The organism is Microcoleus sp. F10-B2, from assembly GCF_036704965.1.
Lineage (GTDB): Bacteria > Cyanobacteriota > Cyanobacteriia > Cyanobacteriales > Microcoleaceae > Microcoleus.
The window spans coordinates 57,672-98,292 of sequence record NZ_JAUBTB010000014.1; the positions used below are offsets into that span (position 1 = coordinate 57,672).

Annotated in this window: 24 protein-coding genes and 2 pseudogenes; 16 read left to right on the forward strand and 10 right to left on the reverse strand. The window is 45.7% G+C overall.

Translation table 11 applies throughout. The annotated features are described in order from the left end of the window. Positions 1-491: 491 nt before the first annotated feature. Both rplI and dnaB read left to right on the forward strand, forming a co-directional pair. Positions 492-950 (forward strand): 50S ribosomal protein L9, encoded by a 459-nt coding sequence (gene rplI / locus QUA99_RS08005; protein ID WP_015177225.1) that lies wholly within the window; start codon positions 492-494, stop codon positions 948-950. Between the two features lie 168 nt (positions 951-1,118). Further along, positions 1,119-3,722 carry a replicative DNA helicase gene (gene dnaB, locus QUA99_RS08010; protein WP_333235512.1) on the forward strand — a complete coding sequence of 868 codons (2,604 nt, stop codon included), beginning with the start codon at positions 1,119-1,121 and terminating at the stop codon, positions 3,720-3,722. A gap of 529 nt (positions 3,723-4,251) precedes the next feature. Here dnaB and QUA99_RS08015 read toward each other — a convergent pair. Further along, entirely contained in the window at positions 4,252-5,472 is a 1,221-nt protein-coding gene (locus QUA99_RS08015; protein WP_333235511.1) for an acetate kinase, read from the reverse strand. Between the two features lie 230 nt (positions 5,473-5,702). Here QUA99_RS08015 and psaK point away from each other — a divergent pair, with 230 nt between their 5' ends. Next, the gene (gene psaK / locus QUA99_RS08020; protein WP_333235510.1) at positions 5,703-5,963 is read left to right on the forward strand and encodes a photosystem I reaction center subunit PsaK; all 261 of its coding nucleotides are present in this window, start codon (positions 5,703-5,705) and stop codon (positions 5,961-5,963) included. A gap of 44 nt (positions 5,964-6,007) precedes the next feature. Here psaK and QUA99_RS08025 read toward each other — a convergent pair whose 3' ends face one another. The 3 genes from QUA99_RS08025 to QUA99_RS08035 all read right to left on the reverse strand — a co-directional run bounded on the left by QUA99_RS08025 (position 6,008) and on the right by QUA99_RS08035 (position 7,695). Next, positions 6,008-6,646 carry a histidine phosphatase family protein gene (locus QUA99_RS08025; protein WP_333235509.1) on the reverse strand — a complete coding sequence of 213 codons (639 nt, stop codon included), beginning with the start codon at positions 6,644-6,646 and terminating at the stop codon, positions 6,008-6,010. Between the two features lie 259 nt (positions 6,647-6,905). After that, positions 6,906-7,085: a hypothetical protein gene (locus QUA99_RS08030; RefSeq protein ID WP_333235508.1), complete on the reverse strand. Its 180-nt coding sequence runs from the start codon at positions 7,083-7,085 to the stop codon at positions 6,906-6,908. A gap of 217 nt (positions 7,086-7,302) precedes the next feature. Beyond that, a complete protein-coding gene (locus QUA99_RS08035) occupies positions 7,303-7,695 on the reverse strand; it encodes a hypothetical protein (protein ID WP_333235507.1) in 393 nt (130 codons plus the stop codon). A 673-nt stretch (positions 7,696-8,368) separates the two neighbouring features. Between QUA99_RS08035 and QUA99_RS08040 the strand changes: the two genes are divergently transcribed. Next, positions 8,369-9,508 (forward strand): diguanylate cyclase, encoded by a 1,140-nt coding sequence (locus QUA99_RS08040; protein WP_333235506.1) that lies wholly within the window; start codon positions 8,369-8,371, stop codon positions 9,506-9,508. 990 nt (positions 9,509-10,498) lie between these two features. Here QUA99_RS08040 and QUA99_RS08045 read toward each other — a convergent pair. Further along, entirely contained in the window at positions 10,499-12,973 is a 2,475-nt protein-coding gene (locus QUA99_RS08045; protein WP_333235505.1) for a phosphoketolase family protein, read from the reverse strand. A 601-nt stretch (positions 12,974-13,574) separates the two neighbouring features. On the opposite strand from QUA99_RS08045, the gene QUA99_RS08050 reads away from it, so the two are divergent. The 7 genes and pseudogenes from QUA99_RS08050 (at position 13,575) to cruG (ending at position 20,797) form a co-directional block, all read left to right on the forward strand. Next, entirely contained in the window at positions 13,575-14,306 is a 732-nt protein-coding gene (locus QUA99_RS08050) for a glutathione S-transferase family protein (protein ID WP_333235504.1), read from the forward strand. An 87-nt stretch (positions 14,307-14,393) separates the two neighbouring features. Continuing rightward, a complete protein-coding gene (locus tag QUA99_RS08055; RefSeq protein WP_333235503.1) occupies positions 14,394-15,125 on the forward strand; it encodes a glutathione S-transferase family protein in 732 nt (243 codons plus the stop codon). Between the two features lie 87 nt (positions 15,126-15,212). Further along, complete coding sequence (locus QUA99_RS08060) at positions 15,213-15,479, forward strand: hypothetical protein (RefSeq protein WP_333235502.1); 267 nt, start codon at positions 15,213-15,215, stop codon at positions 15,477-15,479. Positions 15,480-15,668: 189 nt separating this feature from the next. Beyond that, a complete protein-coding gene (locus tag QUA99_RS08065; RefSeq protein WP_333235501.1) occupies positions 15,669-15,944 on the forward strand; it encodes a glutathione S-transferase C-terminal domain-containing protein in 276 nt (91 codons plus the stop codon). A 61-nt stretch (positions 15,945-16,005) separates the two neighbouring features. Next, complete coding sequence (locus QUA99_RS08070) at positions 16,006-17,562, forward strand: GMC family oxidoreductase N-terminal domain-containing protein (protein WP_333235500.1); 1,557 nt, start codon at positions 16,006-16,008, stop codon at positions 17,560-17,562. A gap of 200 nt (positions 17,563-17,762) precedes the next feature. Beyond that, positions 17,763-19,439, forward strand: a pseudogene (locus QUA99_RS33065) (transposase). A 146-nt stretch (positions 19,440-19,585) separates the two neighbouring features. Continuing rightward, positions 19,586-20,797, forward strand: coding sequence for a 2'-O-glycosyltransferase CruG (gene cruG, locus QUA99_RS08085; protein WP_333235499.1), 1,212 nt, complete (start codon positions 19,586-19,588; stop codon positions 20,795-20,797). A gap of 77 nt (positions 20,798-20,874) precedes the next feature. On the opposite strand, the gene QUA99_RS08090 is transcribed toward cruG, so the two are convergent. Next, complete coding sequence (locus QUA99_RS08090; protein WP_333235498.1) at positions 20,875-21,513, reverse strand: pentapeptide repeat-containing protein; 639 nt, start codon at positions 21,511-21,513, stop codon at positions 20,875-20,877. Positions 21,514-21,570: 57 nt separating this feature from the next. Here QUA99_RS08090 and QUA99_RS08095 point away from each other — a divergent pair, with 57 nt between their 5' ends. Further along, entirely contained in the window at positions 21,571-22,116 is a 546-nt protein-coding gene (locus QUA99_RS08095; protein WP_333235497.1) for a phosphatase domain-containing putative toxin, read from the forward strand. A 358-nt stretch (positions 22,117-22,474) separates the two neighbouring features. Here QUA99_RS08095 and blaOXA read toward each other — a convergent pair whose 3' ends face one another. Next, positions 22,475-23,347: a class D beta-lactamase gene (blaOXA, locus tag QUA99_RS08100; protein ID WP_333235496.1), complete on the reverse strand. Its 873-nt coding sequence runs from the start codon at positions 23,345-23,347 to the stop codon at positions 22,475-22,477. 495 nt (positions 23,348-23,842) lie between these two features. Here blaOXA and QUA99_RS08105 point away from each other — a divergent pair. The 3 genes and pseudogenes from QUA99_RS08105 to QUA99_RS08115 all read left to right on the forward strand — a co-directional run bounded on the left by QUA99_RS08105 (position 23,843) and on the right by QUA99_RS08115 (position 34,834). Then, positions 23,843-24,571 (forward strand): annotated as a pseudogene (locus QUA99_RS08105) (IS1 family transposase). 251 nt (positions 24,572-24,822) lie between these two features. Continuing rightward, positions 24,823-33,810: a PAS domain S-box protein gene (locus tag QUA99_RS08110; protein WP_333235495.1), complete on the forward strand. Its 8,988-nt coding sequence runs from the start codon at positions 24,823-24,825 to the stop codon at positions 33,808-33,810. Continuing rightward, positions 33,803-34,834: a PleD family two-component system response regulator gene (locus QUA99_RS08115; RefSeq protein WP_333235494.1), complete on the forward strand. Its 1,032-nt coding sequence runs from the start codon at positions 33,803-33,805 to the stop codon at positions 34,832-34,834. Before QUA99_RS08110 ends, QUA99_RS08115 begins: the two co-directional genes overlap by 8 nt. A 125-nt stretch (positions 34,835-34,959) precedes the next feature. Here QUA99_RS08115 and QUA99_RS08120 read toward each other — a convergent pair whose 3' ends face one another. The 3 genes from QUA99_RS08120 to rnhA form a co-directional block, all read right to left on the reverse strand. Continuing rightward, positions 34,960-35,358: a DUF3037 domain-containing protein gene (locus QUA99_RS08120; RefSeq protein ID WP_333235493.1), complete on the reverse strand. Its 399-nt coding sequence runs from the start codon at positions 35,356-35,358 to the stop codon at positions 34,960-34,962. Further along, entirely contained in the window at positions 35,336-36,124 is a 789-nt protein-coding gene (locus tag QUA99_RS08125) for a HipA family kinase (protein WP_333235492.1), read from the reverse strand. Before QUA99_RS08125 ends, QUA99_RS08120 begins: the two co-directional genes overlap by 23 nt. A gap of 246 nt (positions 36,125-36,370) precedes the next feature. Next, positions 36,371-37,276: a ribonuclease HI gene (gene rnhA, locus QUA99_RS08130; protein ID WP_333235491.1), complete on the reverse strand. Its 906-nt coding sequence runs from the start codon at positions 37,274-37,276 to the stop codon at positions 36,371-36,373. An 81-nt stretch (positions 37,277-37,357) separates the two neighbouring features. Between rnhA and QUA99_RS08135 the strand changes: the two genes are divergently transcribed. Next, on the forward strand, positions 37,358-40,621 hold a 3,264-nt coding region (locus QUA99_RS08135), incomplete at its 3' end, for a two-partner secretion domain-containing protein (protein ID WP_333235564.1).

Here is a 40,621-nt window from a genome sequence, read left to right on the forward strand (position 1 = left end):
GCGTAATTTCAAACTGAATTTGCCTATTAAACGGAACTTACCCCGCACATAAGATTCATTTCTTCTGAAACCATTACAGGGCAAGACTTTCCTGGAGCGGGAAAATCAAGTACATGACTACAACTTTTTACAACCCTTATGTGGAGCGGGTTTGAGTTAATTTTATGATACAGCAATACTTTGGTTATAAATATTAAGAAAATCTTAAATACATGGCTACAAAATTGGAACTGCCAAATGGCTAAAACGAATACAGCTCAAAGAATACAGCCACCGAAACTACCCCCAGCAGGGGTAAGTTCCGATTAAAAATATTATCCCTGTTTCTTCCGTCGAACCTCGAATCTCGAACCTCTAATCTCAACATCCATCCGTTAAATCCGTTACATCCGTTACATCCGCTACAAAATCCGTTGCCGAACTTCCTTGCGATCGCCCCTCAAACTTAGCTATTATAAAAAGTTGCAGTTAAAACCCCACAACCAACGATCATGGCCAAGCGCGTCCAATTAGTTTTAAATAAAGATGTCAGCAAACTCGGCAAGGCTGGCGACGTAGTAGAAGTAGCCCCAGGCTACGCCCGCAACTACCTAGTACCCCAAGGAATGGGATTTAGAGCCACTCCGGGCATTCTCAAGCAAGCAGAGCGCCGCCGTGAAGAAGAAAGACTGCGCCAGCTAGAGCTCAAGCAGCAAGCTGAAGTCCGCAAAACCGCCCTGGAATCAGCCGGGCCTTTCATCATCTCCAAGCAAGTTGGCGAAGGAGACGCGATTTTTGGTACTGTCACCAACCAAGAAGTAGCAGAACTGATTTTCAACTCTACCAGTCAAGAAGTTGATCGGCGCGGCATCACCCTACCCGAAATTCGCCAAACTGGTACATACAAAGCTGAAATCAAACTTCACGCCGAAGTTACCGCCGAAGTTGATATTCAAGTTGTTCCAATGTAATTAACAGTCATCAGTCATCAGTCATTAGTTGTGCGGACTAATAACTAATAGACATCTCCAGAAAAGCAAGTTTTGAACAGGCAAGATGCCTGTTCCACAATAATTATTGGAGATGTCTAATGACTAACGACTAATAACTAATGACTATTGAGTGAGGACTATTGACAAATGAGCGATTTGATGCCGACAAATATAGAGGCAGAAGAAGCAATTTTGGGCGGGATTTTAATTGACCCCGAAGCTATTTCCCGAATTGCCGAACTGCTGCGACCGGAGTTTTTTGCCATCACCGCTCATCAAGTCATTTATCGATCGGCATTAGCGCTATTTTTACAGGGTCAACCTACCGATTTAATGACGGTAACAACTGCGCTAACTGACCGCAACCAGTTAGAGCAAGTAGGAGGACTAACTAAATTAGCACAATTAGTCGATCGCACAGTTTCCGCAGTCAACATCGACCAATATGCAGTTTTAGTTGAAGACAAATATCAGCGCCGCAAATTAATCGAAGCTGGCAACAACATAGTACAATTAGGTTACGAGACAGCAGTACCGCTAGAAACAGTCTTAGACCGCGCCGAACAAGAAATTTTTAGCATCACTCAAGAACGCCCGCAACAGGATTTAGTGTCGATCGGCGAAACATTAAACCAAACATTTCAAGACTTAGAAAATCGCAATGAAGGGCTCACACTTCCCGGTATTCCCTGCGGTTTTTACGACTTAGATGCTATGACAGGAGGCTTTCAGCGATCGGATTTAATCATCGTTGCAGCTAGGCCGGCGATGGGAAAGTGCCAAGCAGCCTCTACCTTAATAGTACAAAGTGATGGAACTGTTTCTAGTATAGAACAAATCTATCAAAAACGTCAAGCTGAATTACTAACATTAGGAGAAGATTGGCAATTTCACCTAACTAGACCATCAGCTTTTATAGATGATGGAATTAAGCCGGTATTTCGGGTAACAACCAGACTGGGACGCTTTATAGAAACTACAATTACGCATCCCTTTTTAACAATTAAGGGCTGGCGGCAGTTGAGGGAAATACAAGTAGGCGATAAAATTGCTGTTCCCCGCAGGATGAATCTTTTTGGTAAAGAAACCATCCGAGACTGTGAAGTTAAATTATTGGCTTATCTAATTGGCGATGGGTGTTTGACACGCAGCGCGCCGAAGTTCACAAATGGAAATACTGCTATACTACAAGATTTTGCTGAAGCTGCTACTAGCTTCGGAGGTCTTAAGCTGCGATTCAGCGAGCAAGGGAAGCGCACACCAGAATATTATGTCATGGGCGATCGAGAAGGTTACATAGATGCTATTAATACAAAGCATAAAAACCCGCTGAGACTCTGGTTAGAAGAATTAGGTCTGATGGGAAAAAATGCTCACAAGAAAACTGTACCAGAAATAGTTTTTAAATTGCAGCGATCGCAAGTTGCCCTTTTTCTCAACCGCCTCTTTTCAACAGACGGCTGGGCAACCCTACTTACCAGCGGTCAATCTCAACTAGGCTACTGTTCTGTCAGCGAAGGACTAGCCAGACAAGTACAGCATCTACTGCTGAGATTTGGCATCATTGCCGCCCTCAAAAAGCGTTCTGTCAAATACAAAAATACTCGCAGACCAGCTTGGCAAATCGATATTACTGACGCAAAATCAATCAAAACATTCATATCAGAAATTGGCATTTTTGGCAAAGAGGTAGCATTATTCAAAGTAAAAGAAGCGTTAGAAAATAAAGAATACCAAACCAGCCGCGATTTAATTCCTGTCGAGGCGTGGGAATACCTAGCCTTAGCAAAAGGCAACGAATCTTGGGCATCCTTAGCAAAACGCGCAGGCATCAAAGGTCATTCAAATATCCACGTTGGTAAACGTGCGCTGTCCAGAGAAAGATTTTTAGTTTTAGCAACGGCTTTAGATAATTTATGGCTGAAACAACTGGCAGATAGCGAGGTTTACTGGGATGAAATAGTTTCTATCGAACCGATGGGAAACAAGCAAGTTTACGACTTAACTATCCCGGAGACACACAATTTTGTGGCTAACGATATCTGCGTTCACAATACAGCTTTCTGTACGAACATCGCCCACCACATCGCCGCCGGACAGCAGAAATTGCCGGTTGCCGTTTTCAGCTTAGAAATGTCGAAAGAACAGCTAGTGCAGCGCATCCTGTCCAGCGAAGCCAAAATAGAAAGTAACCGATTGCGATCGGGTAGAATCAGTCAAAACGAATGGGAACCAATCAGTACAGCCATTGGCAATTTATCAGAACTGCCGCTGTTTATTGACGATACTCCCAATATTACCGTCACAGAAATACGATCGAAAGTCCGCCGCCTCCAAGCAGAACAAGGCGGAACCCTAGGATTAGTCTTGCTAGATTACCTGCAATTAATGGAAGGTACCAGCGACAACCGCGTGCAAGAACTATCTCGAATTACCAGAAGTCTTAAAGGTTTAGCCCGCGAACTCAACGTGCCGATTATTGCCTTATCTCAGTTGAGTCGGGGTGTGGAAGCGAGGACTAACAAGCGGCCGATGATGTCTGATTTACGTGAAAGCGGATCGATCGAGCAGGACGCGGATTTAGTAATTATGCTCTACCGCGATGAATATTACAACCCTGATTCGCCAGATCGCGGAATTGCAGAAGTAATTATTACCAAACACAGAAACGGCCCCACAGGAATCATCAAACTATTATTTGACGCCCAATTTACCTGCTTCCGCAATCTAGCATCTCCGAAGCGATCGTAAATCAACTCTGGTGGGGGTAACAACCGGCCCCAAACCCAGATGGAGTAAAGATTTAGACCACTTATGCTAAAAAAAGATAGGCAGCCAATTGTTACACGCTTGTCTATCCAAAAACATAATGTTACCAAAATTCTATTAGACCCACTTACAAAAACAACTGATGCACACTAAGTTTGTTCTGCGAACAATCTTACTGAATCTGCTATATTCCGAGAAACGGGTGAGGGGAGGATAACTGTATTCATCGCGGTGGCAAAGCACCAGCTTGCTTGGGCAATGGTCAGACAATTTTTAGTATTTTTGGTTCGGATGAGTGGTATGAATACTCTTCCACAAGCTTTAAGATTGATGCTTAACCAACTTGAAAATATCGGTGAGTTGCTTTTCGGTTGTTCTAACCGAGACAAACCAGTTAAATTCTTCACGTAGCATCAACAAATAGCCCAATCAGCTTAGTTGATTGTTTCTACAATTAATCCAGCCTGCTTATTCAGGGGGGCTAGGAGAACTCGAATTAGGAGAACTCGAATTAGGGTAAATGCGAGTAAATTTTCCAGCATTCTCGCGCAATTTCCCAGTCTTCCTGCGTGTGAATTACCAAAACTCTCGCCGCTGAATCGACGGCCGCAATATCTTCATCAACTGGCGAGTGTTGATTCTTTTCCCCATCCAATTTCAAATCCATAAATCCAAAAGCTTCGCAAGCAGCCGCCCGCACAACAGCCGAATTTTCCCCCACTCCCGCCGTAAAAATCAAAGCATCCAATCCTCCCAAACTCGCCAGCATCGCCCCAATTCCGGCGCGCAAACGGTGGATGTAAATATCTAATGCAAGTTGAGCTCTCTGATTACTTTGTGCGATCGCCTCTCCAATCTGCCGCATATCGCTAGATACCCCAGAAATCCCTTTTAAACCAGAATTCCGATTGAGAATATTATCTAATTTTTCCGAAGTTAAATCCCCTCGCCTTAACAAATGAATTATAATCCCCGGATCGATCGCACCCGATCGACTTCCCATCATCAAACCATCCAAAGGAGTAAAACCCATCGTCGTGTCAACACTCCAGCCCCCGCGAATCGCCGCCAGAGAACACCCGTTGCCCAAATGACAGCTAATCAGCCGCAAATCTGCCAAATCACGGTTCAGAATTTGAGCCGCCCTGCAAGCACAATATTGATGGCTAATGCCGTGAAAACCGTAGCGGCGAATCCCATTTTCCAGCCATTCGTAGGGGCCGGGATAAACAAACGCAGCGGGCGGCAATTGCGCGTGAAAAGCTGTATCAAATACTGCTACTTGCGGCACATTTGGGAGGTTTTTTTCAAGGGCTTCGATGCCTTCGAGGTTGACGGGATTGTGGACGGGAGCAAACACAGATAAACGGGCGATCGCCTCTTTGACATCCGGTGAAATCAACGTACTTTGCTGATAGTCTTGTCCGCCATGTACGACGCGGTGGCCGACAATATCAATCTCCTTTAAACTATTAATAATTTGACTTTTACCCTGCCACAGAGTCTCCAGCATTCGAGAAATAGCGGCTTCCCGAGAGTCTGAGGTGAATTCTTCCTCAAGTTCAGTTCCCGAGGCAGTTTCGACATTCAACTCTGCCACACCTTCGCGGTGATTCCACTCAATTTGCGCTGACCACAGGGGTTGCGGCGGACGATCGGGCAAGACATCCTTTAACTCGTAAAGACAGCTCTTTTGACTGCTAGAACCCGCATTTAACACCAGTATTTTCATGCTTTATTATGTCCGGTTGATTCGTTCTTTCGATCGCTAGGCGATTGAAATCGCGTCTGGTCAAACTTTCCTCCCAGCAGAGGGGGACTAAGAAATCTTAAGATCCTGGGAAAAATATTAAGAAAAATGTCGAAAAATTAACTGTTAATGCAAAGTGTAGCTAACAGTTGCATTTTTTTGATATATCTTCTGTGCAGATTTTCATTTACTAAAGTTTAAGGAGCAGATCGATGTTTACACCAATTTTACTTGCCTCTGTAGCCAGAACCGTAGAGTGGAGCCCCTCGATCGGTTTGATTATGATTCTTTGCAATATTTTAGCTATTGCGATCGGCAAATCAACCATCCAAAATCCTCACACAGGCCCAGCCGCGCCCTCATCGAATTTGTTCGGCGGCTTGAGTTTGGGTGCACTTGTGGGAAGTCTCTGCTTCGGTCATCTTTTGGGAACGGGTACGATTTTAGGATTGTCTTACCTCGGTGCGATTTAGTTTCACACTGTAGGGTGCGCAGTACGCGCACCTTACCCGCAATTTCAAGTACCCGGTAAATTGCGGAGAGTTTCATCCATGTACGATCGATCGCCCAAAACCTCCAGCAGCGGCCCGCGCACATCAAACTTGACAATACTGACAGAAGCTGCTAAAGCACTAATGCGATCGCGGTAACGTCCCAAATCAATCCCCAACAGACTGCACAGAATAATCCGAATAGTGGCTTTGTGGGAGACAACCAACACATTACCGCTCTTGTATTTTTCCTCAATTTCTGCAATAACTAAGGAAGCTCTACTGGCAATTTGCACCGAAGTTTCGCCACCGTTTGGTGCATTCCAAGCAGGTTCAGTCAGCCAGTTAATATAATCTTCTGTATATTCTTGTTTGACAGATTCTAATGTTTTTCCTTCCCACTCACCGTACTTAATTTCCCTCAATCCGTCGCGGACTTGCATTTCAATTCCCACAGCATCGCACAAAGGTTTTGCAGTAGCAATCGTTCGTTTCATGGGACTCACATAAACAGCATTCCAAGGCAATGTCGCGTAAGTTGTGGCAAACTGTGCTGCCATTTGAGAACCTTCGGCTGTTAATTCTGGGTCGAGGTCGCCACAGAAACCGCCTGTTTTGCTGTAAGTCGTTTCACCGTGCCGCAGAAAGTAGATTTTTAAGCTCATGAGTTAATTGTGTGTGAATTTTACTATATTAGCAAAAGAGTTTAAAAAACTCCTTCAAATCATCGAGAGCAGGATTATCCCAATCCCAAATATCTTTTTTGTGTTCCATAACATAATCAAACCCAGACATACTGCATTTCCTTCCAGCTTGTTTCTCTTCCTGATTTGAGCAAGTATCATACCTGAGATAGATGCTCACCCAGAATTTATCAAAACCTTTTCGGTCGATTTGCTTTCCCTGGTTTTCTATGCAATTTTTCTAACTACCCAAACAATCAGCATGAGGTGATTCTCTAGCCTTGATTGCCTTTAAAAGCGTTTCCAGTTCGCCTTTACCTCCAAAATTTGTAAAGTAACAAGCCAATTTTGCCTTTGTTCCATTATCTCCACAAATATCTATAAATTGTTTAGTGTTTGACAAAGTTTCAGATTCAAACACATGTTGTATACATTTATTTACTCATTGTAACTGTTCAGGCTCTGAATAGTTATCAATATCAATAACAATCCCGATATTTTCTAGATCTATTTTTTGAATCTCGGCTTCTAAAGCTTTTAAAGTAGTGATTAACTTTCTTTGAATAAAAATTTATTTTAATGAAAGATATTTTTCGTGTCGGCACTTTTTCCTGGGGCTAAGCTAGCTTGATTTTGGGTTAATTGGCCTTGCAGTTTACTTTTTTAGTATGGCGTTTCTCCTTTATCAAAATATTAGCAATTCCCCAAGTGAACAAGCCTGCACCTAACCTCAGAAAGATAATTAACATGAAGGTAGCAAAGGCGCTCAAACTGCATGGTTCATTAATGTTTATTACTCCCGGTTTCTCCTCGATCCAGTAGGGGGCGCTAGCTGCTACTACTCCGGCTACACCGATTCCTGCACCTACTACGGCTATGGTAGTTTGCAGGTTGCGATCGATCTCTGTTTGTTCGATTTCTACTATTCCTCGGATGGAGGCGATCGCGCGATAGAATAATTTTTGATCCGCTTCTAAATATCTTAAATTCGCTTTAATTTGACGCTGGTATTTATTCGATAGGCTTGACATCTGTTTGAAAAAAAGTCGTTCGTATTCTGGAAGTTTTGCTAGCTCATTAATAGTTATAAACTGTAAGACATTTGAATGGTATCCAAAAGTTATATCATGTCCGGTTGTATCAGTTGCGTGTAGGGGCGGGTTTAGCCGACAATTGTTTCATCAAACAAACAACTTTTCGTCAAAACCCGCCCTTACCAAGCGTGACCGATGCTAACGGACATGATATTATTGGCCGATCGCACAAAAAGCAGCCCAATAAAAAGGCGAAACAAAGGGTACATATCAATCTCTACAGCACATGCAACGTCTCTAGCTACACGAACCTTCGGTTTACCTCATACGGCTGCAATGCTCTACCCAAGCTACGAATGATTAGATCGATCGATCACCCTAAGTACGGAAGAGTCGGGTAATTTACGTAAATCTACTGTAGGATCGCTCAGTTTCCAAGTAAATTGATACTGATAGAAAACCTATCCGAAGCGTAACAAATGAACCCAGCTACACGAACCTTCGGTGTAACTCATACGGCTGCAATGCTCTACCCAACCTACGAATGATGAGATCGATATATCACCCTAAGTACGGGAGAGCCGGGTAGTATACGTAAATCTACTCTATGATATCGCTCAGTTTCCGAGTAAATTGGTGGTGGGAGAAAACTTATCCTAAGCGTAACAAAATGAACGTAGCTCTTATAAAGTTTCCTTTAACAAAAATTACAAATCTTGTTAATGAAGACACAACAAGCCAGTACAACCTAGCAATGGAAAAACTGCTCGTTGTTGTGCAAGAACTCTCGTTAGCCCGCAGCCTCGAAGATGTCATGGCGATCGTGCGAGTTGCCGCACGCCAACTCACAGGCGCAGATGGTGCTACCTTTGTCTTGCGCGACAAAGATCAGTGTTTCTATGCCGACGAAGATGCCATCGCACCTCTGTGGAAAGGGCGGCGGTTTCCAATGAGTATATGCATCAGCGGTTGGACAATGTTAAACCGTCAGCCAACCGTTATCCCAGACATCTATGAGGACGCTCGTATTCCCTACGCCGCTTATCAGCCCACATTTGTCAAAAGTCTGGCAATGGTGCCAATTCGGACAATAGACCCAATTGGCGCGATCGGCAACTATTGGGCACAGCCGCATCAACCCACTGACCAAGAGGTGAAGCTACTCCAAGCACTGGCAGATACAACAGCCGTCGCGATCGAGAACGTGCAGGTGTATGCCGAACTGGAACAACGAGTGCGCGATCGCACCGCTGAGTTAGAAGCTGTCAACGTCAGACTGATGCAGGAAATTAGGGATCGGCAACAAGCAGAGGAACAGGTGCGGCAATTGTCGTTGACAGACGAGTTGACACAGTTGCACAATCGACGCGGTTTCTTTGTCCTGGCACAGCAGCAGTTAAAAGTAGTCCACCGCCAGAAAAGTTCGTGCTGTCTCCTGTTTGTCGATCTAGACGGTTTGAAACAACTTAACGATAATATGGGTCACGAGGTAGGCGATCTGGCAATTGCAGATGCGGCTGAGATTTTGAAACGAACCTGCCGCAGTTCAGACATCGTTGCTCGTTTGGGTGGAGATGAATTTGTCATTTTTGCGCTCAACTACTTAGAGAGTGCCGAAGAGCTTGTAGTTCGCTTGCAAGCCAACATCGATCGTTTCAACCAGGAGAGCAACCGCTGCTATCAACTGTCTATGAGTATTGGCATCCAGTGCTGTATTCCAGACGGTGAAACCTCGCTGGAGCAATTAATAGCCCTAGCCGATGAATTAATGTACGCTCAAAAGCGCACAAAGAAGCGCGCAAATCGTTAAGCGGATGTGTGAACTACCTACGCGCAAGCTTGCTGTGAGTGTAGGCTTCTAGTATTCCTAAGAATTACTAGAACTTCCTTGGAGGTACTATTAGTAGCAGAGTCAGCTACTACATACAGGATTCCTTTTAAAGAATGATTGCTACTTCGTCAGCATCATCAGCAATAGAAATTCTATCAATATTTATTGAACCGCGGGAACTAGCTATTAAAGATGACTGGAAACGTTTTTTTTCATTACCTACTTAATTCTACCTATTCAGACTAAACGCCCAAACCATAAAACAGATAGAAATTAGTAATAAACCACCTATTCTAATTCTTGGTGTATGGATAGTGCTGGTGTCAGATTTGATTGAGAAAGCAATGTAAACTAACGGGGCAAGAACACCAATCTGAATCAATGAATTTAGGTAAAAATAATAGTTGAACGGGTTTAAAAAACCAGCACTGGGAAGCAGACCAAAAGAAAGTTTGAACGTTTCGGTGCTGAAGGGTCAGATTACAGGTAAGCTGTTAACTCCCGTAAGGAGATCGAGAGCGAGATGGGAAAGCCCTGCTAAGATGACTTGTTGACTGCGAGTGATGAGGGTACGTCCTTTGCAACCAAAAAGTGCCAGCACGAGAATTGTGCCAAATGGTAGCAAAAGGCTGAGCAAAAAAGAGTGAGTAATTCTTATTTCTTGATAATTAACGGTTAACCGCAAAGGCGGATGCAATAACAATTAGCCAGCCCAACCAATACCTCTTGTTATGTGATGTTGGCTGCTTTTCGACAGAATACGCGCACATAGCAGCTAGACTGTGACCCAGGAAAGAAGACATTCTTATTCTCTATCAACGTTATGCCAGTTTAACGCCAGCATCCGATCGCGCATCCCCCTCACTTCACTGCGTCGCCCCACTAAGATGACCATTACGGCAGATTTATTCTAATACAAATGGAATCCCGTCGGGACACGGCATTGCCGTGTCCCTACCCAAAATATCGCTAGCCCGGTGCACCCGATCGCACGGTTTGATCTCCTGTCGTTGTCGGATCTTTCGTTTCCTTCGGCGCTTCCGACGCAACCGCGCCCGCGTGCGGCCACTGCCAGTCGCGGATTTCCGGCATATCATCGCCGTGTTCATTGATATAGTGCCTGTGTTCGATCAGCTTGTCACGGATAGCTTGTTTGCCGTAAGCTGCGACAGAACTCAGTTTCGGAACGCGATCGAGTACATCTGCAACTAAATGGAATCGATCGAGGTCATTAATCACCACCATATCAAACGGCGTCGTAGTCGTTCCCTCTTCCTTGTAACCCCGAACGTGAATATTCGGGTGATTTGTCCGGCGATAAGTCAAGCGGTGAATCAGCCAAGGATAGCCGTGAAAAGCAAAAATCACCGGCTTATCTTTCGTGAACAAAGTATCAAACTCCTTGTCAGACAAACCGTGGGGATGTTCGCTAGCAGGTTGCAGCGTCATCAAATCCACCACATTCACCACCCGCACTTTTAAATCGGGATAATCTCGGCGGAGAATGTCAACAGCAGCCAAAGTTTCCAGCGTCGGAACATCACCCGCGCAAGCCATCACCACATCTGGTTCGCCGCCTTTATCGTTGCTAGCCCACTCCCAAATGCCGATGCCGGCGGTACAGTGTTTAATCGCAGCATCCATATCCAAATACTGCAATGCCGGCTGCTTCCCTGCAATAATCACGTTGACGTAGTGGCGGCTGCGGAGACAGTGATCCGTTACTGACAGCAAAGTATTCGCATCCGGCGGCAAATAAATCCGCACAACCTCGGCTTTCTTGTTAATTACGTGGTCGATAAAACCCGGATCTTGGTGAGAAAAACCGTTGTGGTCTTGTCGCCAAACGTGAGAAGTTAGCAGGTAGTTGAGAGAGGCGATCGGTCGGCGCCAAGGAATGTGACGAGTAGTTTTCAACCACTTGGCGTGTTGGTTGAACATCGAATCGATGATGTGAATAAATGCCTCGTAGCAGGAGAAAAAGCCGTGGCGTCCCGTCAGCAAATAGCCTTCCAGCCATCCCTGACACATATGTTCGCTGAGGACTTCCATCACCCGGCCGTCGGGGGAGATGTGGTCGTCTTCGGGCAAAATTTCTCCCGCCCACACCCGGTTCGTCACTTCAAACACCGGATCGAGACGATTTGAGGCCGTCTCGTCAGGCCCGACAATGCGGAAATTGGCGTTTTCCTGATTCAGTGTCATCACCTCTCGCAGGAAGCGGCCGGAAACGCGGGTTGCTTCTGCCATTACAGTGCCCGGTTTTTGCACCTCAACGGCGTAGTCTTCAAATTTCGGCATTTTCAAGTCTCGCAGCAGCAGGCCGCCGTTAGCGTGGGGATTTGCCCCCATCCGTCGATCGCCCTTGGGTGCGAGTTCTGCCAATTCGGGAATTAACTTGCCCTTTTCGTCGAAGAGTTCTTCCGGCTTATAGCTTTTCATCCAATCTTCGAGGAGTTGGACGTGGCCCGGCTTAGAAGCCATTTCCGAAAGTGGGACTTGGTGCGATCGCCAATAATCCTCAGTTTTCTTACCGTCAACTTCCTTCGGCCCCGTCCAGCCTTTGGGAGTTTTCATCACAATCATCGGCCACTGGGGACGGCCCGAATAGCCCTCCGTCCGGGCTTTTTCCTGAATCGCCTTAATTTCGCCGATCGCGGTATCGAGAGTTGCAGCCATCAACTGGTGCATGGTTTCCGGGTCTGAACCTTCCACCCAATAAGGTTTGTAGCCGTAACCGACCATCAAACTTTCCAATTCCTGGCGCGGAATGCGGGCCAACAGCGTAGGATTGGCAATTTTGTAGCCATTCAAGTGCAAAATCGGCAACACGGCCCCGTCGCGAACCGGGTTGAGAAACTTGTTAGAGTGCCAGCTAGCAGCCAAGGGCCCGGTTTCCGCTTCCCCGTCGCCGACAACGGCCGCCACAATCAAATCGGGATTGTCGAAGACTGCCCCGTAAGCGTGGACTAGGGCGTAGCCGAGTTCGCCGCCTTCGTGAATCGAACCGGGGGTTTCCGGGGCGACGTGGCTGGGGATACCGCCGGGGAAGGAGAACTGTTTGAACAGCCGTTTGATACCCTCTTCATCTTCCGAAATGTTCGAGTAATATTCGCTGTAAGTGCCTTCGAGATAGGTGTTGGCGACCAAGCCCGGCCCGCCGTGTCCGGGGCCTGCGATGTAGATGGTGTTGAGGTCTTGGGCTTTGATGATCCGGTTGAGGTGAACGTAGATGAAGTTTAAACCTGGAGTGGTGCCCCAATGTCCGAGGAGTCTCGGTTTGACGTGTTCGATTTTGAGGGGTTCTTTGAGTAGCGGGTTGTCGAGGAGATAGATTTGTCCGACGGATAGGTAGTTTGCCGCCCGCCAGTAGGCGTTCATTTTTTGTAGTTCTGAGTCGGAAAGCGGCTTTAATTGCGGGATCTCGGTTGTTCCTAGCATCATCAGCGATTGACTCCTAAGTTGTGCTTGTTTTGTAAAGTGCGATCGATCTTGTAACTGAGGCGGGATATTATTTTGTTACTGGTGACACTGTTTATTTTTACTCCATGTTTTGCAAGTAAACAATTGAATTGTATATCGCTTTTCTCTCAATCAAAGTTTAAATCAACGTTAATTTTTGGGTCACAAGCGTGCAATTTTGACCGAGGAAAGCTGGGTTGTGGGGGGTAAAAGCCTTGGGGTGTAGTGTAAAAAAGATACTTCTCACGGTAGAGGTGAGAATTATTTATATGTGAAATTATTTCTTCGGGCTGCTTGCCGATGAGCTGTTAACTTCTTTCCTGCTAAAGTTTTGTATATTCGCTTAGGCTCTAAAACTGAGAATCATCCGTCAGTTGTTGAGCATAGATATATTTTGATTAAAGGGTGCAGGTTGTATTCCAGAGCGACAGGGCAAAGCGATTAGCGCCGAGCGCAACTCCCCAGGAACCACATTGATTAGGGCGATCGATCATCATTACTTGAAGCAGCACGGCGACTAGCAAAAGCATCTTTATTGGGTTGAAGCGACAAATCATATAACAGCACCAGCGAGGTCTTGACAATGATTACCTTATACACCTCACCCTCTCTCTGGGGGCTACCCAGCATTAGCCCAGCCTGTCTAGAGCTTGAAACTTGGCTTCGCATGGCAAAGCTGTCTTACAAAAGCGTTATCGTAACAACAGACAATGTTGAGTTAGCCCCAAAGGGTAAGGTTCCGTTTATTGAGGATCAAGGAAAGCTAATCGGTGATGCCAGCTTAATCATTGAGATACTCAAGCAAAAAGAAGGGATTGATCTTGAGGCAAGCTTGACTGCTACAGAGCGATCGATCTCCTTGGCATTCCGCCGGATGCTCAAAGAAAACACTTACTGGGGAGGAATTCACATTCGCTACAACATGGAAGAGAACTGGCGACACTATCGAGAAGTAGTAGCGAACATTCTCTTTCCTGATGCTCCAATAGAAGCTTGGGAACCGTTTATCAAAGAGTTCCGACGAACCATTCTATCTCAAATGTATAGCCACGGTATGGGTCGTCATAGCAGTGATGAAATCATCCAGATTACCTGTGCTGATTTCCAAGCCCTCTCAGATTTTCTGACAGACAAACCGTTTTTCATGGGAAACCAACCCACAACATTAGATGCAACAGCTTACGCCTACATTGGTAATTTCATTAAGGCACCCTACACAAGCCCAATTGTTGACTATGTTCTCCAGCTATCTAATCTCTGCCAGCACTATGAGCGAATATCTCAGCAGTTTTTCAGTAGCCAATCATTAAGTTAAGCAAATCTCGTTCATTCCTGGCTACATCAGTGCATTACAGACAAGGAAAGCGATAAATCTTTTAACTGCATAAAGGAGTTTGAGAAAATGATTACCTTATACACCTCACCCTCTCTTTGGGGGCTACCCAGCATTAGCCCACCCTGTCTAGAGCTTGAAACTTGGCTCCGTATGGCAAAGCAGCCCTACAACAAAGTCATCGTGATAGCACAAAGTTTTGAGCTTGCCCCCAAGGGTAAAATTCCCTTTATCGACTATCAAGGTAAAATTGTCGGTGATGCTTTCTTAATCATCGAAATGTTCAAGCAAACAGAAGGGATTGATCTTGATGCTAGTTTGACTGCTACAGAGCGATCGATCTCTCTAGCATTCCGCCGGATGCTCAAAGAAAACACTTACTGGGGAGTAGTTCACATTCGCTACAACATGGAAGAGAACTGGCGACACTATCGAGAAGTAGTAGCGAACATTCTCTTTCCTGATGCTCCAATAGAAGCTTGGGAACCGTTTATCAAAGAGTTCCGACGAACCATTCTATCTCAAATGTATAGCCACGGTATGGGTCGTCATAGCAGTGATGAAATCATCCAGATTACCTGTGCTGATTTCCAAGCCCTCTCAGATTTTCTGACAGACAAACCGTTTTTCATGGGAAACCAACCCACAACATTAGATGCAACAGCTTACGCCTACATTGGTAATTTCATTAAGGCACCCTACACAAGCCCAATTGTTGACTATGTTCTCCAGCTATCTAATCTCTGCCAGCACTATGAGCGAATATCTCAGCAGTTTTTCAGTAGCCAATCATTAAGTTAAGCAAATCTCGTTCATTCCTGGCTACATCAGTGCATTACAGACAAGGAAAGCGATAAATCTTTTAACTGCATAAAGGAGTTTGAGAAAATGATTACCTTATACACCTCACCCTCTCTTTGGGGGCTACCCAGCATTAGCCCACCCTGTCTAGAGCTTGAAACTTGGCTCCGTATGGCAAAGCAGCCCTACAACAAAGTCATCGTGATAGCACAAAGTTTTGAGCTTGCCCCCAAGGGTAAAATTCCCTTTATCGACTATCAAGGTAAAATTGTCGGTGATGCTTTCTTAATCATCGAAATGTTCAAGCAAACAGAAGGGATTGATCTTGATGCTAGTTTGACCCCCGTTGAGTGATCGAGCTCTCTAGCATTCCGCCGCACGATCGAAGAAAACACTTACTGGGGTGCAGCCGAGACTCGCTTCGGTATAGAAGAAAACTGGCAGCGCTATCGAGTCTTGGTAGCGCGGGCGCTCTTCCCTGAGGCCCCTCTAGAGGTATCAGAACCGTTTGCCGAAGAGTTTCGTAAAACCACGATCTCTCAGATGCACAGTCATGGAATCGGTCGTCACACTCAGGAAGAAATCAGTCAGATTATCTTTGCAGATTTTCAAGCCCTCTCAGACTTTCTGGCAGAAAAACCCTTTTTTATGGGAGATAAACCCACCACATTAGATGCGACTGCCTGCGGTTACATTGATAATTTCCTGCTGCCACGCTACAAAGGTGCGATCGTTGACGATCTTCTTGGGCGATCGCATCTTTGCCAGCACTACGAGCGAATAAATCAGGAGTTTTTCAGCAAGCAGTTGTTAAACTAATCTATTTCCATTCATTCCTGACTTAATTCATTAATTACATACAGCAGAAAAGGAAAAAGTTATGACTCAATACGATTATGTTGTCATTGGCGCAGGCTCGGCAGGTTGTGTGGTTGCCAATCGCCTCACCGAAGATGGTGAAACAACAGTATTATTGCTCGATGCGGGCGATCCCGCGACTAAGCCGGAGATCCAAAATCCTGTGGATTGGATCAAGCTACTCGGCAGCGAAGTAGACTGGGCATATTTCACAGAAGAAGAACCCCATCTCAACGGGCGCAAAGTCTTTTGTTCGCGGGGAAAAGGCTTGGGTGGCAGCAGTTCGATCAATGCCATGATTTACATTCGAGGCAACCGTCACGATTTCGATCGCTGGCAAGCATTGGGCAATCCAGGCTGGAGTTATCAAGACGTTTTGCCCTACTTCAAGAAATCGGAAAATCAGCAGCGAGGCGCGTCCGAATTTCACGGTGTTGATGGATTGCTGAACGTAAGCGACCCAATCGATCTAGTTGTAACCTCACAGCGATTTGTAGAAGCTGCTGTCTCCTTAGGATACGATCGCAATCCCGATTTCAATGGCGCACAACAAGAAGGCGCGGGACTGTATCAGTTGACGGTTAAAGATGGGAAGCGGCACAGCGTAGCGGCTGCATTTCTGGTGCCGATTCTCGATCGCCCCAATCTAACAAGTCAAACCGGCGTATTAGCGACGCGGTTATTGTTTGAGGGAACCCGCGCAATTGGAGTAGAGTATCTGCACAATGGTGCTATCGAGCAAGTTCGAGTAAATCGGGAAGTGATTCTCTCAGCAGGTGCGTTCGATTCCCCTAAACTGCTGATGTTGTCTGGAATTGGCAATGCAGAAGAATTGCGATCGCTAAATATTCCCGTAGTTGTTGATTTGCCAGGAGTCGGTCATAACCTCCAAGATCACCTGACTGTCTCAGTGGCACACCAGTCAACTCAGCATTTGCAACCTGCACTAACCAGCAATATCGCAGAACCTGGATTATTCTTACATACAGAAGGACGTTTAGATACGGCACCTGATTTGCAGTTTTTTTCTGGCCCTATTTTGTGGGTGCCTCCTGCCTATGCCCGCGAAGGTCCGGGATTCGCTATTACAGCCTGTGTCACTAATCCTCAGAGTCGCGGCAATCTCAAATTGCGTTCTGCTTCCCCTCTAGACCCACCCTTGATTCGGATGAACTATCTCCACAGTGAATCCGATCTGCAAAAACTGGTTGCCGGGATTAAAATTAGCCGCCAGTTGTTCCACTCAACTGCCTTTGATGAGTTCCGAGGCGAGGAAGTTGCTCCCGGTGCCGATGTCTCTAGCGATGAAGCACTTGAAGCTTACATTCGAGAAGCGTGCGACACTATATGGCATCCTGTCGGAACGTGCAAGATGGGAACTGACCCCATGGCAGTAGTAGACCCCGAACTGCGGGTATATGGTGTTCAGGGGTTGCGCGTTGTTGATGCCTCAATTATGCCAACCCTGACGACGGGAAACACGAATGCACCCACCATCATGATTGGTGAAAAGGCAGCCGATTTGATTAAAGGCGCAGGGCGTATTTTAGATCGAGAATTGGAATTAACAAAGATTTAATGATGTGAAACCGAATGTTGGAAAGCTGGCGATGGCAGCTTTCCAATTCTCACTTTTAGACCTTCAAGCGGAGTTATATAGGGCTTGCCGAAAAAGCCTAAAACCTTTACAGAAAAAGACTTTGACTGGTTTGAACGCTCCGCGTGTGCAAGCTTATGAGCTAAAATCTGTCCAAAGCCTAGTACAACATCACTTTTGTAATGTACCGAAAAGTTGACCCAACCCCAAACCCGCCATCCAACTTTGACTTGCCTTTTGAGGGGCAATTGTTAGAAGATAATCGTTGGGTAATCATGGCGAAACTAATTCCGTGGTCAGCATTTGAAGCAGAATATGCTCAAAACTTTTCCGTAGATATGGGCGCTCCAGCGAAATCTTTTCGGATGGCATTGGGAGCATTAATTATTAAAGAAAGGTTAGGAACCAGCGATCGGGAAACAATAGAACAAATCAGAGAAAACCCATACTTACAATACTTTATAGGCATGACTAGCTATAGCAGTCAAGCACCATTCGACTCATCAATGTTGGTTCATTTTCGACAGAGAATAGGTGTCAACAAGGTCAATAAAATCAATGAAAAAATGGTCAAAGAGCAGACCGAAGCACCAGGCAAAGTAGTCGATAAAAAGTCATCAGGCATGACTCGAGCCGAAAAATCAAGGAAAATTAATATTAGACGCAACCTGCGCGCCAGCCGACATTAAATATCCTAACGACTTAGGAATATTGAATCAAGCCAGGGAACAAACCGAAACGGGAGCATCTCACTTTTGCAGTTAAGCTAGAAATTGGAGTTTTAAGGCCCGAGGCTGCGGGGCAGGAGGCAGGAGGAAAGAGGAAGAAGGAAAGAGCCAGAAGAAGTGTTTTTACAAATATGAGATGCTCCCACCGAAACAATCATAGATGCTTTGCACACTCAAATTCAGTCACCCGTAAAAAAAAACCAAGAACTTATCGAAACCTAGCCAGAAAAGAATACTTTACAGTAGCAAAGAAACGAAGACCCTCACAAAAAAAACGAAGAAAAGCGATTAAAAAACAACTTCAATATATCAAAAGAAATTTAGCTCATATCGAGGCTATGGGTGAGCTAACGTGGCTGACTAAATATTATAAAATGCTATTAGTAGTCACAGAAGTCTACCGTCAACAGTTATGGATGTATGAAAATAAAACACATAGTATTGAGGACAGATGGGGTAAGTTTAACACAACCACACATCCGCCCCATCGTCAGAGGGAAAGCTGGGAAATCCGTTGAGTTTGGGGCAAAGCTGTCAGCCAGTTGTCGTAACGGATACGTGTTTTTAGACCGAATTAGTTGGGATAATTTTAACGAGTCTGTAGACTTAAAAAAACAAGTAGAAGAATTTAAACGGTTCACGGGATTCTATCCTGAATCAATTCATGTAGATCGAATTTATCGAACCCGAGCAAATCGAGCGTGGTGCAAAGAAAGAGGGATTAGAATGAGTGGCCCCCCTCTAGGAATACCCCCGACAAATATCAGCAAGTCAACGAAAAAACAGGCTCAGTCAGACGAGAGAATTCGTAACTCAATTGAGGGAAAATTTGGAGAAGCTAAAAGAAGATTTAGTCTTGGTAGAGTGATGGCTAAACTTTCTAATACTTCTGGTACAGCCATCGCCATAACTTTTCTGGTAATGAATCTTTCCTCCCTGCTACGGCAGGCTTTTTGGCTTTTTTTCTGTTTATTTCACAACAAAAACCTTTGCTTAGGTTTTCTGCCTTTAAAGATGAGAAATAATTATGTTTTGTCTCAAAAAAATGAGGATAATTTATATTTTTCAGATAATAGCAAATTCACTCATCTTTCTAAAGGCTGTTTTCAGACTTTTTCAGCAAGCCCTTGATATTATTCCCAATTCCTGTAATATGTTTGAGGTCAAAATTTTATTAAATTTTTTAAATTGATATTAGTTACCAAAAAAATCAACTGTAAATCAGCTCCCAACCCATATCCAGTAAGTCCTTCCAAATTCTTCAATTCTTCAACAGTATGGTTTTGCCGATCGCCCCTCACTTGTTCTCCCAACCGCTGACAACTATCATCGCTGTCGCATTCCTGCTGCTGCAATTACCCGCTGCAGCCCTTCTGATGTCGCGCTTGATTAAAGGCCCATCGCGCATCCCGCCCCTGGAACCGGATTCGCCGACGCTGGATTTGTTGGGTGCTTGTACTGCGGTAGTACCGACTTTGAACGAAGCCGATCGCATTTCGCCTTGTTTGGAAGGATTAAGCCGCCAAAGTTACGAACTCCGAGAAGCGATTGTGGTTGACAGCTATTCGGTAGACGGAACCGGAGATTTAGTCAAAGCCGCCGCACAAAAAGACCCCCGGTTTCGCTTGATTAACGACGATCCGCTGCCGGCGGGTTGGGTAGGGCGTCCGTGGGCGCTGAATGCGGGTTTTTTGGCAAGTTCCGAGAAGTGCGAGTGGATTTTGGGGATAGATGCCGATACTGTGCCGCATCCGGGTTTGATTGCGAGTTTGCTCAAAACGGCGAAAGCTGGAAATTACGATTTGATTTCGCTCTCGCCGCAGTTTATCCTCAAGTATCCGGGGGAGTTGTGGCTGCAACCTGCTTTGTTAATGACTTTGGTTTATCGGTTCGGCCCGACGGGGACTGGCGGGGATGTGCCGGAACGGGTGATGGCGAACGGTCAGTGTTTCTTGTGCAAGCGCGAGGTTTTGGTGGCATTAGGGGGCTATGAGGTCGCGAGGGGTTCGTTTTGCGATGATGTGACTTTGGCTCGCTATGCTGCTGCTAAGGGCTTTAAGGTGGGCTTTTTGGATGGGGCTAAGGTGTTGAAGGTGCGGATGTATGAGGGGGCGATCGAGACTTGGAATGAATGGGGTCGATCGCTCGATTTGAAAGATGCTGCTTCTGGCGCTCAAATCTGGGGCGATTTGTGGCTGTTGCTAGCGGTTCAAGGTTTGCCGGTACCGATTGTGTTGTGCTATTTGCTGTTTGGTTCGCTGCCGGCGGTTGGTGTATTTCCACACTTTTGGCTGTTGGGATTGAATGTATTTTTGGTTGCAGTGCGATCGGCTTTGTGTTTGGCGATCGCACCTTCCTACGATACAACTGGGGCATCGGGTAAATGGCTGTTTTGGCTGTCACCTTTAGCCGATCCGCTGGCGTTTTTGCGAATTCTAATTTCTGCGTTGAATCAGCCTACTCAGTGGCGCGGCAGGAAGTATGAATAATCCTGGGAACGCGGGGCATAAATAAGTCGCTTATTTTGTGGGATGGGCATCCTGCCCGTCCCGATGTTGCCCAAATTTTACTCAACAATCGCCCCATCTAAGGAAGTTTTTCTTAAGTCTGTTCTCGCTAAATTTACACCTCTTAAATCAGCACCTGTTAAGCAAGCATTGCTTAAATCTGCATAACTCAAATCAGCACCTCTGAGATTAGCCTCAGATAAATTTGCTCCTGATAAGTTCGCCCTCACCAGTTGCGATCCACTCAAATTGCTGCCACTCAAATTTGCCGATTGCATTTGTGCTGCCATTAAGTTGGCTTTGCTTAAATTAGTGCCGCTGAGGTTAGCCAAATTTAATTTAGCATAACTCAAATCAATGTTTTCCAAGCAAAGTTCGCTCAATTGCGCGCATCGCAAGTTAGCATTAATAAAAAACCTGTCTCCAATCCCATAACGGCGCAAAAATTCGTCAACTGCAAGCCGAATTAAAACCGGTTCGCAAGTATTTTGGTAGCACCACGATGTCTCCAGCAAACGGGCGGCTGCTTCAATTGCTACCTTGTCGCATTTAGAGAGTACCAAACTATTGCACCCATCCCACTCACCGTTGAGCATGAATGCCATCTCAGAAGCTGCTGCAATTGAGTCGCATAGCAAAACGGTTTCTGGTTTGGGTTGCAGCCAGTTCATTAAACCGATCGAGCTCTTGTTTTTCACTGTTGATTCAGGATTTGTGCGTCTTTCTTAATTATAGGTAAAAATATTGAAAACATTATGCACAAATTCGCTGTGGCTTCAGAGAATGAATTAATTGTGTTTGGTGCAGCCAGACCGGGATACCGCGATGCAGAAGTTGCTGGGTGGATTGAATTTATGCAGGGGCATAATATCAAGCAAGTTTGTTGCTTGCTTGCTCAGACGCAACTCATCCGCTACACTGATTTACTGGGAACATATCGGAACATCTTTGGGTGCGATCGAGTTTGCTGGGCACCGATTCCAGACTTTGAATTGGTCGATCGCGATATTTTAATCGATCGCATATTGCCGTTCTTGGAATCTGCAAATAACAAAGGCGAACGGGTGGTAGTTCACTGTTCTGGGGGGCTCGGACGTACAGGACAGGTTTTGGCTGCTTGGTTGGTCAGCGGGCGGGGATTGTCTAACAAACAGGCGATCGCAGCAGTAAGAAAAACTGGCAGAAATCCCTATGAAGCAGCGAGCGTAGCTTGTTTAAAAGGTCGAAACCCCTGGCTAGTCGTTGAAGAACTTAATGCTCTCTTAGATGATTGTCGCCTTGCTACGAGAAATGATATATAGCACTATAGCAACTATATATAGCAAGTCTATTTGAGTCATGAATGTAGAATAACCTGAAACGCTTGTGATGATTGAATCGATTGTTTACAAATCAAATGGTTTTGCTATATATAGCAATCATCGCATCATTTGTGAATTTCTTACTCCCTCCCCGCGAGTTCGGGGAGGGTTGGGGTGGGGTAAAAAGTTTACGACTCCTGCAAGGATTGCTATATGGGCCAATGGCGTAAGTCCTAAAAGATTTAAAAGACTCCGCTTCCTACGATCGAACTCAGGCATCGCATAAATGGGTGTTTTCGCTCTCACTGTTAGCCTATCCGCTGGCGTTTTTGCGAATATTAGAGAACAAATAACGCACTTACAGCAGCGCCAGATCCTTGAAGCAACGGCGCGTTAACTCGATTCTTGCAGGTGCGTCATTTTGGTTGCGGATGTCAATGTTTGTAGCAAAAAAGTAAACATTTTTATCCTTTTCTAAATAACCTACATACCAGCCAAGTTGAGGCTTTGTTTGTTCTCCAAAGCTTGCCCAGCCTGTTTTTGCCCTAATTGTGTAATCGGGAGTTTGTTCAACAATTATGATGTCTTTCACCAGAGATAGCGAACGCTCAGAAAATGGTAAGTCATTTTTGTAGAGACGGCGGAGAAATTGAATTTGCTCGTTGGGTGTGATTCGCAGTTCTCCCTCTAACCAGAATTTGTCAATATCGTCTTTGTTACCGATTTTTTGGTTGCCATAACCGACTTTAGCTACCCATTTTTGCATTTGCTCGTGTCCGACTCGGCGGGCGAGAACTTGGTAAAACCAAACGGCGGAAAGTTTTATGGCTTCTCTCATGTTCAAGTCTCGATTCCATGCGGGAACTTGCCTTTGAATTCCATCCCAAGTTAGAACGGCAATTTCATCTGAAATTACCCCTGTTTCTAAGGAAATCAGAGAGTTGAGAATCTTAAATGTAGATGCAGGTAAAAAAGCTGTGGCGTTACGCTGCGGGTTGTGTTGATAAAGCCGATCGCTGTTCAAATCGTAAATCGCGATCGACCCTTCAACTCCTAATTCTTGAAAGTGCCGTCCAAAATTCATTGTCTGAGCAACATCTCCTCCGCGTCGTGGAGATTCTTGCACGGGAGGTGGCACGGTTAAGGCTGATTGCGGTGGCTGAACTAAAACAAAAGTAATGCAGCCTAATACAATTAAAACAACAGCGATCACACGAGATATTCGGTTCATAAACTTCGATAAGTTAGCAAAATCACAGGCAGTAAGGTAACAGGGGCGATCGACTTGTAAGCTGCGTCTGACTTACGCTGTCTGCGAAACAATTAGGATTTGTCCCTGACGCACTCTACTATATATACAGCGGTTCTCAAAAAACTGAGGTATGCCCTATGTTCTATGCCCTATGCCCTATGCCTAGAGTACCTCATATGAGAGCTCGAAAGCCTATATGTGCCAATTGCGTAATTACTTAACTAGAAAACTGCCATAATAGTTAAGGCGACCAAACAGGTTAACTGAATTACTAAGCTGAACAACCAAAACTTTGGATCGAGGCCAGGGATGTGAACCGCTGAATGTACAAGCCGAAATAGAATGTACACAACAATCAGCAAATCTACTGCTGTTCTTGAAACACCCCTAACTGTTAGAAGGAAAACGGTAGTCCTGCACAGTCAGGAATATTTGTTATAATTTACTTATTTGCTCTGCCTTAAGTTTTCGCTTATGAAATGTCCCCGATGCGATTCTCAATATCTTGTAAAAAATGGTCACACTCACAAGGGCAAACAAAGTTTTAAGTGTGGAGATAGTGCCAGACAATTTGTGAGGGGCCCCAGACCTCAGCCAATTTTTGAATAAACAAGAAAGTTGATAGGTAAATTTTTATTATAAAAGATATCTTTGGCTGGAATTTGTAGGGGGACGGGGGTTTAATAAAGATGGCTGCAATACTATGTTAACAAAAAGTTGGGAGCAGTAAGCGAGACAAGTAGAAGTGAAGTTAAAAAACAGAATTAACTAATTATTAAATATAATGATATGGGGTCATTTATTTGTAGAAAATAAGGGTAAAAAGCAGTGGATTTGATTGCCAATTGATGTATTTACTTTCATAAATTGTAGGAGTATATATTGGCAAAAGAGAGCGAAGTGGTGTTCGAGGACTTTGGGATTCACGTGCCAGCGGTATATCGTCAATGTGCTGTAAGCTATACAGACTTCTGTCCTTTCTTATGGGATAGTTTTTACTCAAAAAAGACAGAGAGCAGTTGGAAAGGATGCTGGTCAGACAAACTATACTATATAGAAATGTTTAATAATGCCGCGAAAAAAATATCTCGACTGGTGAGAAAAACTCTTTCATTTTCTCAAACACTCTCCAATCATATTGGGGCTATTTGGTATTTTATTCATGAGTATAACGCCACTTTATCTATCAAAGAAAACTCGTAATTATACTGACTATGCAGGACTACCCATTATTTTTGCGTTAGGCTAGCTTGTAACACGGTTGCCTATCTTTTTTTAGCATCAGTGGGCAAAATCTATACTCCATAAAGGTTTCAGGCGAGTTTTTACCCTCCCGAGGCGATCGCAAAAGTCGTTATTGCAGTTAGAAGAAAATGCTGGAACTTTGGAAAAACCTTTTTACTATAGGATCGTTTATCCCTCACGGGCATTGCTATCTCTGGAAGCCAGGATTGGTGAGTCTTCATATCGCTTCCGACTCGCTGATTGCCCTGGCTTATTATTCAATTCCCATCACGCTGCTCTATTTTGTTCGCAAGCGACAAGATTTGCCCTATTCCTGGATATTTCTGCTATTTAGCGGCTTTATCATCGCTTGCGGCACCACTCACCTGATGGATATTTGGACGCTTTGGCATCCTACCTATTGGCTGAGTGGCTGCCTCAAAGCCATCACCGCATTGGTTTCAGTGGTGACAGCTATAGCCCTGGTGCCGTTAATCCCAAAAATATTAGCACTCCCCAATCCCGCACTGCTAGAGGCAGCTAATCGAAAACTAGAGCAGGAAATTAGAGAGCGTATCGAGGTAGAAGCAACCCTTCAAGAGCGGGAGCAGTTCTTAAGCAACATTTATAACTCAGTCACAGATACCCTTTGGGTTGTGGAACAGCTTGAGGATGGCGAATTTCAAGTCGTCAGCATGAATCGAGCCATTCAATCTTCCACTGGGACTTTAGCTGAGAATTGGATTGGCAAACGACTGGATGAACTGTGGGACTCGCAGACCGCTGCCACTATTCGGGCACATTACTACGACTGTTTGCAGCAAGGTAAAACAATCTCTTATGAGGAGAATCTGCCTTTTGGAGAACAGATTCGTTGCTTTCTCACCACCCTAACGCCTTTAGTAGATCGCGATTCGCGCACTCGCTTGCTCGGCGTCAGCATGGATATCACCGAACGCAAGCAGGCAGAAAACGCTTTGAAAGAAAGTGAAGAACGCTGGCAGTTAGCGTTGCGGGGTAACAATGATGGAATTTGGGATTGGAATGTCGGAACGAATCAAGTTTTTTTCTCAGCGCGATGGAAGAAAATACTGGGTTATGAAGACTGCGAAATTTCCCACCATCTAGATGAATGGGCTAAACGAGTCCATCCAGACGATTTTGCCTGGGTGATGGAAGCAATCCAAAATCACCTTGCTAAAAAAACACCTTTCTACGAAACCGAACACCGCGTTTTATGTAAGGACGGAACTTATAAATGGGTTCTCGATCGCGGTCAGGCACTCTGGGATGACGACGGCAATGCGATTAGAATGGTGGGTTCTTCTACGGATATTACAGAAAGCAAGGACGCTGAAGCAGAGCTGCGCTGGAAAGAAACCTTGCTGCGCTCGATGACTGATGCTTCGCCACTCGCTTTTTTTGTGGTAGATAACCGTAGCGATGACATTCTCTACTTCAATCACCGCTTCTGCCAAATCTGGGGCATCGAACACCTAGAGGAACAGATGCACCGGGGTCAACTAAAAAATAACGATATCATTCCTGACTGTTTGCCCGTGCTTGTAGATGTTCCGGCTTTTGCCGAGTCCTGCAAACCGCTGCAAAGTGAAGAGAATCGAGCCGTTGTTGAAGATGAAATTCCTTTTAGGGATGGGCGCACGATTCGCCGTTTTTCGACACAAATTCGCGACGTTAGCGATCGCTATTTCGGACGACTTTATTTATTTGAAGATATTACCGAACGCAAGCAAATAGAAGAAAGACTGCTGCTGGCCGACTTTTCCCTCGAACGCTCCTCTCTCGCCCTCGCCTGGATCGATTCCAAGGGCAAAATTTTGCGGGTGAACGAAACAGCGTGCGAGCAAAGAGGATATTCTCGCGAAGAGTTGCTATCGATGCACGTTTGGGATGGCGATCCTAATTTCCCCATCGAAGCATGGCCGCAGCACTGGCAACATCTTAAAGAGCAAAAAACACTTGCGTTTACTTCACAACACTACACGAGGAATGGCGATATTATTCCCGTAGAAATAACGCTAAATTATCTAGAATTTAACGGGAAAGAATACAATTTTGCTTGCGCCCGCGATATCAGCGATCGCTATCGCGCAGAAGAAGCACTGCGAGCCTCTCAAGCCCGTCTTTCTGGGGTTCTAGACATTGCCGACGAAGCCATTATCTCGGTAGACTCCAGCCAACGCATTACTCTATACAACCAGGGAGCGGAACGAATTTTTGGCTATACTTCCGAGGAAATGCTCGGTCAGACTCTCGACCGACTTTTGCCAGAACGCTTTGCGGCAAGTCATCGCCAGCACGTAGATCGATTTGCCCAATCCGCCCAAACAGCAAGGAAGATGGGTAAGCGCGGCGAGATTATGGGTCGTCGTAAAGATGGCACGGAATTTCCGGCTGAAGCCTCAATTTCTCAATTGGAATTAACAGGAGAAAAAGTTTTTACTGTTTTTCTGCGCGACATTAGCGAACGCAAACAAGCAGAAGCCGCCTTACAAGAAAGTGAAGCCCGTTTCCAAGCATTTATGAATGCTAGTCCCACTGCTGCTTGGATTACAGATAGAGATGGGCTATTTCTTTACTTCAACCAAACCTATTCCCAAATGTTCAACTTGTCAACCGATTTAGTTGGCAAAATCAACCTTGCTTCTATACATCCACCAGAGTTGGTACGAGAATATTTAAAGAATATTCGTAAAGTTTTAGAAACCGATCGAACCCTGGAAGCAATTGAGCTAGGTCTTCTTACAGACGGTAGCCTGGGCGAGTTTTTGGTCTATAAGTTTCCGCTGACCAGTTCATCAGGGGAAATGTTAGTTGGTGGAGTCGCGATCGATATTACCGAACGCAAAAAAGCAGAGGCAGCCCTGCAACAACGAGAACAAGAATTCCGCGCTCTGGTAGAAAATGCGCCCGACATTATCATGCGCTTAGATCGGGAATGTCGCTATCTCTATATCAACCCCACAGTTGAAAGACAATCGGGAATTCCTCCTGCGGCATTTATCGGTAAAACTATTAACGAATTGGGTGCTTCAGAAGGGTTAGTTAATCTTTGGCGCACAACCATTGAGCAAGTATTTGAAACAGGTCGCGAACAAAACATTGAATATGAAATTATATCACTTGCAGGGCTAAGTTATTATGCTTCTCGCGTGGTTCCTGAGTTTGGCAGCGATGGCTCGGTGCAATCGGTTTTGGCGATCGCGCGCGATATCAGCGATCGCAAACTTGCAGAAGCTGCTCTTGAAAAGGCTCGCGACGAGTTAGAAGTCAGAGTCAAAGAACGCACTGCCTTACTCGCAACAGCGAATAAGGAATTGCGGCACGAAATTAGCGATCGCAAACAAGCACAAGTTGCCCTGCAAACATCGGAAAGCAGACTCAAAGAATTGCTCGACAATACAGCAGCCTTTATTTCCTCCGCCCGCATTCATCCCGATAGAGTCTGGGAATACAACTACTATTCTCCGAATGGAGAAGCGCTTTTCGGCTACAAAGGAGAAGAATTTGCTGCCGATCCGAGTTTGTGGTTATCTAGAATTCCTCCTGAAGACATGGAGGCGATCGTTCTGCCAGCAATGGAAGATTTGTATGCCGGACATCAGATAACTATCGAGTATCGATTCCACCATAAAAATGGAAATGTGCGGTGGTTATCTAACACTTTGCTTGCTAAAAAAATAAAATCTGAAAATGTCTGGTTTGCTACGGGAATTTTTATCGATATTACCGAACGCAAACAAGCAGAAAAAGCATTGCAGGAAAGCGAACAGCGCTTTGCGACTTTGGCGAAAACCGCCCCCGTTGGCATATACCGTAACGATACTCAAGGCTATTGCGTGTACGGCAACGAACGCTGTTTACAAATGACCGGACTTTCTTTAGAAGAATTAATCGGTGAGGGTTGGTCAACAATACTGCATCCAGACGATCGCGATCGCGTCATTACTGCTTGGTATAGCTTCGTACAACAAGGCATTCCCTATGACTGCGAATTCCGCTTGCAGCGACGTGATGGCAGCATTATTTGGGTGTGGACACAAGCGATCGCGGAAACAGATATCGATGGCAACACCATCGGTTACATCGGCACCATTACCGATATTACTGAGCGTAAACAATCAGAACAACTGTTAAGAGAGTACAACCAAAATTTAGAAAATCAGGTGCAACAACGCACGGTTGCACTGACGCAAATCAATGCTCAATTAGAGCAGGAAATTGAGGAGCGCCAGCAAATAGAAGACCAATTACGAGGCAGCGAAGCGAAACTATCAGCCATACTCGAAAATGCAGGTGCCTGTATTTATATCAAAGATTTGAATGGCACCTACACCTATGTCAATCGCTTAACAGAGGAATTTTTTGGGTGTAGCGCATCTGAAATTATCGGAGCGAACGATTGCAAATTTTTTGCTGAAGAATTTGTTCTAGCTTACAAAGAAACTTGCGATCGCGTAACAAAAAGCGGTCTTGTCCATCGCTTTGAGGAAATTGGAATCGATAGTAATGGAGAGCTACATTACGTTTTATCAACCAAAGTTCCTCTAAAAAATTCTGACGGCGATGTTTATGGCCTGTGCGGTATTTCTACAGATATTACCGAACTCAAGAAGACAGAAACCGCGCTCAGGCAAAGCGAAGAACGAATGCAGGCGCTTTTGAGTGCTATCCCCGATTTGATGTTACGGCATCGGGTAGATGGCACTTATTTAGATGTAGCGGGAAATGACAGCTCCTTGCTGGTGCCGCGCGAAATGCTAATTGGCACAAAGCTACAGGACACCCCCATTCCCGAACAAATTAAAGCCGACTTGCTGGAACGTTTCCAAGCCGTAGTGACAACCGGAACGCTACAAATTTACGAACACGACCTCGATAAACCAGATGGTATCCACAGTTACGAAACGCGGATTGTCAAAAGTGGTGCCGATGAGGTTGTCTGTTTGGTGCGCGACATTACCGAACGCAAGCGATCGCAAGCCGCACTGCAAGAAAGTGAAGAACGGTATCGGACTGTCATAACAGCACTGGCAGAGGGTATTGTCTTGCAAGATGCCAACGGCACGATTCGGACTTGTAATGCGAGTGCCAAACGCATTTTGGGCTTGTCTCGCAAGCAAATGATGGGACGGAGTTCTCTCGATCCCGCTTGGCGAGCGGTTCGCGAAGATGGTTCGCCATTTCCCGGAGAGGAACACCCGGCAATGGTGACGCTGCGAACGGGCAAAGCTTGCTCTAACGTGGTGATGGGAGTCCACAAACCAGATGGTAGTTTTACCTGGATTTCCATTAATACCCAACCTATATTTCGACCTGACAAATCTATTCCTAAGGGAGTTGTTTGTTCGTTCGCTGATATTACCGATCGCAAACGCGCAGAAGAAGCACTACGGCAAAGCGAAGCGCGTTATCGTGCCATTCTTGAAGATCAAACAGAACTCATTGCTCGGTTGTTACCTAGTGGCACTTTTACTTATGTCAACGAGGCTTACTGTCAATTTTTTGGCATAACGCGGGAAAAACTTGTGGGATATAACTACGAACCCGTTGTGCTTGAAGAAGACCGGGAATATGTGGCTCAATGCGTCAATAAAATTAGTTGGCAAAATCCGGTTGTGACTATTGAAAATCGAGTCATTGCTTGCGGACAAATCCGTTGGACGCAATGGATTAACCGAGGCATATTTGATGACAACGCTCAGCTCGTAGAATTGCAATCAGTAGGAAGAGATATTACCGCTCGCAAACTTGCTGAAGACAACCTGCGACGATATGAAAAGATTGTTGCCGCTACTACTGATGCAATTTGTTTAGTCGATCGCAACTACACCTATCAAGTTGTTAACCAAGCATACTTGAATTGGCATCACCGCTCTCAGGAAGAGATACTCGGACGTACTGTTATTGAAGTATTGGGGACAGACCTGTTTGAAAATCAAATCAAACCTAAAGTAGATCGATGTTTCAATGGAGAAACCGTTCAATACGAACTCTGGGTTACATATCCCAACGCCGAAGAGAAATTTCTCAGCGCAACCTACGCTCCTTATTTAGAGGCAGATGGCAGGATTTCAGGAGTGGTAGCGAGTCTGCGTAACCTCACCGAACTGAAACGAATGGAAACGGCGTTGCAGCAGAGCGAATCTACTCTGCGAGCTTTCTTTAACAGTAGTGCCATGATGATGGGTATTGTGGAGCTGTATGAAGATGACTGTTTGCTTATTTCTGCTAACTTAGCAACATCACGGTTATTGGGCATCACCCCAGAGGCGCTACAGAATCTATTCGTGAGTCAATCAGGGGTGCCGCGATCGCTCCTAGACCTTTGGCTGGGGCACTACCGGGAAGCTGTAAAAATTCTGGCTCCGGTACGATTTGAATACGTTCGCGAAACTCCTACAGGTCATAAGTGGCTCTCTGCCTGCGTTTGCCCGATTTCAGTTCCCTCTGACGGTCGTCCGAGATTGTCCTACATTATCGAAGATATTACCGATCGCAAACGGGCAGAAGAAGCGCTGCGCCTCAGCGAAGGTCGGCTCAAACACTTGACAGCTAGCATTCCGGGAACCCTTTACTCCTTTGGATACTATCCCGATGGTTCGGCTAAGTTTGAATATATCAGTCTCGGTTGCCGAGACATATTTGAAGTTGAGCCGGAGCAGATCCTAGAAGATCGAAATCTACTCGAAAACCAAGTTTCTCCCGACGACCGACCCAGTTTTGAAGAAGCAATTTCTTACTCCCTGCAAAACCTGCAACCTATCGCTTCTGAATGGCGCAGTATTGCTCCTTCTGGGAAACAACGATGGGTACGGGCCCAAGCCCAACCCGAATGCCGCGAAGATGGTTCTAAAGTTTGGCATGGGGTGATCTTAGATATTACCGATCGCAAACTTGCAGAAGAAAAGCTCAAACAGGCAGAGTATAAATATCGCACCTTAATCGAACAAATTCCCGGAGTCGTTTATATCTCTCCGCTTGAGGCAACAACCGAGGAAGCTTATATCAGCCCGCAACTGCAACAATTGCTGGAAGTTCCTCCAGAAGATTGGACTGCTGGCTTCTTCAATAGTTGGGCAGATTTCGTCCATCCAGAAGATCGCGATCGCGTTTGGCAAGCCGTAAACACTACTATTTCTACGGGAGAGCCATTGAGCGTTGAATATCGCATGATAACTCGCAATGGCAGAACGGTTTGGGTCAGGGATCGAGCCAATCTTGTCTTTTGTGCTGACGGAAAGACTCAAGTGCTTCAAGGTTTAGCTTTCGATATTAGCGATCGCAAGCAAATGGAGCAAGCGCTGCAAGAAAGCAACGAACGTTTTCAACTTGCAGCATCGGCAGTAAAAGGATTTATTTACGACTGGGATTTCCAACAAAATACTGTTTTGCGAACGCAAGGACTGTTTGATGCCGTTGGATACCGTCCTGAAGAAGCTGAAGCTAAGTTCGAGTGGTGGAACGAACACCTTCACCCAGAAGATTTACCGAACATTTCTGGGCAGCTAGCCGAAGCATTTAGCACTCCCACTCAAATTTATTACGCGGTCGAATACCGACTGCGCCATCGCAACGGTCATTACGTTTACCTGTCAGATTACGGCACGATCGCGCGAGATGCAAACGGACGAGCAATTCGAGCCGTCGGTCACGCCATAGATGTGAGCGATCGCAGAAAGGCAGAAGCAGCCTTGCAAAAAGCCCTCCAAGCCGCCCAAGCCGCATCCATCGCCAAAAGCCGCTTTTTGTCCAACATGAGCCACGAACTGCGTACTCCTCTCAACGCCATTCTCGGTTTTAGCCAAGTGATGGTTCGCAGTAGTTCACTTTCCTCCGAGCACAAAGAACAGCTAAAAATCATCAATCAAAGTGGCGAACATTTGCTTAATTTAATCAACGATATTTTGTCAATGGCCAAAATTGAATCGGGTCAGACAACACTCAACGAAAATCGCTTTGACCTGTATCAGCTACTTGACGATTTAGAACAGATGCTCAAACTCAAAGCGATTTCCAAAGGCTTGCACCTAATCTTTGAAAGAGCTTCCGATCTTCCCCAATACATACAAAGTGATGAAAATAAATTGCGTCAAATTTTAATTAATTTGCTGGGAAACTCAATTAAATTCACTGCGTCTGGCCTGGTAGTCTTGCGAGTGAAAAAAGGTCGGATATCGCAAAAAAATCGCTCCCTAAATCTCGTATCAAAAACTCATTTGTTGTTTGAAGTTGAAGACACGGGACCCGGCATTGCTCCCAATGAAATTGAAACTTTATTTGACCCCTTCGTCCAAACTGAATCGGGTCGCAAATCGATGCAAGGAACGGGGTTGGGTTTACCCATCAGCCAACAATTCGTAGAGATGATGGGAGGAGAGATTGCGGCCAGCAGTCAACTCGGTCAGGGAACAATTTTCACATTCGATATCGTTGCGAGCGAGGTTGCTGAACCTGATGAGAAGAGTTTATTAATTACCCAGGAAGTTATTGGATTAGAGCCAAATCAACCTGTGTACCGCATTCTAGTTGTTGAGGATGTCGAAGAGAACCGTCAGTTGCTCTTAAAAATACTGGAACCGTTAGGATTTGAAGTGCGAGAAGCGGTTAACGGTAAAGAAGCGATCGCTTTGTGGTCAACCTGGAAACCGCACCTAATCTTGATGGATATGCGAATGCCCGTCATGGACGGCTACGAAGCGACTAGAGAAATAAAAGCTTTGGAACAGCAAAGTGCAGTAGCTGGAGAGAATATCAACTTACCTGCCAACTCATCACCTACTAACCCAACAAAAATTATTGCTTTAACTGCTAGCGCTTTTGAAGAAGATCGAGCCAAGATTATCGCAGCAGGCTGCGATGACTTTATACATAAGCCTTTCCGAGAGTCGATGCTATTGGACAAGATGGCTCAACACTTAGGAGTCCGTTATCTTTATCAAGAGGATTTGTCGCATAGCTCACCCCAGCCAGCAACACCGAGAAACTTAACACCAGAGGATCTAAACGTCATGCCTTCTGAGTGGCTAGCACAGTTTCGACAAGAGGTGCTTTGTGCCAACGACGAGGTAATATTGCAGCTAATCGACCAAATTCCGGAAAGCGAGGCAAGTTTAGCACACACCCTGAGAGATTTGGTTAATAACTTTCGCTTAGATATACTCTTTGATTTAATCCGAGCATCTAGTAATGAATAGCCATCAAGTACCCGCTTTCTTTGGGGACATCCTCGTCGTTGACGATCATCCAGACAACCTCCGAGTTTTGTCCGCTATCCTTACCGATTCTGGATATCAAGTCCGAAGGGCAATTAACGGTCAGCTAGCTTTAAAAGTTGCCCAAAATGCTCCCCCCGCTCTGATTTTACTTGACATCTTGATGCCAGTAATGGATGGCTATGAAGTTTGCTCCTTGCTCAAAGCTCATCCACAAACAGCGGAGATTCCAGTAATTTTTATCAGCGCTCTTGATGATGTATTTGATAAAGTAAAAGCCTTTGAGGTTGGCGGGGTAGATTATATTATTAAACCATTTCAGGCAGCCGAAGTTTTAGCTCGCGTTAAAAACCAACTAATTATCCGCAATCTGTATCTCCAACTTCAGAAGCAATCACAGAAAATCGCCGAGCAAAATGCTTTTCTACAACAGGAAATTCAAGCTCGAAAACAAGCTGAATCTGCTTTAGTTGAAGCTAATCTCGATCTACAGCGTCTCGCCTCTTTAGATAGCTTAACAGGAGTCGCTAATCGCCGTCATTTCAATGAATCTCTCAATAAAGAGTGGCAACGGATGGCACGAGAGCAATTACCCCTATCTTTGATTTTAGGCGATATTGATTATTTCAAAAAATACAATGATGCTTACGGTCATTTAGCCGGGGATTCCTGTCTGCAGCAAGTGGCTCAAGCGATTAGCCGTGCTATTAAGCGTCCGGCAGATTTATTGGCTCGTTACGGAGGTGAAGAATTCGCTGTCATTCTACCTGGTACAAAAGCTGAAGGAGCGCTACAAGTTGCTGAGGCGATGCGGCATGAAGTGCTAAATCTTAAAATTGCTCACCCTCAATCTGCTGTTAATCAATACGTCACCTTGAGTCTGGGCATTTTCAGTGTAGTTCCACAGCACACCTGTGACCCCTCAATCTTGATTGCTGCGGCTGATAAAGCATTATATAAAGCTAAAGAGCAGGGGAGAAACCGCTCAATTGTGAAAAGTTTTTAATAATTAGGCTTTGAGTTCAACTCAACTTGCTTCCCAGATAAATTGATTTAGGTGTTTATCCCCATACTCCCCAGATTTTTACCCCATTGAACTAATGAGTAAATCTAAAATCTAAAATCTAAAATCTAAAATCGACTTGACGATCGCACCATTGTATCGAGCAAGTGTTCGATCGCACCCGGTAGACTCTGGCAAAAACCAGTGTGTACCCGCGATGTCTGAACGATCGTGCTGCGGGGTGCTACGAGCCAGTGAAAGCGCTCTCTGTGGGGAAGTTGACCGATCGCGCCAGCTTCCTTGCCGCCCGCACAAATGATGGGAATGACTGCTAGGTGATTGCGAATCATTTCCAGATCCAAGGTTGAGTCGATCGCCATCAAGCGCTGTTCATCAATTTCGATACGGGCTTCGAGGAATTTTTTCGTACCGCAGGAAACGATCGCCCCGACGTTGATAAACTCCTCGCGCTCGACTTTGGGAACGACGCGGATAATGGCATAATCATAAAGAAATCGATCGGGCACTAATCGCCTCCTCCAAAAAAATATGTGGTGATTCTAGCCGATTTAGCAGGTACTCAATATAAGCATCCCGATGTTGGTTGCGATCGCTGAAAGGAGAATCTCCCACCAGCCAAGTATCAGGAATTAGTTTAACAATGTTGCGAATGATGTCCGGCGTTAGCGTTTGAGTCATCTTTGAATTAGCCGCTTCCAGCGTGCTGGCAAAACGCAGCAGAACGTGGTCTTTGATTGGCGGAAAACGATCGCGGCTGCGCGAGAGATAATCTTTCCAGGTGTGGTGGAAGTAGAGGGCTGCACCGTGATCGATCAGCCAAAGCCGGCGGTGCCATACCAGCATATTTGCATTGCGCGGCGTGCGATCGATGTTGGTCACAAAAGCATCGAACCAGACGATTTCTGAGGCCAAATCCGCCTCGGACTTCCCCGCTATCGGGTCAAAGGTGATGGAGCCCGGAAGATAGTCGAGGGCGAGGTTGAGGCCTGCACTTGCTCGGATCAAATCTTGAATTTCCGGGTCAGGCTCAGTGCGAGCCAGTTCGGGATCGAGTTCAACAAAGACGAGTTCGGGGACAGGGAGTCCGGAGGCGCGAGCAATCTCTCCCGCCACTAGCTCGGCGATCAGAGATTTGGCTCCCTGGCCCGCACCGCGAAATTTGAGCACGTACAAACCATCATCATCGGCTTCGACGATCGCTGGTAGCGAGCCGCCCTCGCGCAAGGGAGTGACATACCTGGTAGCAATGACTGTTCGCAAGCTGATACTCATGCTATTTTGGATTTTCGATTTGAGATTTTCGATGGGAAATCACTGATTTTATGAGGGTTTTGATCACGGGCTTACAGACAGTTGGATTCTTTCTTTTAACTGGGATTGATGTTAAGTAGTCTGTTTACTAAACTGATGACTAAAAGGACACAACAATGTTGTGTCCCTACGGAATTTTGCCAAATCTTGCTTTGAGACAGTCATTAGTCATCAGTTATTAATCAACCAATAACTCATGACCAACCACTAATCAGTTGTACTAACGTGGTCGATTCTCTCTAATTGCCAGAGAATTTGGTTGCCTTCGCGTCGCACCCGCGAAACTACCCAATTTCGCCACACCCAATTGTCTCCGCGACTGGTGACAGCGCTGGCATTTACATCCATCAAATCAGCCAGTTCAGAACTGGTAATCAAGTAGCCTTTCGTCGCAACCTCGTCGGCGATGTGCAACGTTTCGATCAGATTGCGGAGGTCTTGAACCCTCACCTCGCGGGGCAAGTTCTCCAGGGTATCGGCAGTTGAATCCATCATGGTAGAGTTGGAGATCGGAAGGTCAGAAGTTATGACATAGGATTCTATCGTTTTGTTACCAGTTGTGTCCGTTTCTTCCCAAACAATTGTGTTGTCAAAGTGTAGGGGCGGTGCCCCCGTGCCCGCCCCGGCCTCGTCTCCCGTTGGTTTGTGCTGTTGCAGTTCGGGAGTGAGATTGTGCGAGAAGCTGCGGGCGATTTCATCGCATCTGTCGTTGTAGAAGTTGCCGGAGTGGCCGCGGACGTGTTCCCACTTGATTTGCCGGGAATTCAGCTTGTCTAGCAGATGCCAGAGGTCTTGGTTGACAACATCTTTGCCCGTTGAGGTTTTCCAGCCTTTATTTTTCCAGCCTTGAATCCATTTGGTGATGCCGTTTTTAACGTATTCGCTGTCAGTGTAAACGGTGACTGGTTCGGTTTGACCGGAATGGGCAAAAAATTCCAGCGCAGCGACGGCAGCCTGCATTTCCATGCGGTTGTTAGTGGTTTGGGGGTCTCCACCTCCGAGTTCGTGACATTTGCCGTCGGCGAAACAAACTACTGCACCCCAGCCGCCTGGGCCTGGGTTGCCGGAACAAGCGCCGTCTGTGTAGAGGCTTTTGATTTTGGGAGTTGTCATGAGCGAATTAATTTGTTATTTAGAGGTAAGTTGTTTGCAAGTGCGATAATTAAGGCAATTGCGATAGTTTTACTTGGTGCTATGAAAAATGCCAACTTAAAGATTAAAAAGGTTGCGCTATTTATTTGTCCCTTTTCTTTGTTAATTTTTAATACTTTCGCGCAAGCACAGCCCATAGTCCCTGCTGCTGACGGTACGGGTACTGTTGTCACCCCCAGCGGCAACCGCTATGATATCAACGGCGGCAGTTTGTCGGGAGACGGCGCGAATCTTTTTCACAGTTTTGGGCAGTTCGGCTTGAATGAAGGTCAAATTGCTAATTTTCTGACTAATTCGGCTATTCAGAATATATTAGCTCGAATTTCTGGCGGGGACGCTTCGGTAATTAACGGTTTAATTACTGTCACGGGCGGCAATTCTAATCTGTTTCTAATTAATCCTGCGGGGATTGTGTTTGGCCCGAACGCGAGTTTGAATGTGCCGGCGGCTTTTACTGCAACTACTGCTACTGGTGTCGGTTTTGGTTCAAATTGGTTTAATGCTGCGGGTACAAATAATTTTAGCGCCTTGGTTGGTACGCCAAATGCTTTTTATTTTGGTGCGGGTGTACCCGGAAGTATTGTTAATGCTGGCAATTTGGCTGTGACTCCGGGGCAAAATTTGGCTTTGCTTGGCGGTACGGTTGTTAGTACCGGGCAGTTGTCGGCCCCGGGCGGGCAAATTACTGTTGCTGCTGTTCCCGGAGATAATGTTTTACGCATTAGTCAACCGGGGCATTTGTTGAGTTTGGAAATAGCAACGGGCGGAAATTTTGGTAATTCTCAACAGACTTTGAATCCTGTTGCTTTGCCGCAGTTGCTGACAGGTACTGGGCAAAATCAGGCGGCTGGTGTTGCGGTTGCGGATGACGGTTCTGTGCGGCTTGTGGGTTCGGGTTTGCAGGTGAATTCTGGGGATGTGGCGATTGCTGCTAATGTGTCTGGGCTGCCGCAGTTGAATGCGGGAGGTGCGAATTTATGGGCTGCGGAAAATCTCACGTTAGCGGGCGCCAGGCTGCAAACTACGGGGAATTTGAGTTTGCTGGGTGGGGATGCGGTGCGGGTCAGGGACAGCGCCCAGAATCCTTTTTTGGCGCAGGCTGGGGGGAATTTATACATTCAAGCCGATCGCACTATTGATATTCTCACTCAAAATGCGATCGGCGGCTTATCTCTTCCCCCGCAATTCCAAAGCGGCGGCAATTTGAGTTTGGTTAGCAACGGCGTTATTTCGGGAGATTCTCACTTTGTTTCTGGTGGCAATTTTTCGATTCGCAATTTGTCGGGAATGCCGGGAAACTTTGTCAGTTTATTTGACCCAATTATCAGTTCGGAAGGAGATGTTTTCTTTGGAGATTATACCGGAGTTTCGCTGAAAGTCGAGGCGAAGGGGAGCATTGTTGCCGAGAATATTACAATTACCGGCCCCGATATTGCATTGGGTAGAGAAAATGTGAGTGGCGATCCAGATATTTCTATTTTAACCAGCAGTCCGGCCTTAATTCTGCGGGCGGGAGTGCAAAATTTGGCTAATTCTCCTAATCCTGCTACTGACAGTTTAGGTGAAGATGCAATATTTATAGATTCATTACTATCGAATAATTTGATTTCTGTTGAAAATATTTCGGCCGGCGGGCCTGTAATTTTTTCAGCGCCGGGAAGTATTACAACTAGAGATATTAACAGCGGTCAAATCAATCTCGAAAGCAGGGAAGGGGCTGTGGTAGTTGGGGGCAGATTAACGTCTAGTTCGACAATTATTATTCAAGCTAATGACAATATTATATTGACAAGTGATATTTCTCGTGCTGATATCAACGGCAGTATTAGTCTGAATACTGTTCGAGGCAATATAGTAACAGGGTCGATCGATACTGGGACTTCCGGGGCGATCCAACTCAGAGCTTTTGGCAATGTGAATTTTGGGACTTTGCAGGGTTCTAATGTTGATATTACCAGTAACTCCGGGGCATTGGGAGTTTTGACCGATCCCAATACCATTGTGCCTAATACTACACCAGTCAATATTACCGCAACTGAAAATATCAATTTGACAGCTTTTAGGGACTTAACGGTAGGGAATCTCACCGCTGCGACTGTCAGTGCTAACAGCAGCAATGGGAGTGTTAATACGGGTGCGATCGCTACTTCTGGAGATGTCAGAATTATAGCGGCACAGGAGGAAATAAACACAGGGGCAATAACTGTTAATCCTGTCGCCACAAATCCAGTTAATCCCATCATTCCTACAGTCAATCTAGACGCCCAAACTAATATTAGCGTTGATTCCATCAATGCTCCGGCGGCTACGATTGCTTTGAGAGCAACCAGCAACTTAAATGCAGGGAGTTTGCTGGGGGGATCAGTCGAGCTCAAGAGCGATCGGGGAAATATTGCGATCGGCAATACTACATCTCTTGGGAATATTAATATAATAGGTTCTGGAAATGTCAGTTTAGGGGATTTGCTAGGAACAAGAGTTAATGTAAATAGCACTTCGGGAAGTATTGATATTGGACGCGCTACAGCAACAGAAAATACTGTCAATTTAACAGCGCCGCTCGATGTGAATTCAGGGGATTTGCGGGGCGTGGGAGTTAATGTAAATAGCACTTCGGGAAGGATTAATATTGGCAATACCGGCGCCACAACAGGAAATGTCAATTTAACAGCGCCGCTCGATGTGAATTCAGGGGATTTGCAGGGAGTTGCAGTTGATGTCACTAGCAGCAGGGGAACTGTCAGCACTGGTAATATAAGTGCTGCCGAAAGTGTGGGAATTTTAGCGGGGAACGAAATCGCAATTGGGCGAATAAATGTTAATCCTGTTGTTAGTGCCGATCGCACTTCTACAGTAAATCTTAACGCTCAAAATGATATTAGTGTTGGATCGATCGATGCTCCGGGCGGTAATGTTGAGATCGCAACTCCGGGTTTAGTTCGAGTGACGGGTACTTTTGACCAAAACGGCACTCCTATTAGCATCTCGACTCTTGGCGACACTCAACCCGGCACAGTTACGATCCGTCACGGCGGTGGCGATGTCAATCCGCCGACGCCTTTTTCGGTGGGAGATGCGACGGCTAACGGTACTGCTGGGGCGATCGCCAGCAATGCTTTGGGTACGATTACTCAGGGGCAATCTTTTATCAATTCTTACACTCAAGGCAATAGTGCGATCGTCACTACCAATCAACCCACTAATCCCGACAATCCGAATAATCCCCTCAATCCCGACAATCCGAATAATCCCCTCAATCCCGACAATCCGAATAATCCCCTCAATCCCGACAATCCGAATAATCCC

Excerpts from the sequence above, each read along its gene's own strand:
- QUA99_RS08040 (WP_333235506.1), top strand. The coding sequence starts at position 8,369 with ATGAACGTAGCTCTTATAAAGTTTCCTTTAACAAAAATTACAAATCTT.
- QUA99_RS08070 (WP_333235500.1), top strand. The coding sequence starts at position 16,006 with ATGACTCAATACGATTATGTTGTCATTGGCGCAGGCTCGGCAGGTTGT.
- QUA99_RS08015 (WP_333235511.1), bottom strand. The coding sequence starts at position 5,472 with ATGAAAATACTGGTGTTAAATGCGGGTTCTAGCAGTCAAAAGAGCTGT.
- QUA99_RS08060 (WP_333235502.1), top strand. The coding sequence starts at position 15,213 with ATGATTACCTTATACACCTCACCCTCTCTTTGGGGGCTACCCAGCATT.
- blaOXA (WP_333235496.1), bottom strand. The coding sequence starts at position 23,347 with ATGAACCGAATATCTCGTGTGATCGCTGTTGTTTTAATTGTATTAGGC.
- QUA99_RS08025 (WP_333235509.1), bottom strand. The coding sequence starts at position 6,646 with ATGAGCTTAAAAATCTACTTTCTGCGGCACGGTGAAACGACTTACAGC.
- QUA99_RS08045 (WP_333235505.1), bottom strand. The coding sequence starts at position 12,973 with ATGATGCTAGGAACAACCGAGATCCCGCAATTAAAGCCGCTTTCCGAC.
- QUA99_RS08065 (WP_333235501.1), top strand. The coding sequence starts at position 15,669 with ATGCACAGTCATGGAATCGGTCGTCACACTCAGGAAGAAATCAGTCAG.
- dnaB (WP_333235512.1), top strand. The coding sequence starts at position 1,119 with ATGAGCGATTTGATGCCGACAAATATAGAGGCAGAAGAAGCAATTTTG.
- QUA99_RS08115 (WP_333235494.1), top strand. The coding sequence starts at position 33,803 with ATGAATAGCCATCAAGTACCCGCTTTCTTTGGGGACATCCTCGTCGTT.
- rplI (WP_015177225.1), top strand. The coding sequence starts at position 492 with ATGGCCAAGCGCGTCCAATTAGTTTTAAATAAAGATGTCAGCAAACTC.
- rnhA (WP_333235491.1), bottom strand. The coding sequence starts at position 37,276 with ATGACAACTCCCAAAATCAAAAGCCTCTACACAGACGGCGCTTGTTCC.
- psaK (WP_333235510.1), top strand. The coding sequence starts at position 5,703 with ATGTTTACACCAATTTTACTTGCCTCTGTAGCCAGAACCGTAGAGTGG.
- QUA99_RS08095 (WP_333235497.1), top strand. The coding sequence starts at position 21,571 with ATGCACAAATTCGCTGTGGCTTCAGAGAATGAATTAATTGTGTTTGGT.
- QUA99_RS08055 (WP_333235503.1), top strand. The coding sequence starts at position 14,394 with ATGATTACCTTATACACCTCACCCTCTCTTTGGGGGCTACCCAGCATT.
- QUA99_RS08125 (WP_333235492.1), bottom strand. The coding sequence starts at position 36,124 with ATGAGTATCAGCTTGCGAACAGTCATTGCTACCAGGTATGTCACTCCC.
- QUA99_RS08050 (WP_333235504.1), top strand. The coding sequence starts at position 13,575 with ATGATTACCTTATACACCTCACCCTCTCTCTGGGGGCTACCCAGCATT.
- cruG (WP_333235499.1), top strand. The coding sequence starts at position 19,586 with ATGGTTTTGCCGATCGCCCCTCACTTGTTCTCCCAACCGCTGACAACT.
- QUA99_RS08035 (WP_333235507.1), bottom strand. The coding sequence starts at position 7,695 with ATGTCAAGCCTATCGAATAAATACCAGCGTCAAATTAAAGCGAATTTA.